Annotated in this window: 40 protein-coding genes and 1 pseudogene (2 of these 41 cut by a window edge); 15 read left to right on the top strand and 26 right to left on the bottom strand. The window is 54.3% G+C overall.

Annotated elements, in window-relative coordinates; all coding sequences use genetic code 11:
* The 9 genes from Q675_RS24395 to Q675_RS24350 form a co-directional block, all read right to left on the bottom strand.
* Positions 1-448 carry the 5' end (the start) of a DEAD/DEAH box helicase family protein gene (locus Q675_RS24395; protein ID WP_023010802.1) on the bottom strand. It extends 2,900 nt beyond the left edge of the window, so the window shows 448 of its 3,348 coding nt (coding positions 1-448); the start codon lies at positions 446-448; the stop codon falls past the left edge of the window.
* A gap of 10 nt (positions 449-458) precedes the next feature.
* The gene (locus Q675_RS24390; protein ID WP_023010801.1) at positions 459-3,851 is read right to left on the bottom strand and encodes a site-specific DNA-methyltransferase; all 3,393 of its coding nucleotides are present in this window, start codon (positions 3,849-3,851) and stop codon (positions 459-461) included.
* 46 nt (positions 3,852-3,897) lie between these two features.
* Positions 3,898-4,488, bottom strand: coding sequence for a DUF4276 family protein (locus tag Q675_RS24385; RefSeq protein ID WP_023010800.1), 591 nt, complete (start codon positions 4,486-4,488; stop codon positions 3,898-3,900).
* Entirely contained in the window at positions 4,485-5,588 is a 1,104-nt protein-coding gene (locus Q675_RS24380; RefSeq protein ID WP_023010799.1) for an AAA family ATPase, read from the bottom strand. Before Q675_RS24380 ends, Q675_RS24385 begins: the two co-directional genes overlap by 4 nt.
* Positions 5,589-5,729: 141 nt before the next feature.
* Positions 5,730-8,609 (bottom strand): SNF2-related protein, encoded by a 2,880-nt coding sequence (locus Q675_RS24375; protein WP_023010798.1) that lies wholly within the window; start codon positions 8,607-8,609, stop codon positions 5,730-5,732.
* A gap of 72 nt (positions 8,610-8,681) precedes the next feature.
* Positions 8,682-10,685: a DUF262 domain-containing protein gene (locus tag Q675_RS24370; protein ID WP_023010797.1), complete on the bottom strand. Its 2,004-nt coding sequence runs from the start codon at positions 10,683-10,685 to the stop codon at positions 8,682-8,684.
* The gene (locus tag Q675_RS24365) at positions 10,675-12,144 is read right to left on the bottom strand and encodes a DUF262 domain-containing protein (protein WP_023010796.1); all 1,470 of its coding nucleotides are present in this window, start codon (positions 12,142-12,144) and stop codon (positions 10,675-10,677) included. The genes Q675_RS24370 and Q675_RS24365 overlap by 11 nt, the downstream gene beginning before the upstream one ends.
* Entirely contained in the window at positions 12,137-14,725 is a 2,589-nt protein-coding gene (locus Q675_RS24360) for an AAA family ATPase (RefSeq protein WP_023010795.1), read from the bottom strand. Before Q675_RS24360 ends, Q675_RS24365 begins: the two co-directional genes overlap by 8 nt.
* Positions 14,726-15,078: 353 nt before the next feature.
* The gene (locus tag Q675_RS24350; RefSeq protein ID WP_200861828.1) at positions 15,079-16,146 is read right to left on the bottom strand and encodes a viperin family antiviral radical SAM protein; all 1,068 of its coding nucleotides are present in this window, start codon (positions 16,144-16,146) and stop codon (positions 15,079-15,081) included.
* Between Q675_RS24350 and Q675_RS37705 the strand changes: the two genes are divergently transcribed.
* Positions 16,110-18,113, top strand: coding sequence for a hypothetical protein (locus Q675_RS37705; RefSeq protein ID WP_152525353.1), 2,004 nt, complete (start codon positions 16,110-16,112; stop codon positions 18,111-18,113). The genes Q675_RS24350 and Q675_RS37705 overlap by 37 nt on opposite strands.
* Positions 18,114-18,335: 222 nt before the next feature.
* On the opposite strand, the gene Q675_RS24345 is transcribed toward Q675_RS37705, so the two are convergent.
* The 5 genes from Q675_RS24345 to Q675_RS24325 all read right to left on the bottom strand — a co-directional run bounded on the left by Q675_RS24345 (position 18,336) and on the right by Q675_RS24325 (position 23,513).
* Entirely contained in the window at positions 18,336-19,223 is an 888-nt protein-coding gene (locus Q675_RS24345) for a hypothetical protein (RefSeq protein ID WP_023010791.1), read from the bottom strand.
* A gap of 60 nt (positions 19,224-19,283) precedes the next feature.
* Positions 19,284-20,285, bottom strand: a complete 1,002-nt coding sequence (locus tag Q675_RS24340) for a YqaJ viral recombinase family protein (RefSeq protein WP_023010790.1) — start codon at positions 20,283-20,285, stop codon at positions 19,284-19,286.
* Between the two features lie 86 nt (positions 20,286-20,371).
* A complete protein-coding gene (locus Q675_RS24335; RefSeq protein ID WP_023010789.1) occupies positions 20,372-21,334 on the bottom strand; it encodes a DUF932 domain-containing protein in 963 nt (320 codons plus the stop codon).
* A gap of 4 nt (positions 21,335-21,338) precedes the next feature.
* Entirely contained in the window at positions 21,339-21,707 is a 369-nt protein-coding gene (locus tag Q675_RS24330) for a hypothetical protein (protein WP_023010788.1), read from the bottom strand.
* Positions 21,708-22,055: 348 nt separating this feature from the next.
* Positions 22,056-23,513, bottom strand: a complete 1,458-nt coding sequence (locus Q675_RS24325) for a TrkH family potassium uptake protein (RefSeq protein ID WP_023010787.1) — start codon at positions 23,511-23,513, stop codon at positions 22,056-22,058.
* Positions 23,514-24,036: 523 nt separating this feature from the next.
* Here Q675_RS24325 and Q675_RS24315 point away from each other — a divergent pair.
* Together Q675_RS24315 and Q675_RS24310 are read left to right on the top strand one after the other, a co-directional pair.
* A complete protein-coding gene (locus Q675_RS24315; protein ID WP_023010785.1) occupies positions 24,037-24,690 on the top strand; it encodes a potassium channel family protein in 654 nt (217 codons plus the stop codon).
* Positions 24,687-26,054, top strand: a complete 1,368-nt coding sequence (locus tag Q675_RS24310; protein WP_023010784.1) for a TrkH family potassium uptake protein — start codon at positions 24,687-24,689, stop codon at positions 26,052-26,054. Before Q675_RS24315 ends, Q675_RS24310 begins: the two co-directional genes overlap by 4 nt.
* 7 nt (positions 26,055-26,061) lie before the next feature.
* Here the strand turns inward: Q675_RS24310 and Q675_RS24305 are convergent, their stop codons facing one another.
* Positions 26,062-27,519 carry an aspartate kinase gene (locus tag Q675_RS24305; RefSeq protein WP_023010783.1) on the bottom strand — a complete coding sequence of 486 codons (1,458 nt, stop codon included), beginning with the start codon at positions 27,517-27,519 and terminating at the stop codon, positions 26,062-26,064.
* A 190-nt stretch (positions 27,520-27,709) separates the two neighbouring features.
* The gene (locus Q675_RS24300) at positions 27,710-28,774 is read right to left on the bottom strand and encodes an FAD:protein FMN transferase (protein ID WP_081698841.1); all 1,065 of its coding nucleotides are present in this window, start codon (positions 28,772-28,774) and stop codon (positions 27,710-27,712) included.
* Positions 28,775-28,953: 179 nt separating this feature from the next.
* On the opposite strand from Q675_RS24300, the gene kdpF reads away from it, so the two are divergent.
* The 8 genes and pseudogenes from kdpF (at position 28,954) to Q675_RS0119075 (ending at position 38,938) form a co-directional block, all read left to right on the top strand.
* Complete coding sequence (gene kdpF, locus Q675_RS38605) at positions 28,954-29,034, top strand: K(+)-transporting ATPase subunit F (protein WP_081698840.1); 81 nt, start codon at positions 28,954-28,956, stop codon at positions 29,032-29,034.
* Positions 29,035-29,113: 79 nt separating this feature from the next.
* Positions 29,114-30,826, top strand: coding sequence for a potassium-transporting ATPase subunit KdpA (kdpA, locus tag Q675_RS24295; RefSeq protein ID WP_031211126.1), 1,713 nt, complete (start codon positions 29,114-29,116; stop codon positions 30,824-30,826).
* Between the two features lie 13 nt (positions 30,827-30,839).
* A complete protein-coding gene (kdpB, locus tag Q675_RS24290; protein ID WP_023010780.1) occupies positions 30,840-32,858 on the top strand; it encodes a potassium-transporting ATPase subunit KdpB in 2,019 nt (672 codons plus the stop codon).
* A 10-nt stretch (positions 32,859-32,868) separates the two neighbouring features.
* Entirely contained in the window at positions 32,869-33,474 is a 606-nt protein-coding gene (gene kdpC, locus Q675_RS24285) for a potassium-transporting ATPase subunit KdpC (RefSeq protein WP_023010779.1), read from the top strand.
* Positions 33,471-36,149, top strand: coding sequence for a sensor histidine kinase (locus tag Q675_RS24280; protein ID WP_023010778.1), 2,679 nt, complete (start codon positions 33,471-33,473; stop codon positions 36,147-36,149). The genes kdpC and Q675_RS24280 overlap by 4 nt, the downstream gene beginning before the upstream one ends.
* Complete coding sequence (locus tag Q675_RS24275) at positions 36,146-36,880, top strand: response regulator (protein WP_023010777.1); 735 nt, start codon at positions 36,146-36,148, stop codon at positions 36,878-36,880. Before Q675_RS24280 ends, Q675_RS24275 begins: the two co-directional genes overlap by 4 nt.
* A 277-nt stretch (positions 36,881-37,157) precedes the next feature.
* Positions 37,158-37,268: pseudogene (locus Q675_RS38600) on the top strand (IS5/IS1182 family transposase); the annotation flags it as partial.
* A 347-nt stretch (positions 37,269-37,615) separates the two neighbouring features.
* Entirely contained in the window at positions 37,616-38,938 is a 1,323-nt protein-coding gene (locus Q675_RS0119075; RefSeq protein WP_023010775.1) for a TolC family protein, read from the top strand.
* 89 nt (positions 38,939-39,027) lie between these two features.
* On the opposite strand, the gene Q675_RS24270 is transcribed toward Q675_RS0119075, so the two are convergent.
* A complete protein-coding gene (locus tag Q675_RS24270; RefSeq protein ID WP_008172298.1) occupies positions 39,028-40,068 on the bottom strand; it encodes a zinc-binding alcohol dehydrogenase family protein in 1,041 nt (346 codons plus the stop codon).
* Between the two features lie 102 nt (positions 40,069-40,170).
* Here Q675_RS24270 and Q675_RS24265 point away from each other — a divergent pair, with 102 nt between their 5' ends.
* Positions 40,171-41,124, top strand: a complete 954-nt coding sequence (locus Q675_RS24265) for a LysR family transcriptional regulator (protein WP_008172295.1) — start codon at positions 40,171-40,173, stop codon at positions 41,122-41,124.
* A 15-nt stretch (positions 41,125-41,139) separates the two neighbouring features.
* Here Q675_RS24265 and Q675_RS24260 read toward each other — a convergent pair whose 3' ends face one another.
* Genes Q675_RS24260 through Q675_RS24250 form a run of 3 tightly spaced genes read right to left on the bottom strand, consistent with a single transcriptional unit; the run spans position 41,140 to position 45,906 of the window.
* Positions 41,140-44,190, bottom strand: a complete 3,051-nt coding sequence (locus Q675_RS24260) for an efflux RND transporter permease subunit (RefSeq protein ID WP_014420757.1) — start codon at positions 44,188-44,190, stop codon at positions 41,140-41,142.
* A 1-nt stretch (position 44,191) separates the two neighbouring features.
* Positions 44,192-45,346 (bottom strand): efflux RND transporter periplasmic adaptor subunit, encoded by a 1,155-nt coding sequence (locus Q675_RS24255; protein WP_008172291.1) that lies wholly within the window; start codon positions 45,344-45,346, stop codon positions 44,192-44,194.
* 23 nt (positions 45,347-45,369) lie between these two features.
* On the bottom strand, positions 45,370-45,906 hold the full coding sequence (locus Q675_RS24250; RefSeq protein WP_014420756.1) for a TetR/AcrR family transcriptional regulator: 537 nt from the start codon (positions 45,904-45,906) through the stop codon (positions 45,370-45,372).
* Positions 45,907-46,060: 154 nt separating this feature from the next.
* On the opposite strand from Q675_RS24250, the gene Q675_RS37820 reads away from it, so the two are divergent.
* On the top strand, positions 46,061-46,417 hold the full coding sequence (locus Q675_RS37820) for a cytochrome c biogenesis CcdA family protein (protein WP_223268841.1): 357 nt from the start codon (positions 46,061-46,063) through the stop codon (positions 46,415-46,417).
* 477 nt (positions 46,418-46,894) lie between these two features.
* Here the strand turns inward: Q675_RS37820 and Q675_RS24245 are convergent, their stop codons facing one another.
* Positions 46,895-48,334, bottom strand: coding sequence for a tyrosine-type recombinase/integrase (locus tag Q675_RS24245; RefSeq protein ID WP_200861827.1), 1,440 nt, complete (start codon positions 48,332-48,334; stop codon positions 46,895-46,897).
* Between the two features lie 215 nt (positions 48,335-48,549).
* On the opposite strand from Q675_RS24245, the gene mutS reads away from it, so the two are divergent.
* On the top strand, positions 48,550-51,147 hold the full coding sequence (gene mutS, locus Q675_RS24240) for a DNA mismatch repair protein MutS (RefSeq protein WP_051995594.1): 2,598 nt from the start codon (positions 48,550-48,552) through the stop codon (positions 51,145-51,147).
* Positions 51,148-51,310: 163 nt separating this feature from the next.
* Positions 51,311-51,634, top strand: a complete 324-nt coding sequence (gene fdxA, locus Q675_RS24235) for a ferredoxin FdxA (protein WP_011785560.1) — start codon at positions 51,311-51,313, stop codon at positions 51,632-51,634.
* A 73-nt stretch (positions 51,635-51,707) separates the two neighbouring features.
* Here fdxA and Q675_RS24230 read toward each other — a convergent pair whose 3' ends face one another.
* The 5 genes from Q675_RS24230 to Q675_RS24210 all read right to left on the bottom strand — a co-directional run.
* The gene (locus Q675_RS24230) at positions 51,708-52,742 is read right to left on the bottom strand and encodes a hypothetical protein (protein ID WP_011785561.1); all 1,035 of its coding nucleotides are present in this window, start codon (positions 52,740-52,742) and stop codon (positions 51,708-51,710) included.
* Between the two features lie 129 nt (positions 52,743-52,871).
* A complete protein-coding gene (locus Q675_RS24225) occupies positions 52,872-53,822 on the bottom strand; it encodes a DegV family protein (RefSeq protein WP_023010772.1) in 951 nt (316 codons plus the stop codon).
* 117 nt (positions 53,823-53,939) lie between these two features.
* Entirely contained in the window at positions 53,940-54,758 is an 819-nt protein-coding gene (locus Q675_RS24220; protein WP_023010771.1) for a metal-dependent hydrolase, read from the bottom strand.
* Between the two features lie 241 nt (positions 54,759-54,999).
* Positions 55,000-56,376: a solute carrier family 23 protein gene (locus tag Q675_RS24215; RefSeq protein ID WP_023010770.1), complete on the bottom strand. Its 1,377-nt coding sequence runs from the start codon at positions 56,374-56,376 to the stop codon at positions 55,000-55,002.
* Between the two features lie 93 nt (positions 56,377-56,469).
* Positions 56,470-57,671, bottom strand: the 3' portion of a protein-coding gene (locus Q675_RS24210) for an acyl-CoA synthetase (RefSeq protein WP_014420961.1). Its footprint extends 427 nt past the window's final position; the window shows 1,202 of its 1,629 coding nt (coding positions 428-1,629); the start codon falls outside the window, past its right edge; it ends in the stop codon at positions 56,470-56,472.

Below are 57,671 nucleotides of genomic sequence, written 5' to 3'. Positions count from 1 at the left end.
TGAGGGCTTCCAGTAGCTCATCCGGTTTAGTGAACAGATAGTCGAGGTAGATCTCGGTAAACAACAGCGTCAGGTACTGGAAGTACTTCCATTCAATTGGCTCCTCACCAGAAGCGAGGCGCGCGTTATTGATAGTATCCGTCAGCTGCTTAATCCGGCGGTCGTACTCCAGCAGTTGCTCATCGCTCAGCGTGGCATTTTCGTTGAGATTCTCCCGGATTCTCTGGATCAGCAGGTGCTCTCCCTCGGCATTTCGGCCACTGGTTTCGCCAATCAACTGGAAACGGTCCCGGAACGCCTCAAGCGTTGGCGCCTCCCGGTTTCCCAACTCAAACTGCCCACTGAGAGAATCGAAGCCGAACAAAGAGAACAACCACTGGTTCAGCACCAGGTGATGGCGGAAGGGCAACGTCTGTTTGCTGCCCTTGGCGGATTTCCGTGCTGCCATGATATTCCCCTTAGTGAACCGCTTCGGTGTCGGCGAACATCAGCCGATGGAACGCTTCTTCAATCAGCTGGATACGCGCCTGCTCCATGGGCTCACCCTTGCGGGACCGGGGGATACTGATATTGTGGTCACCGTTTACATACAGCACGTCGATCTCGTCGTCCTGGCTTTCGGTCATGCGAATAGAGAGCTTCTCGATCAGTACCGCATCCAGCACGGCATTGTCCTTTTGGATGCCATCGGCCTCTCCATCAATAACCGACGGCAGGTTTCTCCATACCACCAACACCTGCTGCCCTGCCCGATTCGTGCCGTAGACGGTTCGGAACCACCACTTGCCGGTTTCACTACGTTTGACCTTCGCCTGCCAGCGACCGTATTCGCCTTGGTTCAGCTCAGCCTCGAAGTGAATTGGTGCAGCGATATGCTCTACCTTCAAACCCAGCAGATAGTTGAAGGTTTCCAGCAAATCGACATTTATAGACCGAGTTTGATCACTATTAGAAGCGCAAACTTTAAGCTCGTAATGATCTGGCTTCCAGAACTTCCTAGCATTAAGAAGGGAGTTAGATTCCCGTGATTCAACTTCAAGCATGTAATTCAAAAAATACGCTTCTCGGGCAGCTTGAGCCTGAGGCGTTGACAGCTCGCCAAAGATCTTTTGTTGATTTGGCAACTTGGTTAGAGACAAGTTGTTGAGAGAATCTTCATAGCTTTCAAGTCGAAGATATTTGAAGAGCTGTGACATGGATTCGAATGTGCCATCTTCCGATAGTTGAGGCATTCCACCTTTCCAGCGTGCAGAATACGACACCTTTTTCAACCTAGGAATAATAACAGTATCGAAATGCTCTCCCATCTCGATCAAAATATATTTACGATTTCCGCCATCGATTCTGTTTTTATCAATGACCGCATGGCCAGTGGTTCCTGATCCGGCAAAGAAATCAAGGACTTTAGCATCCTTTTTGCTTCCACCAGAAATATGAACAGTGTCCTTAACCGCATGAATTGATTTTGGGTAGGAAAAAGCCATCTTTCCGAATAAATCCTTAATCAACGCTGAACCATGCTCAGTTGCCGAATACTTAGCGTCAAACCAAGAAGATACTGATACTACACCGTCATCATTTGGACGCCTCTTGTAATATACATAGTCTTTTCCTGATCGATCCTTTCGAATACCAATTAGATCTGGTGATGAAGCGACTTTCGAATTCTCCCACCTCCACGTCTTTTCATCCCCTTGGTCGTTAATCGGCCAAACAACTGAATCAGAGGGCTCTGGATCTTCAGTAACGACCCATGACTTATCTTGCTCTTCCCAGTACATTTCTGGCACGTAAGCCTTTTCATGTCTGATATAGATTGGATAATAAAGTGCGCGCCTTGCGTTTCGATCAGAGTTCGAGCCTTCTCTTCTTAAATTTCTCCATTCAAAGATTCCAAACTCATCCTTCTCGCTGAACCGTGACAGCTGAGCATCGGTCGGGGGCAGTCTACTTATATTAGACTCATCACTCTTTCCTACAAAAAGGTTGTACTCATGCGAAACAGAGTATCCGGTCTTGGTCGGTCGACCTGAGGGGTTAGACCGGATAGAAAACACTCCCAGGAGCTCCGACCTAAAGACAGACTCTAATAGAAATGCGAGCTCTTTTTGCTGTTCATCATCTATAGCTGACGCCAAAACACCATCACGACGCATCAAATCTCTTGCTAACTGAAGTCGGTCATTCATCAACGACATCCAACTTGATGACTTATATCCATTTTTATACATTATGGCACTGGCATCAGTGTTATATGGCGGATCTATGTAAATGCACTCGACTTCTGACGCATATTTCTCCTTCAAGAAAGACAGCCCTTGGAAGTTTTCTGCATTGATCAGAACTCCATCACACTTCTCGTCAATTCCCTCAACAAAATCAATTAGACTCTGTTTAAAAGAGTTATCAAATTTTGCAGTATCGACCAAAAGGTACCGGTATTTCGGATTATCAAGAATACCTGAATAACCTTCTTTTTCTAAACACTTCCGAAGATCGGTCAAATCGACCTTATAGAGATCTTCCCACTCTTTTAATTGATCACCATTCTTAAAGATCTCTGCTAGAAGACTGTCATTGCCAGCAAGTATATCTAACGTCAAACAGTAATTAGTTTCGGTTACGAACTTCTTTTTCAACCACAGTTTCTTCTGAAAGTTCTCCAACTGCGCAAGGAAAGCGATGATCTTCTCTCCAAGCGAACGAATCACTTCAATCTTGCTGACCAATGGGGCGAGTCTTGCCGTGTCATTTTTTAAAGAGGCGATATCCTCCCAATCTAGGAGTTCATTCTTGATGTAAAAATCCAGCTCCCGGGTTAAAAATCCGGCGAGATCTTTGTGGATGAAATAGTCAAACGTGTTCTTTTTGGTGTAGTTATTCAGTTGCCCAGCCAGCATCGAATAATCAGCCTGGCTGCCATCGGCTTTACGGTAAGGCTTTGCAAGCGCACTCTTCCAGGGCTCGGGCAAATCGCAGTCTGACCCCCAAAACCTTTCTTCAGCAATTGCTCTGAGGGCATCCTGTGTCGGCGGTTTCTTCTGGGCCGCAGCTGTCGCCTTCTTCTTCTCGGCTTCCGTCCAGTCGCTTTCCGTTGCCGGCCGAAACACGAACCGACATTGCAGTTCGGTGTGCTGGTCACCGTACTCGGTTGCTTCACCTGTGATCAGCTCAAATGGGTTCTCTACGTCCAGCACGAAGACTCGGCGACTATCACCTGCTTCTTTATTGTTGTCCTTGGCACCGGCTTCCGCGTCCACCAGCTTGAAATGGACACGCATGGGGTCTTCGCCAGGGCCAGCATCCGGGTTCAGTCGGAAGCTGTAATCCCGCAAGGTCTCGCTGCTTTTAATGTAATACTGGTCTTTGTTGGCCCAGTGCAGCACTACCTCTTCGCCCTGGTAGGGAATCGCGTAGGTGCCGTCTTTATATACCCGGCGCGACAGGAAGTCGCCCTCGTTGTAGTAACGGTTAAAGAAGGTCACCAATGCGTCGTAGACTTCGCCCTCTTCTCGCGCGAGATCAAATCCACCCTGCAACTGCTGCTTGAGTTCCTGCACCTTGGGAATTGCGTCTGGGTCCATACCCAGGCCTTTCGCGCTCTTGATGTGCTCTTCCAGTTCGGCTTCAAGCTGTGCCTGATCCTGGCTGGCGTATTGGCTGAACGCTTCCTGAGTGATTCTCGGCAAGTCCTGCTCGATAAACCGATTAATGTCATCCTTACGGGCATGCATAATGCGATAGAGCCCAAAATCCAGTTCCGGCTGATTGAGCTGGAACATTTCGCGCAAAAGGTCGGCAAATTTCTGTCGACGTTGCTGGGCTTTTAACTGCTGTGTCGCGTTACTCATGGTATTCCCTGTTTAAAGATCAAACTTGGCAGGTTGGGGGGTAGATTCAGGCCAATTCGACGAGGCTTGAAACCCAAGCGTTAAATCTGGGGCACTGGTTGCGCACCGCATCCAGTGATTGTTCAAGTATTACCGGGCCGTGGAGCTTTTTGTCGTAGGCGGCAGCCAGGCCTTTAATTCGGCGGGAAGGGCAGGTTTCATAGCCGTCATTTACATTTTCGGCACCGCCTGCTGTTGTGACGATTTGCCTCAGCTGTTCGGCTAGGCCATTTACGCCAAGCGTATTCTCCGCATGGTCTGGCGCGGCCAATACCAATGCCTCGAACTCGTATAGCTGCACGTATGGCAGCAGCAGATGTTGTTGCCCAGGTTCCAGGAGTTCTTTAATGGAATGCTCAACGGCTTCCACGCCACCCTCTGGGCGTTTATGAAAGCCGTAGTAGTCGTAAAATGTGGTCACGTAATCAAAGGCCGGGATCAATCGTTTCAGCTCGTTACCGATGCGATCCAATGATACCTTGCCGCGCATGTCTATCGGGCTGGCAAAGATGCCATGCTGGCTCAAAAAAGGAGCGAGAACCCTGGTAACAAATTCCCGCTCCGTCGCACCCTCAACACTGACTCCAAGCCTGATCATAGGGGCGTGCCTCCAAGCAGGTTTTTCTCCCACAGGTCGCCCAGGCGATAGTCTTCAAGCCAGGACTCAAACGCTTCAGGTTCAAGCCGCCGGAACTGAGAGTTGTTGTCCCTGTGCTCTACCACAATCACGTTTTCTGGCTGAAACTCGTTGGCAAGCGTTACGGACTGGGTTGAAGCAACAATCTGCGTGTTCTCACTGGCTGACCGCAGCATGGAGCCCAGCAGCTGGATAGCGTACGGGTGCAAACCCAATTCCGGCTCATCCAACAGGATCACCGACGGCAGTTTTGGTTGAAGCAGCAGTGTTGCGAGGCAAATAAAGCGAAGGGTTCCATCAGACAAGGAATGGGCATCAAAATAAGCATCGTTGCCCTTATGCTTCCAACGGAGCCGGATTTTGCTGTCGTTGTGGCGATCGGGCTCCAGGATGAAGTCGTGGAAAAACGGCGCCGCGCGCTGAACGGTCGTCACAATGCGCCGGTATGCCTCTGGTTGGTGCTCCTGCACGTCAAACAGAAAAGCTGCGAGGTTTTCCCCTTGCTCTCTCAAGCGTTCGTTATCCATGACTTCACAAGGCTGCTTCACCAGAGCCGTTTTGCTTGTGTCATGGAAGTGATAAACCTTCCAGTCTTCGATATACCCTGCAACATGGCCAGCTATAGTAGCGGTGCTAGGCTTCGGCAATCCTGACTCCGAGGAGCCCGGCTCGGCCAGGGTCCTCCGTTTGACCCCGCCATCATAGCCAATCTTATTTCCGTCAAAACGACAGATTTCAGACTGGAAGACCAAACGCCCGTCGTTAGTTGGAATCAGCTCACAGCCGTATGAGTTTGGGTCAAACCTCAAATTGGCTGAAAGTAACGGCGTTTGCTTCCGACCAAAATGCAAAACGGCATCTGCTCCCCCCTGCTCTGCCACATAGAGCTGGAGATCCTTCTGGAGCAGCTTGTTCATGAATCGGAAGAAGTTGATGAAGTTGGACTTCCCGGCACCGTTAGGCCCAATCAGGACGTTGAGCCGGCCAAGGGGCAGGTCCATTTCCTTAATTGAACGAAAACCGCTCAGCTTGAGATGGTTCAGATAACCTAGCTTGGGCATGATTAACCTTTCCCGTCAGATACCTACGTCCAGTACGGACAACTCGACCTGGCCAGCTAGTCTGGCTTGCCGGTAGATCAAAAATGGGCGGGATTCTCCCACAAATGCCGGGGTAATCTCTAATTTGTTTTGATATTGATTTTATTCCAGGCGCCAGCGAATGCGAAACAGATGATGAGAGCTGCTGCTTTGATGCATTTGCTTTTCCAGGGCCTCAATCAAAGCATCTCGGCGCGCTTCAATCTCATCCTCTACGTCAAATATTTCCTGTCGCTGCCTGCGCTGCAACCGACTCAAACGCTGTAGCTCCTCTTCGGCGTGCTTCTGCTGCTCAACACTCTCGGCCAGTCTAGCCTGCCGTTTGGCTTCTTTGATTCGTGCCCGGGTATCCTCTAGCTTTTGTTCTGCGCTCAATAATTGATCATCCGCCCAGGCTTCAAGCTTTGAGCGTTCCCGCTGAAAGTATTGGTTGTTTTCGTCCAACAACCGGCTGAGCCGAGCGTCCAGCTGCCGAGTAACCGTTTCAGTCAAAAGACTATCGGGCTGAAGAGCAAGCCCATCCGAGCTGCTGGACAAAGCCTCACCTTGCAACCGGAAGATGAGCTCGCACTGCTCTTCGTCCAGCAATGTTCCACCATCGGTGATTGCGGTAAAGACCAGATGCTCTTCCTGCTGAAAGCTTTGCAGCTCCAGGAGATTGAGCTCTAGCCATCCAGATTTTTCCGGTAGGTGCTGGAGCGCGGAAAGCTTCGCTTCGTGCCCGGAAAGGTTGAACACCATTTCGGTAACCGGCGTTTCCAGTCTGCGCCCGGTGTCCAAAACATACTCACCTAGCGGGTGGCTCAAGCGGTAGAGGTGGGCATGCTCTGATGGCTTCTCGCCTTTGCGAATCAATTCATAAGCTCCAGAGGGCACCTTAGCCAAGGGGCTTTCTTTCAGATTAAACGCAAGGCGGTTTTCATCAAAAGTGGCGAACCGAGCCAGCTGATGACGGGTCAGCTGCCAAAACAAACGACTTACTCGATCCAGCTGTTGCTCCGCACGCTCGCGCTGAATTTTGAGCAGGTCGTGAATCTGGGCATCAAAATGTTCCAGGAGCTTTTCCTGGGTCTCCTGCATCCTTTGATTGATGTTTTCTTCCAGTTCCTTCTGGAGCTCATTAAAGGCCCGCTCTATCTCTGACTGAGAACGGCACGTGTCATAGATAGCTGCAATGCGCTTCTCAAAATCGACACCGGACTCAATTCTGCCCAACACTTCATCCGACGCACCAAACAGGCCATCGAACAAATGGAATTTATCGCTTAACAGTTCCAGTACCCGCCGATCTGCTTCGTTCTTCTGGTTGAGAAAGTTGATGACAACTACATCAAACTTTTGACCATAACGGTGGCACCGGCCAATACGTTGCTCTACACGCTGAGGGTTCCACGGTAAATCGTAATTAACCACCAGGCTGCAGAACTGTAGATTTACGCCCTCTGCCGCCGCTTCGGTCGCGATGAGTATTTCTGCGTCATCCCGGAAGTGATCAATAATTGCCGTTCGACGGTCAACCGCCGGACTTCCGGTGATTTGATCAGAACCTTCATTCCGGGCTAACCAACGCTTATAAATTGCCTGTGTCGTCGCTGAGTTATTGGTCCCGCTAAACGTTGCGACCTTGCCAAGGTAGCCATGGCGCTCCAGGAATTGCAGCAAGTATTCCTGGGTACGCCGGCTTTCTGTGAAAATTACAGCTTTACGTTCAGCGCCCATTTCAGTCATGTGACTGAAGCCTTGCTCAAGGGCATTCAGCAAGGCCTCGGATTTAGCGTCTTCCGTAATCTTGTGAGCCAGATCCAAATACTGTTCCAGCTCCGCAATTTCGCCACGGAGACGATCCAGTTGTATGGGCTCACCCTGCTCTTCAACATCAGCCTCGTATACACCTTCCTCATCAGCTGCTTCATCAAAGAAGTCGTCTTCGACATCTTCACTGCCGATTAGTTTTTCCAACCAGTTGTCTTCATCTTCCTGCGCTTGCTCCAACCGCTTCAGCCGGTCGATCATGGTCTCTAGGGTGTTGATAATAGCGCTGGTGGAAGAGGCAAGGAGCTTCCGGACTACCAAAGTAACCAGGTGGCGCTGTTGCAGCGGAACGCCGTAACTGTTTTCCCGCTGAAGGTAGGCTGACACAAGATGGTACAGCCGCAGCTCATCTTCCGACGGGGCAAAAGGTATGGTGATCGCGCGCCGCTGGGTATACCGAATGTATTCCAGAACCTGTTTGCGCAATGTCCGCTTGGTGAATTCTTGAAGTCGGTCTTTCAGCCCCTCCAGATCTTCTCCACCACGGAGGTACTGCCGCCGGAAGCTGAGCGCATCACCGAATAACTGGCTGTCGATGACCGTTGATAGGCCGTACAGCTCCATGAGCGAGTTTTGCAGGGGCGTGGCTGTCAGCAGCAATTTGTTGCAGGCACCAAACGCCTCTTTGATAGCCTGGCCGGTGCGGTGGCTCTCCCGATGTGCGTTACGGAGTTTGTGGGCCTCGTCGAATACAACCAAATCCCACGGCGTAAGCCGTAATTTATCCGACATTTTGGCGGCAAAGTTATAGGAAATAACGTTGACGCCAGGTTGATCGAACGGATCTGCGATCCCTTGCTTCCGCAATTCCTTGTAGGTGCGCGCATCTAGCACCTGCGATGGCAGATGAAACTTTTCTGCCAGTTCGTTCGCCCATTGCTTACGCAGCGCCGCCGGGCATACCACGATCAACCGCCGTCTACGTTCTGCCCAGTACTGAGCCAGCACCAGGGCTGCCTCGATGGTTTTACCCAAACCCACCTCATCCGCCAGAATCACGCCTTTCACCAGAGGGTTCTGTAGAGCGAATAACGCAGCGTCAATCTGGTGAGGGTTGAGATCTACCGAAGCATCGAACAACGACTGAGTGAGACGACCAACATCACCACCACGGCGCTGCCTGGTGAGCTCATAGGCGAAATACTTGGCGTGGTAGTCCGTTATGGTCATGAGTTACTTCCTTTTTTGGAGGCGCAAGCAGTTCCAACTGTAGCCTGCTACAGGCAAGAATTAAACTCACTACTAGGGGCAACCTGCGTTACCCCCTGACTTCAAACTTGCAGCGTATTTGTCAAAAGCTGAAATCATCGCGTTCTCGTGTTTTTGAGCGAAGGTATCGCCCCAGGTCTCGTGCCTGTAGATCACGCTCATCTTCAGCGAATCCACTGTCGATTTGTTGTTGTTAATGAACCTTTGCCGTTTTTCGTTGAAAGGCAGGTTACTGTATTCGGAATTCAAGCCTCGAGAGACAAGCGCTAGATTGCCGAAGCGATGCAGCATTTTCTCCACGCGGTTGTCGTCCTGCTTTAATGGGTTTTGGGGAGAAATATGCTCAACAGAGTTCTTGGCTGTGAAACGAAAGTCACGCCATCCGGCATTTTCGTTCCGATACAGGTACCAAAGAACAAATTCCAACTTATAGAACCAATAGTGCCGAAATTCGACACCATGTTCCTTCCTGAGCTCTTCTTGGTGGTTCAAGGCATAGCGTGACCAGGGGTTGTCCAGAAATGTTCTTGTCCGCTCAATCAGGCTTCCCTCTATGGTCGATCCAAGAAGGTGGATATCGAGGTGTCGGAGGTATTCATAATAATTTTCTGCTTCTTGCGGATCTGCATGGATAAAGTTCAGCAAGGGAGTGATCCAGTAGTGGGTCGTGATTTCCTGCGAGTGATAAAGCATGCTCTGGAGCAAGCCGAATCCTTGTTGCTTCTCGCTTTCCCGACCACGGCTCAAACTAAGCGCTCCGTCGCTTTTGCTTAAACTGAGCGGGCTGATCATGTGGATCTCTTCATCACCACGGTCGACCCATTTGATGAAATGCTTGTCAAAAAGGTAGCGCAGCTCCCAGAGCAACTTGATGAAGGAGCGGCAGCGTTCGGCCTGTTCGATGTCCGTCCCATCATAGAAGAAGTGCGTTTCAAACAGTTGCAGGAGCTCCCGATCCAAAATGCGCGGCAGATCCGGCCGCCCCTCACGGACCAGCCAGATACGGAGAGCATGCTGCAGAAACATTGGGAAGCCCACGATGCTCCGCATCCATGTCGTTCCCTCCTGGCGCTCTCCCTCATCCGTATTATCTAACTCCCCGCACTCCTCATGAGAAATCAAAATCTCGTCCAGCCCGAGGGCATCGGCCGAACCCTGATCTTGGACGGTGGCATCGAGCCGTTTGAGTACCGCCACAGCCTTAGCCAGGGGCTCGGCATCACGAACCATCGCACCCGCATCGCAGAGCTGCGCAACGTCCTTAGCGCTTAGCGGGGAGTTGGCCGCCAATCCGCGTTCCACAAACTCTCCCATGTCGGCGCAACTGTCCCATAAAATGGCATAAGCCTGACGCTCCTGGTCTGAGAGGGCGTCCAGCATCCGAGCCTTGAGAATCTCGTGGTGCTGGAGTTGCACGCCACGATTGTTGATCACCTCGAATAGCTTGTTCAGATCGGTCTCGGTGGGAACCACGGTAAAGACCAGCTTAACCTTCTCGAAAACATAGCGACTGAGTCCCGCCAGATGCTCGTCCAGGCTGACACCGTCGGGAAGGCTTCGGCGTTTGAAGAGCGCCTCCATGGTCGCAACGGCCTCCCGCATCTTGCTGGTTTCCCTCGCTGCTTCACTCTCCTCATCGTGCCCGATGAAAACCAAAGACCTCAGGTAACGATTGACCGTCGGGCGGATGGCAAAGCCCAGACGCGGGAGAATCTGTCGACCCTCTTTGACCGTCAGAAAAGGTTCAAGCGCCCCGCGCCAGACATGACAAAGCATCCACAGGGTAGTAAAACGTTGCTGCCCATCGATGAGCTCAAACTTCCGTCCATGATTAGACGGCTGCTCGACTACCAGTGTCCCCCCCAAGAAAAACAAGTCTTCATCCCGCTCGTAAGCGTTGACGAGGTCATCAAGCAGGGTTTTTACCTGGTCACTTCCCCACACGTAGAGGCGCTGATAGATAGGCACATTGAAAGTCCAGGTCTCTTCCTTTTCAACGATCTCTGCCAGGCTGATAATTTGCGAGTCATACGCCATGGCTGACCTCCTCCTGATCCATGTTTACCAGATTCTCTATCCATTCAGCTTTTCCCTTCAGGCTAGTGGATGGCGTCTGGAAATAGCTCAATACCGCCCGCTTATAGCGCCCCTGCACGCCTTTTCCGGTTTCGATCTGCTCGTCAGCATAGATCCTGTCATGTCGATGGTGTCGCTTCAGGTGCCCTATGACTTGATCAGGGAGATAGGCCCCAGCGATAACGTCAAGGAGGTTGAGCGCATCATCGCGAAAAAAATTCTTCGCCGCTTCGTGACGCACCTGCTGTTTCACGAGTCGTATCGCTCCGAGCGCGTGTTCATACCAGAGTGCAAATTCCCACAACCGCTCCTCGCCAAATTGATCCGCATACATCAGTGCCCCAAGGACGAAGATTTCCCTCAGGTATATGGAGTTCGCCCCCATGAGCTCCGTATAGATGTTTTGAAAATTACGCCGCTCTGCTGAATTGGTCTCTTCTGCCAACAACCAGTGGAGCAAGGCACCATACTTCTCCGCATAAAGGAAAAAACCGATTCCTCTATGCACCGGCTGGCGAATAGCAAACGGCAGATCGGCCGCATTCTCGCTCAGGGTGATCGGGTGAGTCTGGATTTGCCGTTGTCCGCCCTCACCAAGCCGAAGATGAGTGCCCAGGCGATTCTGACGGGAACGGTAGAGCGGAATGCCATCTTCCGGGCCGGTCAGCGGCCAAGTATCTTTTTGGAAAGCCTCCATTAGCGCGTCATGGCCACCAGGTGGCAATTGCTTGCCGGTCCAACACCTTGCCCGCCACAGAAACAGGTTGAACAGTCGCGGAGCGGAGTCCTTGACCTCCGCCTCCGTGCCGAGTGCAGTGCGGCTTTGCTGGACTTGCTCCCAGCCGCTGGCACACAGCGTTTGCAGTCGCTCCCTCGCATCACCCTCTACTGCACGCAGGTGATAAGCTTTGAGCAAATCGGTCGCATGCAAGGGCACACCCCGATTGTTCTGTGTGTCAAAGAAGGTAAAGGCCAGATCTACCCGATCGACTTCGATAATGGTGAAGCGAATCCGTTTAAAGATCTCTTTGCCGGGTTTTCGCAGATGCTGAAAGGCTTTTGCCGCCGAGCGAATACGGCGCGCTGATCGCGAAGAATACGTCATGGCAAACTGTTCCGGCAGGGAACCCGTTAGTTGACGATACAGGATGCTCAGAGCCGTCAACCGTTGCTGTCCGTCGATAATAAAGCGCTTGCCCTTCGCAGAACTGCGGTGAACCAGCACCGTGCCCACGTAATAGGGCGGAGCCTTCTCACCCAGCTCCTCGTAAGCCACGAGGTCCTCCGCAAGCTGCGTTACCTTCTCCAGGTCCCACACAAAGCCTCGCTGGTAGGTATCGACTGCCACCGGTAAAGAAGATTCATCAAAGAACTCGACGAAACTTCGCACGCTTACTGTAACGGGACTAGACTCAGCCACTGGCAATGCTTCCTTCGGGGCGCTTTCGAAAAATCTCCCGCCATGCTTTCAGTGACTCGATATCGGCTCGCAACTCATCTGCCTCTGGAATAAAAACTGGCACCTCCGATGACTGACTATGCTCGTAGCAGGAATACTTGGTCATCATGTCATCAATAAGCTGACAATCTTCATGACTAATCAACGGCAATGGGGCTAACCGATTGTCCGTCGTAACACTGCGACGATGACGCCTCACAACTTGATTTAGTAGATCGTCTTCAACAGTCCGCTCCAGCAATTTTCGGAAGTCACTGCATATACCTTGAGCTAACCCCCTGTAAGCTTCAGCCCCTGAGGTTTCACCTACCTTCCTGGCTTCATCAAGCCTTTGTAATAGGATGTTGTTGGCTTTCTTGGTATTGGCATTCCATACCGCTTGATGCGCCGGATGTCCTGCAGTACCAGAAAAGGACTCTATACAAAGCTGCTGCAAGTGATCGCTTTTCCAAGCATCACCAACCTTCTTGGCAGCATCTTCCATCGCTCCGTACAGTGATAGCCGATGAGTAAACACAAGCACTTGCCGCGTTTGCGCCAACTCAGCGAGCCGCACGGCTACATGCCATTCGTAATCATGATCAAGGGAAGAAATTGGATCGTCGAAGACAAAGGGAGCCGCATGAGGCTGCTCTACGACATCCGCGAGAAACGCTGCCAGCCCCACGATTCGGCGCTCGCCCTCGCTTAATACTGACTCTGGAAGATCACGCCCCGTTTGCGCGCCCTTCAACCGAAGCTTGTGGAGCGATTTGCCTTTTGTTGTTCGCGATTTGCAAAGCTCAACCTTTATCCGGGAGGCACCCAAGGCTTTCAACTCGCGATTAAAGCGTTCTACGAACATCTGAGTAATAACCTGCTCGCCAATTTCCCCCGCCTTGCGCGAAATACCTTGGGAGTTAGTGGATCGCTTCCAGTTTTCGTAGATCGCCACTTTACGAAGTCGCTCAAGCTCGGTGCGAATAGCTGCAGCCTGCTGCGCGGTCCATTTTCGAGCTTCGAGGTTCAGCATTTCTTGGGCGGCTTGGGCGCGATCAAAGTGTTTTCCGTCTTCATCGTGCTGCGCGGCTTCACGTTCAAGTGCTTGAGCCCGATTGCTCAATTCCTCAATGATATCGGTCGGCCAATCCACCGGTTCTACATTGCCTTTGGACTCATGGTCCAAAAGAGCAGACCGCGTATTGGCGATTTTACGCCACAACTCCATGAGCCTTCTTTGCCACGGACCGTCGCTCAATCCGGCCGCCTGACAAGCTGTTACAGACTGTTCCTCTGTCAAGCCCAAGGGCAGTTCGGCCAAAGCCTGTCGATAGGACTCTTCTGCCGCCTTAGCTTCGGTCTCTAGCCGGCCTTGCACGAAACTTTCAAAATCCATTAACCGCTGCTGCGCTTGCTCCCCCAGTTCCTGATGACACAAAACACATCGTGCATCGTCTGTTACGGGGTACTGTTGTCCAGGATAGGCGGTTTGAGAATAAATTCGTGCTGCTTGCCATAAGGAGCGCCAAGTGTCCGTGCCGACGCCGTCCAACTCGGCAGACTCCACCTTAGACGCCTCTTTAGCCATACGACGTTTATTAGTTGCGTCAGCTCTCAACGACCGTATCGAATCAAGGCGGTCTTTGCCGAATGCAGTCACGACAGATTTGAGCTTCGACAAAAGTTGATTGATCTGCTGCTTAGTATTCCGTTTATTGCGAGCTAATTGTCCTGGATCTGCTGTTTTTAAACGCTCCACCAACTGATCCAGAGTTGTCTGGTCGTGTGGCTCCCATTGAATGATGGGTTCTATATCTGCCTCGGCTGTGGTCGATTTTAACCCGCGATAAGCAGCGCCTGCCTGCGTTGCCGAATATTCGTTAGGCAACCGTGGCAGCATACTGACTAGGGCTTGCTGCTCAGATTGAAGTTTCTCCTTGATACGGTTGCATACACTGACCAGCTCCTCAAAAAGAGCAACGGAAGGAGGCGTGTAGGTGGCTGCGGTTTCCTCCGTGAGATACGCAACGGCAGTTTCGGCGTCGAAAATATCAACAGACCGAAGCGCATCAATCGGTGCGCTATTCGCTGGCCATTCGATATCGCTTGCCACCCCATTTTCAGAATAGCTAACCTTACAACGACGCTCAGCAGGCGGGGCTTCGAACACATTGGGCTTAAGGTCGTCTGCTTGTGGTTTTCCGCAAACTTTCGTTAGTAGGCGCGTGTAACCGGACTTGCCTGAGCCGTTATGCCCATAGATCACACACAGATTCCCCTTACCGAAGTTCAGAGGCTGCCTGGGTGCAAGATTTTCAATTCCGCTAACGTCGCCGATCTCAGTGAGTCGCAACTCCCCGGCAGCGGTTGCATGAGTGGCAAGGCCACCGAATTGGCGGTGGTTTGTAACCGCCTGTCCCTCAGATGTTTTGAGATAGGCGACCATCTCATCTAGCTTCGCGTCGGATAGACATCCATCAGTGAGCAGTGTCTCAGTTGCTTGTTGTAGCCAGTCTTGCTGACCATGGAGCCACTTGATAATCGTTTCATTTACATCAGGCATAAGCTGCTTCCTCCCTGTATAGCTCTCAAAGTCGTTCCCGATCAGTCAGTAATTGCTTCATGGCAGCTTAAAGCCGCGCACTTTACTTTACGCCCGACTTTCCGACGCCAGAAATGCCTGTGAGGCTACCATATTCCGGGCAGCCGCTGACTCTCAACCCCGGCGGGCTATCCTTTTTACAGTTGACTCCATCTCCTGCAGCGCCCTCTTCTTGCTGGGAGTCGATGGAATCACGACCATTTCCGGAGACTCTGGAGGCAGCAATTTCCCATGTTTTCTACCCTGCTTGAATCTCCAGCCATGGCGAACCAGATGTTTCGCGAACCGATTAATGTCCTTATCTGATGAGAACGTCATTCGGCACCCCCGGCTTCACCGACATACCGAGCAACAAATCGATCAGCATTAAAACTGATCTGTTCAAAAGCCTTCGCCACACCAACATCAAGGATGGGCTGGCTATATTGGTACCCAGCGTCGCAGGGTGAGTTCTGAAAAAAGCGGCCCTGAGGATCAACCATGATGTAGGATTCAACCATGTCCGGGTTGTCCTCAACTACCGTAATTCTGCGATGACGCTGCTGATGGCGCTCAACAAAAGATCCAAACTGCTCATCACTAACTGTCATAGATTGATCAATTACCGGCAGTGCTCTCAGGATCTTCCACTTATCCGGTCGCAGTAGCGTTACCAGGTCCGAGAAATCATCCCGCCAGTTCACCCTATTTATCACCGTATTGAGTTTGATCTTGATTGCCGGATTTCTCTCTCTAATCGCCTCGACAGAACTCTGTAGCTGCCTGATATCCAGAAACGATCCTTGCGAATTCACGCGGCCAATGAGCTGATTATTAAAGGCATCAGCCGAATCAATGCTGATACCAAGGACTTCTAACCCCGGGCCGATTCTGCGAGCCATTCGTTCTGTAAGGAGCGACCCGTTCGTTATCAGCGAGGCCTTGAGTCCAACCCTACTAGCGAGTTTGACAGTCTCTTCGACCACAGAGGGAAACAACAGGGGTTCGCCGCCCGCGATATTCAACCGGGTATTCGACCAGGCCATTTTCCATGCCAACGGGTTCCGCGAATTGATCGGATCAAAGAACTCCCGGAGCTCTAACAACAACTTATGTATCTGGTATTCTTGCCGAATAAGATCCCTCGCCGATTCATGGCGCTGCCAGTGCGCGTAGCAGTAGCGGCAGGAATAGTTGCAGGCTTCCGTCAGGTGCCAATTGATAACCAGTTGTTTCGGATTGTGAGCACTGTAGTGCAGCATTTTGACTCTCCTTCTTTGGGTGAAGAAGAGACGATAAATTTCTGCAGCACGTTGCTGGGGAAAGCGAGTTCCCACCCCCTCAAAAAAATCAAAGGATCTCTCAAGTGGCTTCAATTCCACCCATGGAATCAGTGCTGGCATTCGTTCGACAGGTATTCCAGGCTGGACCTCCCGATAAAAAACGCAAACAGCTCGAGTCGTTTCGCAAAGGCTTCGATTTCCAGCTCCAAACAATCCACGACTACACAGACGACATTCTGGCAGCACTCGGCCTCAATGCTGATCAGAGAAGGGATGCGAGAACAAACTTTGCGCGTTGGGAAACCTTGAACAATTTCCTGGAGCGAAACACCTGGGTTGGTCAAGCTGATATGCGTCAGGTTCTCTGGATGCTGGCTACCCATGTGTATGCTCCGGGGCTTGCACGGCACTTGGCCTTTTGGGATCACGAAGCTCGCACCGATGAAGGGATGCCAGGAGGCGAATTCTGGTACCTACCCTCACCATCCGACGAAAATCCTGAAATGCTGGCAATGCCAGTTCAGAAAACGTTGTACTGGCTTCTCGATCTGATGGACTGCAGCGTCGATGATCTATCAACGGTGCTGGCAGAGTCGAATACCGTATTCAGTAAAGATGGAGAAGCCGTTGCTGATGTCAAATCCATCCAAAAAACGCTGAAAAGCTGGCTCACGGACGCCCCAGTCCCGGAAATGAATACAATCGAGGCCTACTTCAATGACTCATTGACGCTCAAATTTCCGGGAGGACTAGAGCGACATGAACACTTGAGCGCTGACGAGAAGCTTGCCACGTTCATCGACTTCGTTCGTTGGAAGGGACTTTCAGAAATAGAGCTCAGCCGTCAAATTCCCATAGGCGGGCTCCAGGGCGCTGAATTATTGATGGCTGGCAAAGCCAACAGGGAAGGGAAAGAGTATGCATACTCATTGCTCTGTGACCGGTATGCACCCCCTTCAGTTTCCCTGATACGCCATAGACTTCGCATCGCCGCAGCCGCACAAGATACCTATAAGCGTTTACATCGCGCCCTACACGACGGCTCAGCAAACCTCCTTGAGACCTGTCCTCTCTCAAATAAAGCGCTGCAAGTGCTCGCGATTTTCCAAGACGTCTACAATCTGACAATTGAGTGCTGCGACCAAACAGCAACTGAAAATGCAGAAAAGTCGCTGTTTGCTCAACTACTCCAGGAAAGACGTCAGCTCCTCGCCCACACTACCTACCTAGCAGTTTTTCCGCATGAATCTGGGTTCCAACAGCTATCAAACCGGCTCAATCAATACTTTCTGAGAGCATTTCCAGAAGCCCCATTGGAAAACGAGGCCCCCTTCAACTTTCCGGAAAATGAGTTCAAAAAAACAATGACTTCAAAGATCGAAGCCATAGAAACAAGAGCGGAAGTGGAGAAGCAGACCGAGCGTTTGTTGATTGCTCAGAGCTGGGGTCAACTGCACAAAGCGATACCAGAAACAAACAACTGGATTGCTCTTAACAACCTAGCGTCGATGGATCGAGTCAACTTAACGACGAGAATGGCAGCGGCGACCCGGATGATTCAGCTCGCAGATTCGAGCACGAAAACGGTTTATAGCTACACCTGTCTTTTGGGGCAGTTCCTTAACGATCCGGATAAGCGTTGTCGTCCCGATGCTGCGGAGAGGATAGTGGAAGAGCTTTTAAGAAGGCTTCGCGCGGCCTCACCTTCAGACCGCTTCGATGCGTTCATTCTGCAATTCGAAGCGAAACACGCTTTGTCGAAAAATGATTTTTCTACAGCTAAAGGAAAGTTCGACCAAGCGCTCGACTGTTGTCGATTCAATGGGTTTGGCGAACTGCGCGGAGAAACTGCGAGGGACGCCCTTGCGGTTTACGCGGTCATGAAACCAGCCGGATTCAACGCTAAAGCGTGCGAAAAATACAAGCTGCTATTGCTTCGCTATGGTGGCGCGGAGTGGCCAGTTAAAAGCATTCCGGACACGCAAGAGATGATTGACGGTGCCGTCGAGTACTTTTGGCATAGCCTATATCAGCCATACCAAGGCTATGACAGGCTAAGTCCCGATACGGTCGGCACCTCTCAGTGAGATAAAGCCGCCTTCTGTGTAGATTTGCGACCATTCCGCCCAACGGAGCGAAACCAATACCCCTCTGCGGCAACCATCCCGGCAGGAAAAACTTAGGCCAACTCGATGGGTATTTGCTGGTTCACAGATCCAGTTTCATGTACGGGGTAGCACTGTTTTAAACAAAAAATAAATTCACCAGTACACTGACGAGTGGCCCCCGAAAGGGCCACTCGTCAGTCTCTATCCGGCTACTGAGTGCTGAGACTCCAAGTTTTTCCTGAAATTAGAGGCTACTACCGAACTGTCTGTAGAACGCCCGACTGGAGCTGCCGGATAAAACTCCTCCACAACTTCAGTCATCTCGTCCTCATCATACTCAAACAACGCATTCCCAAATCCCTTGGCAGCCGCCGCATCCAGCGCGGCTTGGTCTATGCCCTCTTCTGCCACCTGGTTGGCTATTTCCTTCGCTTTCGCCACCGCTTCCTGCAATGACAGGCCCTCCTTGATCACCAGATCCACATAGAAAATGGGCGTTCGGCGGCTCTGTGTCGTGCTTTTGCCCCGTAGCTTCAATTCCAGTGGCATGTAAGCCAACAGGCCACCCGACGCCGCCTGGTAATAGCTCAGTCGGGCCGCCAACGTCCGAATGCTGTTGTAACCCGTTGTGCGGAAGATGAAGGTGCCAAGATCGTCGTCGTCACCGATTTTCACATTCAGCCGGCCATAGGGCTTACACAGCCCTCCTTTGCCGAACTCGCAGAGCGTTGGCCCTGGGCACGGCAATGACTGCACACCGGATTGCGTCAGGCGCTTACAGGTATCGCCGTTCCCGACACACATGGGCCGCCCACTTTTGCGGTCGAACATGGTGTACTCAGCACGCAGGTTGAGATCCGCCTCGTTGAACAGCATGCGTACCGGAATGGTTCGCAGCTTGTTGTTGGGCGCGTCTTTTCTCAGCTCTTCATCCAGAGGGTGCAGTACCCAGCCATCCTTTTCCTGGATCTGGGAAGTGATGGTGAATTGATTGTCTTTTTGAGGCAGCCGGATGCCGTTCTTCTCAACGACCCGACCAATACTGATGCGCCCCAAAACGGGAGGCGTGATGGCTAACCCTTTAATCATGATGATTCTCCTGAAAAAGGGCCACGGGGCACTCGTTACACCCGCGTGGCCAAGGGGATATTAGGCATGGATCAGAAACCGGCGACTGCCCGGTTTGGTGAGGGGATACTGCTCCAGCAATTCCGGCAGGTCTTTCAGTAGCTGTTTGACGTTGAGCCCCACGGAATCCTTGCTCCGTTTCCAGCTCACGCTGCCACTCGGGAACGTGGCCTTGGAGGCCTCGCCCATGTGGCTTTGAATGCGCTGCTTCAGATGGGATTCAGTGGACTTGAGAGCCTCCATCTCAGAACGAATCGCCAGCAACTCGCTGAACGCATCGGACAGCTCCTTGCTTTCGCTGAAGTCCAGGGTCTCGCCCTGGTCCTCGGGATAGAGATGGCGCAGCGCACGTTCCGCCGACGCCGTGCCATCCACCGGGGGTGGTGTATCCGTTTCTACGTAACTCCAGAACTGACGTTCCAGTGTGATCAACGCTTCAATCAGCTCTTCATTTCGCTCGATTCGGAAGATCTTGAGTGACTGGCCACACAGCAACACGCAGACATCCGCTGCCTGCTTGCCCGTGACCGCCAGCTGGTGCTGTACCTGGCACTGAATGTAATCCGGCACACCGTCCTTCCAGAGACGCGCACCAAACTCGCCAGCGGTTTTGCATTCCAAGACTTGCACCTCGTCATCGGCCACCACGGAATAATCCAGGTTGGCCAGCATCCAGTGCTTGTCCGGATCAGGATGCTGCAGCACCGCATTCACTCGCCGGACCTTACGGCCGGTTTGTCGGCTGTACTGCTCAGCCACAATGGGTTCCAAGATATGGCCCCAGTAGACCGGTGATTCTGGATCATCCGAGTCCGGTTTTGGCATACCGGCATCTCGACCGGTTTTGACCATCCAGAGTTCCAGTTGAGACTGGTATGGGTTCATGCCCACCGCAGCCGCAGCATCACTGCTGCCAATGCCTTGTTTACGGACCTTCAGCCATTCATCGCGGCTGAGACCTTTCGTTGAAACCAGTCGCAATGCTGGCCGTTGTTTCGGAATGACGTTTGCGCTCATGCCCATGGTGTTTTCCTCCAGACATAAAAAAGCCCACCAGAGCGCGAGGCTCCGGTGGGCTTTATGGCGGTTTTAGGTGTATGAAACTGACTTCAGACCACAAGTGACATCGCCTGTTCGAGTGCGCGATTTTTGATGGAAGCGCCATTGCCGAACCATGCGGAATCGAGCCGGTGGTCAACGGTTTTAGCGCGGCGTTGATGATCAATGAACTCGGTGACTGCGTTCAGCAATCCATAAGCAGTGCCGTCCGACGATGCCAGTGTGGCGCCCATGCCCTCCCCTTCGTACAAGGACAGAGCCTTGGCCATGGACCGTTCGTTGGTTTTGCCAACGCCGGTACCGGAATCGTCGGTGAACACCTTCAGGAAGTAATTCCTGGCCTCGGTGGTTTTCACCTTCCGCTCGCTCAGGGTTTTCAGGCGATACATGAAATCGTCCCAGGCGGAAACGGAAATACCGAGCTGCTTCTTCACCAGGTCTGCATCGAAGGCGGTGTTGTGCTTCACCTTCACGGCATTGGCCGTGGAATCCTTCAGAGCCACAGCCAGGGTGTTGTTACACACCACCCGAATGCTGGTGAATTGGGCCGTCGTGGCCATGGTGCCATCACAGGCCGTAGCCAACAGGACGTAGGCGTTAGTTTGGTCATTGCCCTTCAGCACACCGGATTGGCCGGTGCGAGCCAGCGCCCACATTTTCCGGCCGCCTTTCAGAACACCGGCTGTTTCCAGTTCAAAACCGGAAACCTCGGTGAGGTCCCGGTAGAACTCCAGTATTTCCTCCGGCTGAACCACCTTGAAGCGGTTACCGACGACCGAGAGTGGCGCTTTGGTATCCGAGCGATACAACACCTTCGAATCCGGGTAGGACAGGATCTCACCCAAATTACCGCCGGAGTTGGTAACAAACCGCACCGGGCTCTCCTCGATCTGCCAGTCAAGGCCAGCCTGTCTGGCCCAAACTTCCAGTGGTTGATTAGAGGTCAGTTCATTCCCCAGGCCATGCCAAGGGGTTTGGCCAACGTAGGCCATTTGCTCGATGAGATGGGCCACGGGGTTACTCCTTTGGGAATTTGGTAGTGGGGTTACCGGTGCTTTCTTCTTCGGGCTCCGATTCTTTACTGAAGGAGTGACCACATCCCAGGCAGCGGAAGTTATCTAGCACCTGCTCATCCAGCACGTCACCCAGGATGATGCCAGCGGAGACACCCGTGACGCCGCCGAGCAAGCCGCCAATAACTGCACCGCCGATACCCGTTACCGGGCCTGCCATGGCACCTACCATCGCTCCGGTCCGGGCGCCTGCAATAGCGGATGCATAACCGCCATAAACACCGGCTGCCGCACCGACGACACCAGCGGCTTTCTTGCCATAGTTATTCTTGCCAATCCGCTCGGACAGGCACTTGGGGCATTGTTCATTCATGGAGAAATACCTCTGTGAAAATGGAAGGAGGCACCGTTGATGCCTTGGTTCACAGAGGTGATATAGGTTTGAGATTAATTCGAATAACGATGCCTGTCAGGCCGCATCGATGCGGATGAACTGATGATCCAGAACCTCGGACACTCCCAACAAGCGATCTACTGATCGACCGAGCTCATTGCGGTGCCCTGGTGGCCACATTGGTCGCAAAGCGAACATTCAGATTCGAGCCCGCCTGTCGAATTTTGACGGTTTGCTAAGTGTTCTGCACTAGGCAGCGTCAAAACAAGAACATTGCGCATTGCTCAAACGACGTGCGCTGTATCTTCTTGTTCATCAGCCTTTTCATTAGCTACGCCAAAAATGCGGCGAGAACATCACAAAGACACTGAGCAGTTCCAGCCTTCCGAGCAACATGGCTACCATCAAAACCCATTTGGCCGGGTCCGGCAAGGTTTGAAAATTACCGGCTGGACCAATAGTGTCACCCAGGCCTGGCCCAACGTTCGCCAGTGCGGTGGCTGCACCACTGAGGCTTGTCGTCAGGTCGAGCCCCAATAACGCCAGGATGGACGCAACGACTGCCAGCGTCGCCAAAAATATGAAAGAGAAAGCGACGCTGGACGCCACGATATCATCGCTGATGATTCGTCCGTTGTAGTGTCTTGCTATCACCGCATTCGGATGGAGCAGTCTAAGTACCTGCTCCCGCAGCAGCAGCATGGATAACTGAAAGCGGAACATCTTCATGCCGCCACTGGTTGAGCCAGAACACCCACCCACAAATGTTAAAAAGAAAAAAAGCACCACCACAAAGGGGCCCCAGAGCGAATAATCCTGGGATGCATAACCGGTCGTGGTAACCACCGATGTCACGTTAAATAAAGTATGAATGAAGGCATCGACCGGAAAAGTCCCGTCAGTCACCACCCGATAAACGGTAATCAGGCATGCGATCAACAAAAGGAACTTAAGAAAAAAGTGGATCTGCTGGTCTCTCAGGAGTGGCTGCACCTGGCCATTGAGCAGCCTGACAAACAGAAAAAACGGTATGCCGCCGAGCATCATAAAGATGCTCGATGCAAACAAAATGGAGAGCTGATCAAACTGCCCCATGGAGCTGTCTGACGTCGAGTATCCTCCAGTAGAAACCGTGGTCAGGGCATGATTCACCGCGTTGAAAAGGTCCATCCCCAATGCCCAGTAGGTCAAGATGCAGCCAAACGTCAGTGTAAGGTAGCTGAACACCAGTCCACGGGCTAACCGATTTGTGCGCGGTACCGCTTTCTCAGACCATTCGGAAGATTCTGTTGCGAAGAGTCGCATACCACCGATTCTGAGGAATGGAAGGATTGCCACGGCCATGCCGATAATGCCGATACCGCCCATCCACTGCAGCATGGACCGCCAAAGCAGGATGTCAGCGGGGAGGCTATCCAGACCGCTCATTACGGTGGAACCAGTGGTTGTTACCCCTGAAATGCTCTCGAAGAAAGCGTCTGTGACACTCAGTTTGAGATCACTCAGCAGCAACGGGAGACTGGAAAACAAAGGAATAAATACCCAGGCAGACACTGTGAGAATGAACATCTGCCGTTGTTTCAGCGCATAGCGCTTACGACCAGCACTGAAAAAACACACCAGGCCAACGCCAAAACAGATACTTGCGGATTTTACAAACGCGAACCAATCCGGCGTGTCGCCAAACATCAGCAGGTTCACCGGCAAGGTCATCAAGAAACTGAGGAGAATCAGCAGAAAGCCAAGTATCTGTATGACAGGAAGGATATTAAACAGAGCCACCATCAGGATCGCCCAGACCGTTCACGTATGATTTTAGCCAACACACAGCCTATGACGGCTCCCGTCAATTGCGCATAAGTTGAGAAACCCGCATAGAGCAGTTCCGCTCTCGTATGAGTCTCAACATAATCACCCGGAAGTGCCGCGAGAGTGGCAATGCCTGCAAAGAATAATCCCCACCTTACATTGTATACCCATGCAAAAAAGACTACCGGTGCCAGATAAGGAAATATGGACGCCACTGGCTGCGAAGCCTGTCTGTTCGCAATAGCCAAAAAGCCGAGCCAAGCCAGCGTAATCACCATATGGCCCCAAAAGCCCGGTTTCAATTGATAGACTCCCATTGCCGACATGCCCTGCTCTCGACCAAATTTGCTTCAGACGGCATAAGGAGATCACATTCGGGGTGGAATTAGGACGGTGCAAAGCGAATTTTTACGGTATTTTTACGGCACTAAGGACACGGTCATCGAAGGTGTGAGAAGATTTCTTCAGCTAGTCAGTCACCGATACCGGAACCGCACCTATGATTGAAAAACAACAGTTCATTGTCATTGGCCTTGGTGTGTTCGGGGCAACGATCGCTCGCGAATTAACGCGTCTCGGCCACGAAGTGCTGGGTATTGATTCGGACGAACAACGAGTTGACCGACTGGCTGATGAAATTACTCATGCAGTGATCGCGGATGTCACGGACGAAAACTCGCTGATAGAACTGAACGCGGGCAGCTACGATGCCGCAGTGGTAGCCATTGGCAGAAACGTGGAAGCCACCATGCTGGCCACATTGCAGCTTCGGGAGCTTGGGGTAAAAAAGGTTTGGGCGAAAGCGCTTACTAACCAGCATCATCGGATTCTGGAGAGACTTGGCGCTAACCGAATCATTGCACCGGAGTATGAGATGGGGGTGCGGATCTCCCAGGAACTGAACTATCCGATGGTTCATGATTACCTAGGTCTCGACGACGACTATTTCATCGTGGATTTTCACACCACAGAAGACCTCGTTGACAAGACCATTGGAGAGGTAATCAACGGCGAGCCGGTAGAAGCGCTGGTGGTGAAGCGCATGAAGGACGCGCACCCTCACCCGGACCATTCGTGGAAGATCCGAAAAGGCGACAGGATAGTCCTCGGTGGCCAACTCGAAGACCTGAGGGACCTGGTTAACCGTCTATGAAAATCCATTTTCTGGATCTCGTTTCCTACGGTGCCAGAGGCGAGCCTTCCTCAAAAGGAAGCATGAACCCACCCCGACTCCTACTTGAGTCGTTTCTGGTTCTCATAGCTCTTGGCGCGTGCCTGCTCAAGTTGCCTTTTGCGACCGTCGAGCCAGTGACCTGGATGGAGGCGGCGTTTACCGCAACCTCAGCAGTCACAGTCACCGGTCTCGTGGTAGTGGACACCGGGAGTCAATACACCCTGTTCGGGCAGCTGGTCATTCTGACCTTGATTCAACTGGGCGGACTGGGACTGATGACGTTCGCCGTACTCACAGCCCTCGCCTTGGGCTTCAAGCTCCGACTGGAGCATCAATTGGTTGCACAGGAAGCCTTCAATGAGATCTCGCTTCAGACAGCGAGGCGAGCCAGCGGGTCAATAGCTGTATTCGCATTGACGGCAGAAGGTATCGGCGTTGTGTTACTCGGCGTGTTTTTTGTCCCGGAGCTGGGGTGGTCCGAGGGTCTTTACCAGGCCTTGTTCTACACAATATCAGCGTTTAACAATGCCGGCTTTGCTCTGTCGCCAGATAGCCTTTCTGCCTACGTTGACCATCCTGGCATCAGCCTGTCCGTGACGGCCTTGTTTATCACTGGCGGCCTGGGCTATATCGTCGTCATGGAGCTCTTCGACAAACGCTGTTGGTCGCGGCTGTCGGTTTACGTCAAAGTCATTCTGCTGGCTACCCTGCTGCTGAACCTGTTTGCCACCGGCGCCATTCTGCTACTTGAATTTGGCAACCCCGCCACTCTTGGTGCGCTAGATAATTTCTGGGACAAGCTCCTGGCTGCCTGGTTTCAGGGAGTGACGCCCAGAACAGCTGGCTTTAATACCCTGGATATTGGCGCGTTAACCGCCGGCACCAGCGTGTTGATGTTGCTTCTGATGTTTATTGGGGGTGCCCCAAACTCCACGTCCAGCGGTATCAAAATCTCGACGTTCGTCATTATGCTCGCCGCTACCCGTTCGTTTTTGCGGGGGAATCTGAACGTCAGTTTCTTCAAACGCTCCCTGAGTAGCGAGACGGTACTCAAGGCCCTCGCCACGGCAACCATCGGGATGGCTGTCGTTTTTTTGGGTGTTCTATCACTGAGCATTCTGGTTGAGGATGAGTTTCTGGATATCGCGTTTGAGGTGGTTTCCGCGTTCGGCACGGTTGGCCTTTCACGGGGAACAACGGGTGAACTTGGTACTGCGGGCCAGCTGGTAATCATGGCCATCATGCTGATCGGGCGGCTGGGACCTCTGACACTGGGCTATACCCTGACGGTACGTCGTAAATCCCGCGTCCGCTTTGCGAAAACGGAATTCCCGGTCGGGTGACTCAGTATCAGGCAGCGACAGCCTCCCTGTCTTTCGGGCGCGTTTCAATCAGCACGGAGTGCAGAAGTCGGACGGCGTGATCGAACTGATCGCTGTCCAGGATAAACTGAACTTCCACATCTCTCATGGTTTGGTGGGCTGCCAGAACCTGAATCGACTCTTGCTCAAAAGCCACCAGTGACGCAATCAGAACATTGTTGACGTCGAGCGAGCTGCCGATCGCGGCGATCACGGCTACCTTGCGCAAGCTAATCTCGGCCCCGGAAAAGTTACTACCAAGCTCATTCACAATCCGTTTGGCCTGCTTTAAGGTCGCACTCAGGTAAAACGTGAGCGTGTTGGCATTGCTCTCGCGGTTGATCCGATGCACCCGAAAACGCGACGTTACGTCGAGAAATGTCCTTTCAATCTCGGCTATGCTGGGCGCGTTCTGATCGAAAACAGACACTGCCATGACGGATTTCTGGCCGGTCACAATGTCTGTTTGCGGCGTTTCCGCTTGATAGCCTCCGGTAATCAATGTGCCGGGGTGTTTGGGCTCGAAGGAATTCTTGATTCGCAAAGGGATACCCTCGCTGCACAGTCCGCGCGCCGCTTTGGGGTGAATTGCTTCCATGCCCAGGTTCGCCAGTTGATCGGCAACGTCGTAATTCGCTCGACCAAGAGTCACCACTTTGGCGGGGTCAACAATGTTCGGGTCTGCCGAACTCAAGTGGAACTCTTTATGAATGATCGCTTCCCTGGCGCCGGTTACCACCGCAATGCGGCTAAAAGTCATTTCACTGTACCCTCTGTCGAAGGTCTCGATGAGTCCCTCTTTGCACTGGGTATACCCAGTGCAAATCGGTAGTTCGCGTGTCAGGTCGACAGACTCGAGCGATCGTTTCAGCTTCTCATCCATACACAGCCGTTCACTCTCCCGCCATCCGGTCAGGTCGATAAATCGGGCGTTGATTCCCTCTGACTGCAGACGAAGTGACGTGTTGAAGGCGCTATGGGCCTCACCGACGCCGGCCAGCATTTCCCGAACTTTGACCAGATGTTGGCGTAGCTGGAAGTGCCCGTATGAACAGAGGCGTTGAAGATCGATCAGGCACTCCCTCACCCCTTCTACCCGATCAAGAATGAACTGATCCGCCTGATGCCTGAGGCTCAAATCCTCAAAATGGGAACGGTTGATATCCGTCAGGCTTTTTTCCAGGCGGGTCAGATCATCTCCCCAGGCCCATCGATTCTCCGCACCCGCGAAAAGCGCATAAATGCCAGGTTTGCCCGTCTTTTTGTGCTCCAACAGCTGATCGGTCACGCCACCGTAGGCAGACACAACGAAGATTCTGTTGTACAGCTCTTCGTTACGCTTGTCGCCCACGATGATGTTCTTACGTACTGCGTCGAAATTGCTCATTGAGGTTCCGCCGATTTTCTCAACGGTATGACCGGTTCTATCAACATCTTTCCGTGCCATAAGGTTCAGCCTGCCTGAGATGGAATGGAACCCCTGAAAACGTGTTGGAGTTCGGGGGGTATCTGCCTTAAGTTTGCAGCCCATCCCCCCGCCTGAAACAGTAAAAAAAGCGCAAAAAAAGCGTGACTCCCGTAAAAGATCCGTAACACCGATTGGTCTTCGGGCCGGGCTGTCTGTGGCTGGAAGATATTCAATCAATATCTATTCCCGACATCTCGCGCCACTGGCTGGTTGTTGCCTCGTTGAGTTTTCCGTCCACCTCCTCGATGAAGAAGGCCGCAATTCCGTGCCGGTCGGCAACGGCTCGTCCGTTGTCCGCCCCCAAACAAAGCAGGGCTGTAGACCATGCATCGGCCAGGCTGGGGTCCTGGTCGAGGACGGTAACGGACACGGTGTCATGGCTGACGGGCCGACCGGTTCGGGCATCCAGCACATGGCTGTATCGCCGGCCCTGATCGTCGAAGTAATGGCGGTAGGTGCCCGATGTCATCACCGATGCGGGAGCGTCACGACGGATCGTGATCACCTTATGGACCGACCGCTCGCCCGGCGTTGGGCGTTCGATAGCGACGCGCCAGGGTTCGCCGCCTGGCTTGTGGCCTCGAGTTTTCAGTTCGCCACCCAGCTCCACCAGGTAGTGTTCAATCCCGGCGGATTCGAGCACACCAGCCATCTTTTCCACGGTATACCCCTGAGCAATGGATGACAGATCGACCTGCAGATCTGAGCGGGACTTGGAAAGGGTGCCGTTTGATCCCGGCGCCACATGGTCCATTCCGACCTTATCCAACCGATTCCGCAGCTCGACCTTCGAAGGTACCGATAGCTGCTGGCCACTGAATCCCCAGAGATCAAAGATGGGTTTGATCGTCAGGTCGTAGCAGCCAAGACTGGCCTCGCTCACCGTTTTTGCCTTTGCAATCAGGTCAACAACTTCCTCCCCAACCACTAAAGACGTCTCTACGTCAGCCCTGTTAAAACGCTCGATCGCGCTGTCCGGCCGGTAGTTCGACATCAGCGAATCAATGCGTGCCAGTTCATCAACAATATCTTGTTTTACAGCGTCGACAGCTACCCCACCCGGTTTCCAGAAGGTGACATTCCAGGTCGTTCCCTGAGCGGGGCCGCTCAATGTAGTGAGACTGGGCGGCTGGTCGCAGGCGCCCAGCAACAGCCCCGTCAGGATGATGAATAGCGCTCTGCCCTGGCGCCAGCGTCTCCAGAAGAAGCATCGGACTGGAAAAAGATCAGACATGAATAACCTCGAAATTGGGGGCTCACTATGGCCTGGAGTCTACCCATCTAAAACGCGTTATTGGGACGTTCAGGTGAATTTTTAACGGCTTTTTTACGCCCCACCCCCGTTTTGGTCATCGAATTTTTACGCCCTGCCCCAGCACCATGGGAATGCAAACTCACTGAAGGAGATTAAGTGTGTCTATATTCCTGTTGCTTGTTTCTGTTGCAGTCGGTGGCTATCTGGTTGCCGCCCTGCTCTGGCCCGAGAGGTTCTGACCATGGCACTGATCGGTATTGGCGTGATTCTGGGGCTGTTTGGCCTGTGTTTCCTGTTCATTGATCTGGAGGAACGGCTGTGAACGAGGTCATCGTAATCTACGCTGTCACGCTTCTTTTGGCGTGGCCCTTGGGCAAGTACATTGCAGGCGTCTTCGGCGGCGCTAAGGGGACGGCGGGAGCCGTCTTTATGCCGGTGGAAAACGGTCTGTACCGACTGTTCGGCGTTGACCCTTCCCAGCCCATGAGCTGGCAGGGTTATGGCAAGGCGTTGCTGAAACTCCACCTTGCTCTGGTTCTGATCGTCTTCGGACTGCTGATGGCCCAAGGCTTTCTTTTCCTGAATCCGGACGCTATCGACGGCATGAGCTGGGATTTGGCGCTCCATACGGCGGTCTCGTTCCTGACCAATACCAACCAGCAGCACTACTCCGGGCAGGCTCAGCTGAGTTACCTCGCCCATACCTTTGGCATTGTCACACTTCAGGTGGTCACGCCGGCAGCTGGCATGGCGGCCCTGGTTGCCATTGTCCGCACACTGTTTGGTCGTGGTGACAAAAAATCACAGGCGCCTGATGAGGGTCCGGTTTCGGTGGGTAACTTCTACGAGGACATTACCCGCGCAGTCGTTCGGGTTATGCTCCCGGTTGCTGTTGTCGTTGCCTTGATCATAGCCTCTCAGGGTGTTCCCAATAGCTATGAAGGTGCACGCACTGCAATTCCGCTGGATCAGACAGCCGAGATGGCTGATCAGAACATCCCCATCGGGCCAGTCGCACCAATGGTCGCTATCAAGCAGGTGGGCACCAATGGCGGTGGATGGTATGGCCCCAATTCCAGCGTTCCACTGGAAAACCCGACACCGTTGAGTAACGCGGTCCAAATCATGTCTCTGGTCATAATTCCCGCATCTATGGTCTTTGCACTTGGTTTCCTGACCGGCCGTCGCCGACTGGCAATGGTGGTGATGGGTGTGATGGTGGTGATGTCCGTCTCATTGACCTCGGTTGCTATATGGTCCGAAAACCAGCCTAACGCAGCATTCTCTGGTTTGGCCGCTGAAGGCCCGAACCTGGAAGGCAAGGAAGTTCGGTTTGGTGCGACCGCAACCGCACTCTGGGGGAGTTGGTCAACACAGACATCCAATGGCTCCGTTAATGGTATGCATGACAGCTTCAACCCCATCGGCGGCATGATTCCAATGATGGACATGTTCATCAATGTCACCTTCGGCGGAATTGGCGTCGGGCTGATTGGCTTTCTTCTGTTCATCCTGCTAGCTGCGTTTCTTGGTTCGCTGATGATTGGGCGGGCGCCGGAGATTGCCGGTAAAGCCCTGGAAACCCGGGAGATGAAGCTGGTTTGCATCGCGTTGCTCATTCAGCCCCTGTTGATTCTTGGATTCAGCGCCATCACGGTCGCTTTCCCCGCGCTGACCGGCAATTCCAACCCGGGGTTCCACGCCATCAGCCAGGTGGTCTACGAGTACCTGTCTGCCTTTGCCAACAATGGCTCCGGCTTTGAGGGTCTTAACGATGACAGTGTCTGGTGGAACGTGACCTGCGCGGTCAACCTCGCTCTCGGTCGCTTCATCCCCATCCTGGCGCCCCTGGCGATTGCTGCCTCGCTCGCGGCCAAGCGTTCCGCTCCCGAAGGTCGCGGTAGCCTGGGCATTGATACGCCCACCTTCGGGCTGATGACTCTGGCGGTGATTGTGATGTTTACCTTGCTGAGCTTTATGCCGGTGCTGATTCTCGGCCCGATCGCTGAAGCCCTGGCTCTGATGTCCTGATTGGAGAACGACGATGTCGAATAAAACCCCGAAAATGACTGATTCGCTTGATCTCGGTGGCGTTATCGGCCAGTCAATCAAACGCCTGTCGCCGAAGGATCTGGCCCGCAATCCGGTCATGATGGTCGTCGGTATCGGCACCTTGGTTACCTTTCTTCTGGGCCTTACTCACCTGGTCCAAGGGGAACCCGCAGGGCTTGATTTCGCCATCTGTGCCATCTTGCTGTTTACAGTGCTCTTCGCTAACGGTGCTGAGTCCGTTGCCGAAGCACGTGGCAAGGCCCAGGCTGGTGCACTAAGGGCCACAAGAAAGGATCTGAAAGCCCGCAAACTGGACGGCAACCAGCACAAGGAAGTGCCGGCAACCGACCTGCGCCGGGGCGACCTTGTGTTGGTGAAACCCAACGAATTGATCCCTGCCGATGGTGAAATTGTCACCGGCGCCGCGACTATCAACGAGTCCGCCGTCACCGGTGAATCGGCTCCCGTGTTGCGAGAGGCGCGTACCGATAACAGCGGTGTCAGTGCCGGCACAAAAGTACTCTCCGATGAGATTGTCGTTGAGGTGACTGTAGACCCCGGCAACTCACTGCTGGATCGTATGATCGCGCTGGTTGAAGGCGCCAAGCGGCAGAAAACGCCGAGCGAGCTGGCGCTTTCGGTTCTGCTTGCCGCCATGACCCTGGTGTTTCTGATCGTGGTGGTCACGCTGGTGCCCTTTGGTGGATTTGTCGGCGCTACGCCGTCCTATTCGGTGTTAGTAGCGCTGCTCGTGTGCCTGATTCCGACGACTATCGGCGGGCTCCTGCCGGCCATCGGTATTGCAGGCATGGATCGGGCTATGCGTGCCAATGTGATTGCCAAGTCCGGCAAGGCGGTTGAAGTGGCAGGCTCCATTGATACCCTTCTGCTCGATAAAACCGGAACCATCACTCTGGGTGATCGCAAAGCAACCGCCTTTGATGCCGTTCAGGGCGTCGCACCAGGCACATTGCGAGACGCAGCATTACTGACCTCCCTGGCCGATCCTACCCCAGAGGGCAAATCTGTGGTTGCCCTGGCCCGAGACAAAGGCTCAGACGCTGAAGCGTCTGAAGGCACCGAGTTTATTGAGTTCTCGGCCAACACCCGTATGTCCGGCGTGGATTTGCCCGATGGTCGTATACTCCGCAAAGGTGCAACGGATGCGATTCGCAAATTCGTTACCGAAAATGGCGGACACTATCCGCAGGAAACCGACCGCCTAGTGGAACGAGTTGCCAAGAACGGTGCAACGCCGCTGGTGGTGGCCGAAGGCAACCGCGTACTCGGCGTTATCGCCCTGTCGGATGTCATCAAAACCGGTATCAAGGAGCGGTTTGCCAAACTGCGGGAAATGGGCATCAAAACGGTAATGATCACCGGCGACAACCCGGTAACGGCCGCCGCCATTGCAGCGGAAGCTGGCGTTGACGATTTCATCGCCGAGGCCACGCCGGAGCAAAAGCTGGATATCATCCGCAAGGAGCAAGCAGAGGGGCGCATGGTCGCCATGATGGGCGACGGCACCAACGATGCGCCTGCTCTGGCGCAGGCCGACCTGGGGCTTGCCATGAACTCCGGTACCCAGGCCGCCCGTGAAGCCGGCAACATGGTGGATCTGGATTCTGACCCCGGCAAACTGCTGGAAGTGGTGGAAATCGGTAAGCAGTTGCTGATTACCCGAGGCTCCCTGACCACCTTCTCCCTGGCCAACGACGTCGCCAAGTACTTCGCTATCCTGCCAGCGCTGTTTGTCACCAGTCTGCCGGCCCTGGATGCCCTGAACGTACTTGATCTTGAAAACCCGATGAGCGCGGTGTTGGCCGCAACCATCTTTAATGCGCTGATTATCCCGGCGTTGATCCCCTTCGCCCTCAAAGGCGTGCAATTCAAACCGGCAACCGCCACCCAGCTGTTGCGCCGCAACCTTCTGATCTTCGGATTGGGTGGTCTGTTGCTGCCGTTCGCGGCCATCAAGGCCCTGGATCTGATGCTCACCGTGGTTATCTGAGGAGACTGACATGATGACTGATTCAAACACTGGGGCCGTCACCCGGTCCGCTTCCTGGCTCTCTGCGGTGCGCGCGGCCGTCGTCCTGATCCTGCTGTGCGGCGGACTGTATCCCCTGTTGGTTACAACGGCCGGAAAAGTCATGTTTCCCCATCAGGCATTAGGGAGCATGATCATCGTGGACGAAAAGATCGTCGGATCAGAACTGGTGGGGCAGCGGTTCGTCGCCCCCGAGTACTTCCACGGTCGGCCTTCAGCGGCCAGTTATGATCCGTTCTCCGTCGGAGGCTCGAATTATGCGGCCAGCAATCCGGATCTGAGGGCGCGGGTTGCGCAGGATTCCGCGGCCATTGCCGAGCGAGAGGATATCGCCCCGACGTCCATCCCTGCGGACTTGCTGGCAGCCTCGGGATCCGGCATAGACCCTCACATTTCGCCGGAATCGGCTATGATACAGGCCGAGCGTGTGGCGACGGCCCGTAATATTCCGGTTGCCCAAGTCAATGAACTGATTGCGGAGCACACGGAGGGGCCTACCCTGGGGATCTTTGGCCAGCCGCGAGTCAACGTTCTGAAAATTAACCTGGCACTGGATGGCAAGGAGTTGAACGATTGAATCAAGGCGATCCGAATCGCCCCAACCCGGACGCGCTCCTGAAAACTCAGGAGCGTGAGTCCGCCGGGGGGCTAAAAATCTTTCTGGGTGCCGCTCCGGGCGTGGGTAAAACCTACCAGATGCTGCAAGCCGCCCACGAACTCAAGCGCCAGGGTGTGGACGTTGTTGTGGGTGTCGCGGAAACGCATGGTCGAGCCGATACGCTCTCATTGTGTGAGGGCCTTGAACAGCTCTCCGCAAAAGAAGTCGAATACGCCGGCAAGCAATTCCGGGAGTTCGATGTTGATGCCGCCCTGAAACGCAAACCGGATGTACTGTTGGTAGACGAACTGGCCCACCGCAATATCCCGGGCACTCGGCACCCACGGCGTTATCAGGATATCGAAGAACTGCTGGATCAGGGCATTACCGTCTGGACGGCGATTAATATCCAGCACCTGGAAAGCCTCTCGGACGTGGTGGCCAGCATCACCGGTGTGCGAATGCGGGAAACCGTGCCGGATTCGGTCCTGGAACGGGCCCGGGACATCGTGCTTGTCGATCTTACCCCCTCGGAACTCCTGGAGCGTCTGCGACAGGGTAAGGTCTATGTTCCCGAGCAAGCCCGTGCCGCCATGGACGGCTATTTCTCACCCTCCAATCTGTCTGCACTGCGGGAACTTGCCGTTCAGGCCATCGCCGAACGGCTGGATTCCGACGTTCGGGAGACCATGCAGTCCCGTGGCATCGAAGGCCCCTGGCACATTCGATCGCGAATGCTGGTTGCGGTGGACGGCTCTGGTCAGGGTGAAACCCTGGTTCGAGCCGCACGGCGGCTCGCCGAGCGCCGGAAAGCACCCTGGACCGTCGCCACCGTGGACAATGGCCGGGCAGGCGCCGATGAACGCCAACGGCTGGAAAAAGTGTTCGACTTGGCCACCCGCCTGGGCGCAGAGGTCAGAACGCTTCGCGGATACGACGTGGCCGGAGAAATCCTGGCATTTGCCAGAGAGCAGAACGTCACAACCCTGATTCTCGGCCGCTCCCACAATCGCTGGTGGCATCTCCGAAAATCCACCAGTCGCGCACTGCTGAAAGACGCTGAGGCCTTTGAGGTCACCTTCATTCCGGTGCCTCGAAAGCAGCGTCGACGTGTAGTTGAACGTTTTGGTAAACGCTCGTACTGGAAAGACTATACTTGGGCTTTCATCAGCGTAGTTGCTGCAACTGTGATTTCCGCCGGATTTGATAAATTTTTACCCCTCGGCAACCTGTCGCTGATCTATCTGACATCCGTACTATGGGTAGCTTCGCGGACAGGCATTCGCCCTGCGCTATTCACCGCGGCGCTGAGTTTCCTGACCTATAACTTCTTCTTCACCGTCCCGCGTATGTCTTTCCAGATTGCGGAAACGGATGTTTTGCTCACGGTGGTTTTCTTCCTGATCATCGCGGTGATCGGCGGTAATCTCGCAGGCCGCTTAAGAGATCAGGTTCAAATGCTGCGCGGGTCCAATGACCTTGCAGAAGCTCATCTTCAATTCACTCGCCGCCTGGCTTCCGCTCCCGATATCACAACGGTTCGTATTGAAGCCGTTGACGCGATTTACGCGCAGCTCAGAATACCGCTCGTTATTTTTCAGCCGAGCTCGGAAAACGGTGATCTTGAAATCGTCACCCGAGGAGGGCCCGCCCAGCCGCTCGATGACAAAGCCTACTCGGCCATTGACTGGGCGATGCGGAACGGGAAGCCCTGCGGTGCTTTCTCTGACACCTTGAACCGTCTTCCCTGGCGATTTGAACCAATCGAAGTGGAAGGCGAAGTCTACGGTGTACTCGGTTTACGCGTGGACGATATGACTCCGGAGCGTTACCGAGGCCTCGCCATCAATGTTTACGTGCACCAACTGGGATTGGCATGGTTCCGTACCCGCCTGGCCGCCAATCTGTCAGAATCACGGGTGGCAGAGGAAACTGAGCGGCTTCGCTCCGCGCTGCTCTCTTCCATCTCCCATGACTTGAGAACACCATTATCCTCCATGATTGGCTCTGCCAGCACGCTGAAATCGATGTTCGACCGGCTCTCAGATGAGGATCGCGATAGCCTTCTGGATTCAGTGCTCGGTGAGGGCGAGCGCCTGGATCGCTACATCCGAAACCTGCTGGACATGACGAAGCTGGGCCATGGCACGCTCAAGATCGATAGGGACTGGATCGCGTTCACCGACATCCTGTCGTCAGCGCTCAGGCGCACCAGAAACCTGATGTCGAAAGTCCGTGTCGAACGGGAGGTAGAAGAGGACCTTCCGTTGCTTTTCGTGCACCCGGCGCTCATTGAACAGGCATTGGTCAACGTGCTGGAGAACGCTGCCAAGTTTGCGCCCGACAACTCAACGCTGTCTATCCGCGCCCACAGAAAGGAAAACGAATTAATCATAGCGATTTCGGATGAAGGGCCGGGCATCCCAGAAGACCAGAGGAGCCAGGTATTCGATATGTTCTTCACCGGCGGTGAAGGCGACCGGGGGCCTCACGGTAGCGGGCTCGGCCTGGCTATCTGTCACGGCATGGTGGCGGCTCATGGTGGCCGGATTCAGGCGTTGGCTGGCCCAAATGGTATCGGTGCCACCATCGAAGTAGCGCTGCCCCTGATAGAATCCCCTGAACAAGAGTCCAATCGGGAATTGAGTGAATGACTGAACCAGTAAAAGATCGGGAAAAGCCCTGTATTCTGGTCATCGACGACGAACCGCAAATCCGGCATTTCCTGCGCATCAGTCTGAAAACGGAAGGCTACGAACTGCTCGAAGCCGAAAGCGGTGAGACCGGGCTCGGATTGTGCGCAAGGCATTCACCGGATCTTGTGATTCTGGATTTGGGGCTTCCGGATATGGATGGCTCGGAGGTGCTGGCCGGTTTGCGGGAGTGGTCATCAGCCCCGGTGATCATTCTCTCGGTGCGGGATCGGGAACTGGAAAAGGTAAAAGCCCTGGATCTTGGAGCCAACGATTATGTAACCAAACCCTTTGGTGTAGACGAGTTGCTTGCACGCGTGCGAACCCAACTGCGGATCAACCAGAAGGGCAATGACTCTGCGGCTCCCGAAGCCTCAGCCATTTTTGATAGTGGAGCGCTTCATGTCGACCTGGCCATGCGAAAAGTCACGGTGGACGGCAATCCGGTCAGGCTGACGCCCAAGGAATTTGCCGTGCTTAAAGTACTTCTGCTTGCCTCTGGAAAGATCGTGACCCAATCCCAGCTACTCAAGGATATCTGGGGGCCAACACACACCACTGACACCCACTACCTGCGTATTCTGATCGGGAGATTGAGACAGAAGCTGGGCGACGACCCCACTGAGCAGCGTTATATCCAGACTGAGCCAGGCGTCGGATACCGCTTCCTTGAGACTCTGGATAAAGTTTGAACTGACCTGCGCTAGTTGGTGCTTCACCCGATACTTTTAAGGTGTTAGTTCTTCCAGTAATTCGAAGAACTGATGTAGCGGAGTCAACAGGATCCGAAAAGGTTCGCTTTTTGGCCACACGACGCAGTGCGAGTGTTCGCTTTTGTTTAGCTGAGATCCTTGAGTCGCCTTGGTCGCAAAGCGAACATTCAGCTTGGAAGATAGCGCCAGCCTAACGGGCCGATTCGTGGAATTGCACTGGAACACTCTGGTCCAGTTGACGGACTTTTTGAACTCGGAGCATCCCTTTCGCACCATCAAGCGGCAGTTAAGTTATGCCAAAGTCCGCGATCGCAGCCTGTCGAAGAACACCAACCTGTTCTACCTGTTCGCGGCGCTCAGCAACATGCGGCGTGACAGGTTCGCCGTTTTTAAGCCATTTTATGCGTCCTTCACCGCAGTAGTTCTTGTACTCTTCCGCCACGTCGGGGCGGCGGCTGCTTCGAATGCTTCTTTGGTCTTCGTGACACGCGCATGGCCCTGTTCTTCATGGAGCATCCATTGGTCGTCGCCGTAGATAATAGGCAGGTCCATGAAGGTCTTAACCCTCCATTAACCACCTCCTAGATAGTCTGTATCCCGTCGTTTACCGCAGATTTGACCGCGCCCGAATGGACTTTACCTATGTATCGCTTGCCCTGCTCGAAAGTAGTGCTGACTGCTTTATGCTGCCTGGTTATTGCAGGCTGCAGTTCGTTGTCCACGAGAACGGACTATCTCGCTCAGGCCGATTCCGAGCGTCAGAACGTCGTCTCCAAGTTTGAGATGGAGGTTGGTCTCGAAACAGCCTACCTGAATGAGCTGGTCAACAGCCATGACCTGGACGCGCTTATTGTCGAAGCGCGCGCGGCCAATCCTGATTTCCAGCAAACACGGCTTTCACTCCAAATTCTCCGTGCTCAATACCGAGCGACTCAGGCGGATCAACTCCCCGACGTCGAGGCTGGATTCGTCGCGAATAACACTGACGGTCTAGATACTGCCTACACCGTCAGCATCAGCTGGGAGCTGGATTTGTGGTCGAAGATTTCTGATGAGGCGTCGGCTGCCGCCAGTGACGTTGCTGAACAGCTGGCTCTCTACCAAGCTGCGCGGGATACGCTCGCAGCCGAGGTCATGCAGGGCTGGTTGAAACTGGTGAATCTGAATCGCTCCGTTGCCATCGAAAAGCAACGCGCGGAGCTATTGGAAAAAAACGAACAGTGGATTCTTCAGCGTTACCGCTCGGGACTGGGTGACCTTGAAGATCTGGACAGCGCCCAAAGCTCTGCGGCCAGTGCCAGGGCGACATTGATTGCAGTTCAGGAATCCCTGCAGCAACAGCAAAGGGCGTTGAACCTGTTGCTCGGGCGAAGCCAGGCTAGCACGGTCATTTCCGCCGACTATCCGCAGGTTCTTTTACCCCTGTCCGACCTTACAGAGCAAACATTGCAGCGTCGCCCGGACCTTAAAGCGGCCTATATGGCTATCAGGGCAAATGATTTTCGAACGTCCGTTGCCTACAAGGACATGCTGCCATCCATCAACCTGGAAACAGCGCTTAGCGAAACAGGCACATCGCCCAGTGACGCCCTATTGCGCAACCCGGTGTGGTCATTGCTCGGTCAGCTAACGGCACCCCTGAGCCGTTTGCATGAGTTCTACTACGAATTACTGAAAGGTGAAGCCGGCCATTCATTCAGAAACGCATTTGGTGTTGGGAACGAAATCGCCCGCTCGATTGAGTTCCTGTCATCCAACCTGGACAAAACTGTCACAATTGAAGACCTGGCTGATCAGGCTGGCATGAGCCGGGCGGTGTTCCATCGCAAATTCAAACAGGCGACAAACATGTCGCCCATTCAGTTTCTGAAATCCATGCGGCTCAACAAGGCCGCGATGAAAATTGCTGAAGGCCAAAACGTCAGCGTTGCCGCCATGGACGTGGGTTACCTGAGCTCGTCTCAGTTCAGCCGGGAGTTCAAACGCCTGTATGGCCTGTCACCCAAGCAGTGGAGCCAAACTGAAAAAGCAAGCTGACGGCCGGCTCTGGTATGCCATGTCTATCGGGGTAGTTCCGTGATCGGAACGCATGGTTTGTTATACGAGCCGGTGAGTTGGAATTTACGTCAGGCAAAACCCTCCAGCACAATCTTGCCAACGGCGGTTCCTGATTCCAGTTCGGCGTGTGCGGCACGTAGATTCTCGGCGTTGATCGCTCCGAGGTGCTTCCCTGCAGTTGTGCGGATGAAGCCTTGATCTACAAGCCGTGAGACCTCATTCAACAAGTCGTGCTGAACCTGCATATCATCCGCCTGGTGCATTGAGCGGGCGAACATGAATTCAATGTGTAATGACAGACTCTTCGGCTTGATTTTCATTACGTCCAGACTTGCGGGATCGTCGATCATGGCAATCTTTCCAAACGGCCTAAGCACCGCCACATAATCGTCGAAGTATTGATCTGTGGCGTTAAGACTGGCCACATGGGTTACAGAACCAATTTTGCCAGCAGACACCAGTGTTTCGATCTGGGGCTGCAAGGGTTCACGGTGATTCAGAACAAAATCCGCACCCAATGATTCAACCCAGGCCTTCGATTCCGGGCGAGATGCCGTAGCGAGTACTTTCGCGCCTGTTAGCTGTTTGATCAATTGAACTAGAATTGAACCCACGCCTCCTGCGGCGCCAATCACAAGGACCACGTCGTCGCTTGGAGTGATGGACCCAGCCAACTGTCGCTCAAGTTGCAGGTGGTCAAACAGCATTTCCCATGCTGTTATCGTGGTCAGGGGCAACGCTGCAGCATCGGCGTCGGACAGGCTGGCAGGCTTCCGACCAACCAGACGCTCATCGACAACCTGGTATTCGGCGTTGCTGCCCTGACGGGTAACGTCACCGGCATAAAATACGGTGTCACCTTCTTTGAAGAGTGAAGCGCCCTCGCCTGTTGCCACTACCTCTCCAACGGCATCCCATCCAAGTACTTTGATCTGGCCTGGTTCCGGCTCCGCCCGCTGGCGTACCTTGAAGTCAACAGGGTTCATGCCGATGGCTTTGACTCTGACCAGCAGGTCCCGGCCTTTTGCGACGGGACGTTCCATCTCAACATTTTGCAGCGCATCAGGGTTTTCGATAGGAAGAGATTCCCGATATCCAACAGCTTTCATTATCTGTCTCCGCAATGACTTTCGAGTAGCGCACAGTATGGTCGCCGTTTACACTCGGATAAACGGGAAAATTTGTTAAACATATTCAAAGAATTTTTGAAAATGAGTCTTGATGATCTGATCGTGGTTTTGAGGGTCGCTGAATTCCGCAACATTACCGCTGCCGCCACCAGCCTTGATATGCGAGCTGCCACAGCCAGCGCCGCAGTAAAGCGCGTAGAACAGGAGCTGGGTGTAGAGTTATTCGTACGCTCCACGCGAAGGTTGCGGTTATCTGCCGCCGGCGAGAAATACTTGCCTCACTGCAAACAAGCGATTGACTTGTTGAGCCAGGCGCAACAGAACCTTCGATCTGAAGTTGACTCTGTAACAGGCGAAATCCGGCTTTCGGTTTCATCCGATCTTGGTCGTAACCGCGTTGTGCCCTGGATCGACGAATTGATGGCAACGCATCCAGGTTTGAATCTCAGAGTTCAGATTACTGACACCAACGTGGACTTTTACCGGGATTCGGTCGACATGGCGCTTCGCTACGGCGCGCCCAGTGACACCAACCTGTATGGCTTCAAAATTTGCGATGTGCCGCGCCTGCTTTGCGCATCTCCTGATTACCTTTCGCGTCATGGTCGCCCCATTCATCCTGATGACCTTGAGAACCACAACGGACTGTTCTATCAGTTGCAGGACATCCCATTTGACCTCTGGACGTTCAAACGGGGAGACGAGGAATATCGAGTCAAAATGACGGGCGATCGCGCCTCAAACGATGGCGATCTGGTTCGCCGGTGGTGCGTCGCTGGTCGCGGTCTTGCGATAAAATCGTGTCTTGATATGTCGGATGATCTGCTTGCAGGCCGTGTCACCACAATCATGCCGGACTATGCGCCGCCGGTATCCGAGCTGTGGCTGATTTGTCCTACCCGACAGTCAATAACGCCGGCAATGAGGTTGTTGAGGGATGACCTGCGTGCAAAAGTAGGCGAACTGATGAATGCAATGATTGCCGGAGGCTTTTTTCCTCCGGATCGCTTGTCCGGAGGAAAAAAAGACGCCTGAAAAACAGCGGGTGCGTTATTGATGATAAGAAATTCTCATTAACGTGCAGTACACCACTGGCAGCACCACTAACGTCAATACCGTTGCAACACCCAAACCGAACACGATAACCAGCGCCATGCTCGCGAAGAAGGCATCGCTGAACAGAGGAATCATTCCCAACATGGTGGTTACGGCCGCCATAAGCACAGGTCGTACCCGGCTTACCGCGGCCTCAACCACCGCAGTGAATGCATCATCCTGCTGTTCTAACTGAATATTGATCTCCTCAACCAGCACAATGGCATTCTTCAGTACCATACCGATCAGACTCAGAGTCCCGAGCAGCGCCATGAATGTAAAAGGCGCGCCGAGCAATACCAGTCCACCAATGATTCCAATCATCATGAGAGGAACAATCATCCAGATAGACAGAGCCTGTCGGAAGCTACCGAACAACAGCATCGAAATAATGAACATCCCCAGCAGTCCAAGAGGCAGCGAGGAGAAAAGCGAAGTCTGAGCTTCGGATGAGGTCTCGTACTCTCCACCCCACTCAATCGAATAGCCGTGGGGAAGCTCCAGCGCGTCGACCTGCGGGCGGATCCTCTCCAGCACACTCGCCGCCGTCTCCCCCGACAAAGGCATGGGTTCGGCATAAACCGCCAACATCCGCTCCCTGTTTCTGCGTTTTATCAACGGATCCCGCAGTTCCGTATTGATGGCATTGATGACGTTGCCCGCGCTGACATAGCGGCCCTGCTCTTCACTCCAGACATTGATCGAGGTAAGGTTTTCGATGTCAAAACGCTGCTCCTCTCTTGACCGCATAATGATCGGAATGAGGTCGCTCCCCTCACGGTACACTCCAACCTGCTGCCCCTGATTATTCAGCAACAACGCCTGGTGCAGTGATTCGCGAGATACGCCAAGGCGCCGGGCCTGTTCTTCGAGGAACTCCGGTACGATCACGGCTTCCCGATTACCCCAGGACAAGCGCACGCTGTCGGCCAGAGGTTCATTTTCAAAAATTGCCTGCACGCGCACACCGATTTTCCGGAGTTCTTCGGGATCTTCTCCAAAGATACGAGCTTCAAGACTGGCTTTGGCTGAGGGCCCCACCTGCAAAGCCTGCACTTTGTAATGCACGTTCGGGAAGTCTGTACGCAGTTGCTCAATGACTTCCTCCATACGGGCCTCTCTCGACGCCTTATCCCGGGTCTCTACGATCAATTGGCCAAAACTGGCGTATCGCTGCTCCGGTGAATACGTCAACGTAAAACGCTGGGCTCCGCCACCGGTGACACTGGTCACCTGAACGACCTGGTCCATGTCATTCACGCGCGATTCCAGCCGCTTTACGGTCTCTTCGGTTTGCAAGATGTCGGCGCCCTCGGGCAACCAAAGGTCAACAAAGAAGAGTGGCGTTGTGGCATTCGGGAAGAAAGCATTCTTAACCTGTCCCGAGAACGATAGAACCCCAGCCAGAAGCGCGATCGCAAGTGTTAATGTCACGAAGCGATAATGAATCGCGTAGGTCAGCAGGCGGCGGAAGACGACGAAAACAATTCCCTTATAGGGGTCGTTATCGGATGACTGCCCGACACTCTCGAGCTTGTCGGGATAGAACATATCAAAGAAAAACGGGGTCAGAGTGAGTGCCGTCAGCCAGCTCAGGAAAAGCGAGTAGCACAGAACCCAGAACAGGGAGCCAATGAATTCTCCGGTGGTGTCTGGTGAAAGGCCGATAGGAGCAAAGGCCGTAATGGCAATCACGGTAGCGCCGAGCAGCGGGTACCGGTTCTGCGAGACCACTTCTTTGGCTGCCTGCCTTTTGGACTTGCCCTTGGAAAGGCCAATCATCATGCCCTCGGTGACGACGATGGCATTATCGACCAGCATCCCCAGCGCAATGATCAGCGCACCCAATGAAATCTTCTGGAGCTGAATACCGTGTATTGCCATAAGCACGAATGTACCCATGATGGTAATCAGCAGGATCAGCCCCATGAGCAGGCCACTTCGCAGCCCCATGAACAGCAAAAGCACAATAATGACAATGCCCACCGCCTGAGCAAGGTTCATGAGAAAAGCAGATACTGCCTCCTCGACTACTTCAGGCTGGTTATACACTGTGTTCAGTGTCATGCCGATGGGTTGCTGTTTTTCCAGGCGTTTCAAAGCCTCATTGAGACTCTCACCTACATCAACAACGTTGGTGCCCTCTGCAAATGACACGCCGATGGTCAAAGCAGGCAATCCGTCAGAGTGGTAAAGCAAGGCGGGTGAGTCATTGGTCACCCTGCGAACTTCGGCCAGATCGCTGAGCCGGATAATACCCGAATCAGCGCTTCCAACTGCCAGTTGCTCAAGTGCCTGAACGGAATCAAGCTGACCGGTTGGCTGAACGGATAACGACAGCCCTTCACTGCGCAGGTGGCCAGCGTTGCCCACCGTATTCTGCGCATTCAGAAGGCTTGCCAGGTATTCTGGCGAGATGCCAAGAGCACGCATACGGTCACGGTCCAGTGACACGATCATCTGCTCGTCGACACGACCACCGATACTGACTTTTGCGACGCCCTCCAACAATCGCAGTTCTCGCTGAATGAGATCCGCATGGTCACCAAGATCTTTCAGCGAGTAGCCGTCACCACGCAACGTGAGCAGCAGGCCGAAGACATCGCCAAAGTCATCGTTCACGATGGACGTGTTCACGCCTGGTGGCAGACCAGGCTGGGCATCATTAATCTTTCGCCGAAGGATATCCCAATACTGGTCTAACTCCCCTTCTCTGACCGTCTTCTTGAGTTGGACAGTAATCTGCGACAAGCCGTCCGAGTTCACCGAAGTAATGTCATCGATGCCCGGCATCTGCTGGATCGCTTTTTCCAGAGGCAGCGTAACCTCCTCCTCGACTTCAAGAGGCGTTGCTCCGGGATATTGGGTGGTCACCAAGGCGGAACGTAACGTGAACTCCGGGAATTCAAGCTGGCCAAGACCCAGAAACGCGAACATGCCCCCAACCCCAAGCAACAGCGTGACCATCCAGCTGATGGACTTCCGATCAAGAAAATAATCGACCATCTCAGAGCCCGCCCTCTTTTTCCCAGGGACGGACCGAACGATCCCTGTTCATCCGGTGAGCGCCGGCAACCACGATTCTGTCGCCCGGGCTGAGCTCTCCCCGAACAAGCACGCCATCGTTCATTTTCTTACCCGGCTCGACATCCACCGGCTCGACGCTGCCCGTGTTATCGCCATTCTCACCATCGGCAGCAGCCACGTATCGCCAAACCACGCTAGTGCCGGGTTCTGCGTCAGGTGTTACAAGCGCCGCGGTTGGTATCAGCCACGACGGGGCGCTCTCTCCAGCCAATGTGCCGTAATCAAGCAGAACGGTCGCGCTCATCCCCGAAAGCACTGTGATGTCCTCGGGTTCAGGGAGCGTTACGGTAACCTCATAACTGAGCGACCCCTGAGAGGCATTGCTGTCATGCTCTTTGTAGCTCGCGGCGTAGCGTTTATCGGGAAGCTCGGGAAACTGTACCCACGCGATAGTGTTGCCATTGGCGCGAACGTTCCTGGATCTCTGTGGTTGAAGGCGGCGGACCTGTTGTTCAGGCATCTGGAACGAGACGTCGATAGAGCCGGGCCGTTGCAGTTCGGCAATGGCCTGCTGCGCTGATACAACCTGAAAGACATCCACCGGCACCCGTGAAATGACGCCATCAAATGGCGCTTTGAGAACGGTATAGGAAAGTTGGTCCTCCGCGCTGGCCAGTTGCGCTCTGGCAGAGAGGTACTCGGCCTCGGCCTCATCGAAACGGGCCTGACTGATGGCCTGGCGCTCCAACGATATTCGCATTCGCTCGAAGGTGGCCTGTGCCAGATTGAAATTTGACCGGGCGTTTTCCAGGCGGGTTCTTGCGTCCCGATCGTCCAGGCGGGCAACGACCTCCCCTTTTTCCACAGTGTCGCCTGCTTTAACGGCCAGCTCCGTCAGCTCTCCTCCCACTCTGAAAGAGAGTTCTGAATGGTCAGACGCCGAGACTCTGCCCGGATACTGATTGAGCGTGCCTGACTGCGCCTGCTCCAGCGTCATGAGCTTTACCGGGTAGACAGTTTGCTGTGTCAGAGGGGGCGCCTCCGCCGAACATCCCATCACCAGGAGGCTCGAAAGCATTGCAAGCGCTTGTAGGCCTCTCAAGGGCATGGCGGTACTGACCATCTTGAATTTCATAACGCGTCACTCTCCAGAAAAAATTAGGTATTCCGACGATCGGCAACCGCATCCCAAGCCATATTAAACGCTAATTCGATATGCTCATCGGTACCTTCGAACGACCCTTGCAGGCATCGTTGAACGAGGTGGTAAATCGGGCGGAACATAAACGTTTCGAGAAGTGGAAAAGGTACCGGTTTGATCAGCCCGGATTGCTTTCCCTGATCAACTGCATTCAAAAGATTTGCGGCTCGGCTTTCGTTTCGTGCCTGGATCTCGGGAGTCATCCAAGCAGAATGCGTGAACGTCTCGTGGTAGCGGAATAGTTCCGGACGCTCAAGGCCGATCCGGAACAGTGTGTGCCACTGGCGTCGCAGTCCTTCACGCAGATCTTTCCCGCGAGAAAAACTGTCCAGCGCCGCATCAATGACCTGATCGCTGACGTAATAAAATGTCGCCAATAAAAGCTGTTCTTTATCTTCGTAATAGATGTACAGCGTGGCTGGTGACAAACCCGCAGCCTTGGCTATCTTGCCAACCGAGGTTGCTGAAAAACCGTGATCTGCTACTTCCCTCACGGTAGCTTCCAGGAAGGCTATTCGTTTCGAGTCGTCTCTTTGCCGCATTTGTCTGCTCAACGCTTCAAATTGGTCGGCCTAAAATAAATGAACGTTCACTTATTTTCAAACCGAAAATATAGGCGTATACCGAAGTAGGTGCCCTACTGACTAAATTCCTGATCTTGCAACCTGGGGAATTGGCGCCGCGTTTGCCATCGGCTGGACACCCTGTATAGGCCCCATACTCGGGGCCATATTGGCGCTCAGCTCCACGCATGCCAATGCTGAGGCGGGCATGCTGTATCTGGCGGCGTATTCGTTGGGGTTGGCTCTTCCTTTTCTCGGAACCGCCCTGTTTATTGAACACTTTCGGCAACGAGTACGCTGGCTCAGTCGCTGGAGTAGACTGCTGAGAGCGCTTGCTGGCTTGGTGCTCGTTGTAATGGGAGTAATGGTGCTCACCGGTCGGATGACACTCTTTGCGTCGTGGATGTTGTCGACGTTTCCGGTTCTCGGAAGGCTTGGTTGAGCTTCCTACAGCCAAACTACAGGGAACGGTCCATGGCTTCATGCTCAAATACTGCGTATAAACAGGTTTCATGAACAAATGGGGCCGCTATTTCGTTAACTAATGGCTTTGCATTGCCGAACCATTGAAGCGGCTCATTGTTCTTCAGGACTGAATTAAAAACCGATTCGCAGTGGAGGATCTTGAACGTTCGCTTTTGTTTAGCAGCGGACCGATCGAGGCGCCAGGCGACAGGCGGAGGCCGCAGGCCGGCGGATCAGAGGGATTGGTGGGCCTAATAGAAACAGATAGAAATTGATTTCTCTCGGCCCGGCCAACCCATCGACAATGCGACAGATTGAATCCTGGAGAACGCTCTTTAATCAAGTCAGACTTCACTTCGCACTGGGGTGCTCCTGCAAATGGCGCAATTCAGCGTGCCCTTTCCAATATGCGTCTGGTTGCTGCAATTTGCGAGATTAAGACGGATTATGCCAACTAAGCCCCGCCATCAAGGGTTTCCAGATGATCCGCCCACTTTTGCAGCCACTCTCGACATTCGAGCTCATAATCGTGCAGATCATAAGTCCCTTCAATACCCTTTCTCGAATGACCTATCACTGCTTCAGCTACCTCATTGCGACAGCCTAAACGAGACAAGCCCGTACGAACCGTACGGCGCAGATCGTGGGGAGACCAATCGGGAATGCTATCCAGCCAAGCTTGGCCTGGCTTAAAGTAGGTGCCACTCCGAGCCTTGTCAGAATTCCTCAAATACCATTTTGTCTCAGTAAGCGATTTCTGTTGGATCGGCAATCCCGTCCGACTCGAAGGAAACAGATAGGTATTGGTGGTTAAACGAAGCTGACGAAGAAAAGCCACGGCTTGGCTCGGCAACTGCACATACCGCTCGGCTCCGTTCTTAGAGTCTCGCATATGCCAAACTGCTTGATCGAGATCCACATCGGACCACCGCGCCTTGCAAACCTCCCCCGTGCGAGCTCCGGTCCACAGAGTCAAACGAATGACGTTCTTCTGTGTTACCGAGAAACCAGAGCCTGGCAACCACGCTAACACTTCCTTCAACTCCGCATCAGAAAGTACCCGTTTGCCCCGAACAGACGTAAGCCGGACTCTAGCCTGTTTCAGGCTCGACTTTGCCAACAAAGCCGGGTTCGCAAAATCATCGTCAAACTTGCCAAGGCCAATCGCATAATCGTAAGCGGCACTAAGCTCACGCAACACATTCCCAGCCTGAACGTTAGCCCCTCGGTCAAGAATGCCCTTCACCATCTCTACCACATGCTTACGCCGGACCTCCGCCGCAGATCGATCCCCCAGAGTACGTACAGCATCACCGTACAGGGTACGCCTAGTCTCGGCCTGCCCCTTGGGTTTCCGTGCACCAGGAACTCGTTTCTTTGTCCCGGTTCGGCGATTTACAACCAGTCGATCCTCAATCACCTCAGTCAAATACAACTCAACCAGGTCACGAACGGTAAACGCAGCCACCTCTGCAGCTTGCTTATCCTCTTCATTTTTTGCACTTTGACGTGCTTTCTCCCGCTGAATTTCGGCACGAATGCATACGCCATCTCGTCGTAAAGCCTTCATCCGAGCAAGCTCTAGACGAGCCTCAGCCAGACTCATCGACGGGTAATTCCCTATCTTGACTTGAGTTAGCTTGCCCGTTTCGGGGCTCCGGTAGCGATAGATGAACGACCTGCCACCATTCGCCCCACAGGTCACACGCAGACCGGCATTTTCTCCAGTGTCCACTTTGACTTTATCGCCAGGCCGCATCGTCTCAATGGCTCTGGCCGATAGTGGCTTGTTGCCGTGTTTGTTATTCTGCATGCTTTGATCCATTAACTGATTGGAACGATAGCCATCGATGGCATTGATGAAACTCTGGCCATAAGTATAGCTTTTCATCATTTACAGCCTTTTTTGTTAAGGCGCCCACAACCCTACACCAAAAGCTATACTAAAACCTATACTCTTGAACTGGATTGCAGCAGATTTCATCAGACTCCTTTAGACGCTACACAGAACAAATTCACCAGACGACCCCCTCTCCAAAGGCGGTTTAGAGCTATTTTACGGGCAAACTACCAGTGAGCACAGACGATCTGAAAACTTCACACACCCCCATGATGCAGCAGTACCTGAAAATCAAGGGAGAACACCCGAACGAGATGGTGTTCTACCGCATGGGGGACTTCTACGAGCTGTTTTACGATGACGCTAAAAAAGCCGCAGAGTTGCTGGACATTACCCTGACCGCACGTGGCCAGTCCGGAGGTAATCCGATTCCCATGGCAGGGGTACCCTTCCATTCGGCCGAAGGCTACATTGCCCGCATGGTTCGCGCGGGCCAGTCCATCGCTATCTGCGAGCAGATTGGAGATCCTGCCACCAGCAAGGGCCCGGTGGAACGCAAGGTCGTGCGCATTGTCACTCCCGGCACACTGAGTGACGAGGCGTTTCTGGAAGACCGCCGCGATAACCTGCTGGCAGCCATCTACCATCACAAAGAGCAGTTCGGTTTTGCCTCACTGGATATTTCCAGCGGCCGGTTCGCGGTGTCGGAACTGGAGAGCCTTGAAGCCCTGCAGGGTGAGCTTCAGCGCCTGCGACCCGCTGAAATCCTGATCAGCGAGGATTTTCCCTATACCGACATCCTTGAGGGTTTCACCGGCGTACGCCGCCAGGGCCCCTGGCTGTTTGAATCGGACACCGCCCTCCGGGTGATCACCCAGCAGTTGCAGGTACGCGATCTCACCGGCTTTGGCTGCGAAGACCTGACCCTGGCCGTTTGCGCTGCCGGCTGCCTGCTGCAATACGCCAAGGAGACCCAGCGCACAGCACTGCCACATATCCGAAAACTGACCCGCGAACGCCGGGAAGACGCCGTGATACTGGATGCCGCCAGCCGCCGGAACCTGGAAATCAACACCAACCTGATGGGTGGCCAACAACACACCCTGGCCTGGGTGATGGACCGCACCGCCACCGCCATGGGAGCCCGGGAGCTCCGACGCTGGCTGAATCGTCCACTTCGGGATGTTGAGCGCGTGCGCCAGCGCCAGCAGGCGGTATCTGCGCTGCTGGACGGTTTCCACTATGAGCCGGTGCACGATCTGCTGAAACGGGTGGGTGATATCGAACGGATTCTGGCCCGGGTTGCCCTGCGTTCTGCCCGCCCCAGGGACCTTGCGCGCCTGCGCGACGCTTTTCATGCCCTGCCAGAACTGCAGGAGGCACTGAAACCGGTCAACTCACACCATGTCGTGAAGCTGGCCACCGTCATCGGTGAATACCCGGAACTGGCCGACCTTCTGGAACGCGCCATCATCGACAACCCGCCGGTGGTGATTCGTGATGGCGGTGTGATTGCCGAAGGCTTCGACGAAGAATTGGATGAACTCCGCAACATCAGTGAAAACGCCGGCCAGTACCTGCTGGATGTGGAAACCCGGGAGCGTGAACGCACCGGCATTTCCACCCTGAAAGTGGGGTACAACCGGGTGCATGGTTATTACATCGAAATCAGCCGGGCGCAGTCTGACCAGGCGCCGGTGGACTATATCCGCCGCCAGACCCTGAAAAACGCCGAACGCTTCATCACCCCGGAACTGAAAGAGTTTGAGGACAAGGCACTGAGCGCCAAAAGCCGTGCCCTGGCCCGGGAAAAAGGCCTGTACGACGATGTCCTCGAAACCGTGGCCGAACAGCTGGCCCCGCTACAGGACGCCGCCCAGGCCCTAGCCGAACTTGACGTGCTGAGCAACTTCGCCGAACGAGCCACTTCCCTGCGCTTCACCGCGCCGGAATTTACCGACCAGCCAGGATTTGATGTGGAGGAAGGTCGGCACCCGGTGGTGGAGCAGCTGCTCGACGAGCCTTTTGTGCCCAACAACCTGTTGATGGATACCAAACGCCGCATGCTGGTGATCACCGGCCCGAACATGGGCGGTAAGTCCACCTACATGCGCCAGGCCGCCCTGATTGCCCTGCTGGCCTACACCGGCAGTTTCGTGCCCGCCAACCGCGCCGTGCTTGGCCCGGTGGACCGGATCTTCACCCGCATGGGCTCCTCGGATGACATTGCCGGTGGCCGCTCCACCTTCATGGTGGAAATGACCGAAACCGCCAATATCCTGCACAATGCCACCGAACACAGCCTGGTGTTGATGGATGAAGTGGGCCGCGGCACCAGCACCTTCGATGGCCTTTCGCTGGCCTGGGCCACGGCCGAGCACCTGGCGAAGAACATCCGGTGTTATACCCTGTTCGCCACCCACTACTTCGAGCTGACCCAGCTGGCCGATGACCTGGAACATGCGGTTAACGTGCATCTGACCGCCACCGAGCACGACGATTCCATCGTGTTTCTGCACAATGTGCACGATGGCCCGGCAAGCCAGAGTTACGGGCTGCAGGTGGCAAAACTGGCCGGTGTACCCCAGGATGTGATCCGCAACGCCAAGACCCAGCTGGCGCATCTGGAAGGCCTGGAAGCAGGCAGCACCCCGTCGCCAGCACCCGTGAGCGTTAACGAGCCGAAACCGGCTGCACCAACTGCGACAAAGGCCGCCAGTGTGGAGGCGGTGTACCAGGGCGATATGTTTGCCATGGCCGAGCCGAGCGTGGTGGAACAGGCCCTGGAAAAGCTCGATCTGGACGGCATTACCCCAAGAGACGCGCTGAACCAGCTTTATGAACTCAAGGGGTTACTGGCAAAATAACAGCATTCTGCGCCAAACTTGATCTGGGTAATAACGATATAGCAGGCCAACGCTTGCGGCAGTGTGGGGGGCTCCCTACAATATCGCTCCAAATTATAAACGGGGCCGGGTAACTGACAGGCTCCTGATGAGACTGAATCTTCTACGAACCAGGGATCTGACTATGGCGTTTATCGTTACTGATAACTGCATCAAGTGTAAATACACCGACTGCGTGGAAGTCTGCCCCGTGGACTGCTTCTACGAAGGCCCCAACTTTCTGGTGATCGACCCGGACGAGTGCATTGACTGCGCCCTGTGCGAGCCAGAGTGCCCGGCCGAGGCCATCTTCTCGGAAGACGAGCTACCGGCAGGCCAGGAAGCCTTTGTTGAAATCAACGCAGAACTGGCCGGCAAGTGGCCCAACATCACTGAAAAGAAAGACCCGCTGCCAGATGCCGAAGAGTGGGACGGTAAGCCCGACAAACTCAAGTACCTGGAGCGCTGAGACCAGGCCGCGCGCAAACAAAAAGGCCGGAGGCATCACCTCCGGCCTTTTTTGTGTTTGGCCCTGATGCGTTTCAGCCAGCGGCCGCCAGCAGCTTTTTCGTCGCCGCCGAACGATAGAACGGTTCCAGCCTGCGCCGCAACAACGCCTCCAGGTAGCCCTCCTGCCGGAGCAGATCCACCAGCGGCAAGCCCACCGCTTCAAGTTCCGTGACGATCACTTCCCGCGTGACGCCGATATCCGCGAGCAGGTTCATCACTGGTTGGTTACCATAACGGGCATACAATCCCTCCACTACTGCCTGAACACAGCCCTCAAAATACGGTGTCTGGCGGAAATGCAGCCAGAAGTCATAGCCCAGCACCACAAATTCCTGCAGCTGAACATCACCCAGTCCGTCCTGCAGATCCTCGATGGTTCGGTCTTCGAGAGACACCCAGGCCGCCATGACTGTGTCACGCAGTTCGTCATCACTCAAAGCCTTGTGCAGGAACTGCTCACTTCGGGCAATCAGGCTCGGCAGGCTGTCCGAAAGCCAGGCCTTGATGCGGCGTTCAAAGGTCTCATCCAGTCCCGGCACGGCCTTGTTAGCCATTTTCTTGCCGAATTTCATCATCGAGCCCACCCCGGGTACTGAGCGGGTAATCAGATTATCCTCGTAGAGGTAGTTCACCAGGCCGTGATAGACCACATTCGACACCAGCTCCTGATAAACCGGGTGCGCCATAATCTCACTGATCACCCGTTCCCGCTGGTGGCGCAACTCCAGGGCTTCCTCAACAAACGCACTGGCCTGCTCCCGGGACAGAATATCGCCCAGCCTGGTCTGGCTCTGAACCGGGGCCTTCAACACTTCGGTTGCCAGGTCCGCTGCCAGCTCCGGAATGCCGGCATCCAGCTCCATGCTCACCACCACCCGCCGGATCAGGCCCATAATCTGCTCGGCACTAACCACACGCTCCAGGGTCACGCTATTGGCATACTCCAGCAGTTCGTCCACTTCCTGATGCAGGAACTTTTTCAGTTTGGCGCCTTTCAGGGCATTCAGCTCGTGCCGAACGTGGGCTTCAAGTAATTGGTCCGCCAGGGTTGAGGTGGTCTCGGTCATAAGCCTGTTTTCCTTTGCCAGGTTTTCTTGTCTGGCAAAGAGGCTAACACGTTCCGGCGTATGGCGGGTTTGCCCGAACTACACCATCAGGCGTGATACAGGGCCAGTCTGGCGACCGGCCCGTTCGATTTACTGAAAATCACTGAACTCGTGAGGCTCGGCGGCCAAAGCCAGGCAGATACTGCCCGGCCCCACATAAATGGCACTGGTAATACCCATCTGGGACAACAACAGCTCAACGCCGTTCTGCTCACACGCGTCCCGAAGGCGATTCAGGCCCGGCAGATCCTCGATCTCGGTCCAGCTCAGGCCACAGGAAAGGCTGACATACGGCGTCAGCAAACCCGCTTCCACCCGGGCGACCGCGTAATTCATCACCTTCTCCACAGCCATGTCGAAGTTACGGGTCTTGGCAACCGGTTTGCCTTCCACACCCTGCCCGAAAATCACCGGGATGATGTTCAGCGCCTTACCCAGGAAAGCCGCCACCGCAGACACGCTTTTGTCACCTCGGCGCCGGGCGCGTTCACGGATGTAATGCAGATCCCGGGGAATAACGCAGGTGTAGATTTTGTCAGTGAAGGTTTCCACTTCATGGCGAAGCGCATTCTTCGAAACTTTCTGGCCAATCAGCTTCAGCGTGTGAGCCGCCAGCAGCCCCTGGCCGGCAAAGATCTGTTTGCTGTCGATCACCCGCATGGAAAACTTGCCATCCCGGCCTGCGGCTTTGCGCGCTTCTTCATAATGCGCCATCACCGAGTTCATGGCCTCGGAAGCATTCTGGTAAATCAGGCTCCGGCTGCGGGTGACGGTTTCGCAGATAGCCACATCAAATTCGGTGACGATCTTTTCCATGAACAGATCGTGAATCTGCTCGGCGCTGAACGCTTCCGTCTCGGCTTCGTGCCCTTTATCGAGCATGCCGCTCTGGTAAAACTCCTGGGTGCGGACAGGATCGTGGTTATCGATGTAGGTCTGGCCATCAATAATGGCTGTAACGGGCAGCACAAACAGGTCGTGTTTGCGGGCGAATTCGTAGGGTAGATCACAGGCGCTATCAACGATCAGACCAACTCGCATGCTGAATGTCTCCGGGTTCGGGCGCGTCCTCTGGCGAGTGCGCCCTTTTTTATGATTATTTTGCAGCGCCTCAGTGTTACACAGGCTGATGAAAATTTCAGCAACCCGGCAACCGGCTCAGGCTTCCAGTTCCCTCAGATTGGCTTCCAGCAAACCGCGATTGTCCTGCTGCCACGGGTGGAAATCCCGCCGAAAATAGGCCAGAAAGTCCGGCAGGCACTTGCGCAGAACCCCCGGCTTGCCCCACAGGAAATTGAGACCACCCAGCCAGGTTCGCAGGCTCCAGAGCTTGCCGTCGGTTTTCAGTAGACTGCAGGTATTGAGGAAGGTGTAGCGGAAGAAATTCCAGGTTACGAACAGGAACACGATCCGGCGAAGCTTGTCGTTGCCAACACAGGCCCGGTAAACATCGAAGGCCACCGACTTGTGTTCAGTTTCCTCAATGGCATGCCAGCGCCACAGCCTCCTCATGGTTGGAGTCGCCCCTTCCATCCACTCCGGGTGACTGAGAATGGCGTTGGCCAGAACCGCCGTGTAATGCTCCGCACCACAGGTTCCGGCCAGCTGACGACTCGGCGGCAGGCGCCCGACCCACTCCATATGTTTGCGGAATCGTTGGTCCAGGGCATCAATATCGTAGCCCCGGGCTTTCAGGGCTTCGTTGTATTCCTTGTGCTCGCGGCTGTGCAATGCCTCCTGGCCGATAAAGCCCTTGATCTCTTCTTTCAATTTGGGATCTGTAATCTGATCCCGGTAGAGTCGAACCGCATTGATAAACTGCTGCTCGCCATCCGGAAACTGCAAGGACAAGGCATTGAAAAAGGCCGTTCGAAAGGCATCGTTACCATGCCAGAGCGTTCTCAGTTCGGTACGAACATCGAACCGCAGGTGCCGGGGTTTGACCGTGACACCATCGGGGGTGGAGCTGATCGTCATGGCAGCCTCCTGTGGTCTGTTTGTTGTTATCGGGAGTTTGACTGCGGATAATTTTTAATCAACGGAATCAGTTTACCCCCACGTAACTGCAAACCGGAAGGCATACCTCAAGAAAAAAAGACGCTTTGTCACAATATGACAACTTGTCAGAAACCCGAACAGAAACAAAAAAGGGAGGCGCTCAGGCCTCCCAAGGACACACAGTGGGTAGATGCCGCCGCCGAACACGGCGGCATCAGGTTCAGTGCTCTTTGACCGGCTCCACACCCGGTGCTTCCGGATCTGGGGTAAAGCCGAGAATGTGGGTGCGCTCGATCAGGAAGTACAACACCGCACCAGTGGCCAGGCCCCAGCCCGCGCCGTAAACCGCGAGTACTACGCCCATCGTGCCAGCAATACCACGCTCGGTGTTGTTCTCCAGCTGCTCCAGGCCCACCATCAGACAGATGTAGCCGGTCAGCAGCAGTGTCAGCGACAGGGCAATCGGCAGTACCGGTTGAAAGAAGCTCACCAGCGGCAGCACAAACAGTGCGATAAAGCCGGTAATCCAGAAGGTGCCACCACCGCTGTAGATGGAATCCATGGCATTACGGCCATACTTGTAGCGCTCGGCCATGGTGGCGGTCACCGCCGTCCAGATCGGGCCAGCCAGGCCAGGGTATGGCGCGAAGAACGCGTGGCCGCCGTTACGGATCGCTGTGACCAGATGGACACGGTCCACGCTGTTGTCGATGTCTTCGTCTTTGCGCAGATGGTCAACACGATTCATTAGGGACTGACCCACCACGATGTCACCGAAGGCAATGACATAGGCAATGACTGCAGTCGGGATGGCGTACAGGAACACATTCAGATCCGGGAAGCCGACGCTAAACGGCAGGTAATTCCACAGCTGGTCAAACGCCGGCTTGGTGATGCCCCATTCCACGTTGGGCACCGCGTATTCGCCAGTGGCAAAGCCCACCAGAATGGCCACCACCATACCCGGCACCATGCCGTAGTTGGCAATCTTGCGGGCGATCACGTTCTTGTCGACGAAACCTTTGAACGAGACCGAGAACATCAGATACAGACACACCAGGCCGCCTACGATCAGGGAGATCGGCGTATTGGCCAGGCGGCCGCCAGCCTCGATTTCACCCATCAGCGCTGCAATACCGGCACCGATAATGATACCGCCCTTCATGGAGCGCGGAATCCAGTTGACCAGTTTACTGCCGAGCCGGGTAACACCCAGAATCAGGAAGATCAGGAACACCAGGAACTGCAATGCAAACAGCGCCTGGATGGCCTCAGGACCGGGTTCATAATCGGAAAGGAACAGCAGCACCACCGGAATACCCGGGGTAATCCAGCCGGGCACCAGAGGCACACCCAGCAAGGCAGGCAGCATAAAGCCGATACCGCAGATCACCACGTAAGCCAGGGCCACGTCGTAGGGAACACCGAGATATTTTTCCAGCAGAGGGATCATGGCCAGACTGACCACGAACATGATCAGCGCCTGCACCATCTCCGCGAATTCCCAGCGGTAATGCACAAACGGAAGACGAACTTTGAAGGGACCAGCAGGCCAGTACGGCTGCTCTTCACCATTTTTTCTGTGGAACATTTGCATAAAGAAACCTCCAGACACCGTGTTTCAGGCGCCAGCCAGTGTTGTTTTTGTGGAGAGGTGTGGCTGCGCCGGCAGGCGCAGCCGTCATGGGATTCAGTTCAGGTCTTTGGCCTGGTCCCTCAGTACGAACTTCTGGATCTTGCCGGTTGAGGTTTTCGGCAGCTCCGTGAAGACCACGGTCTTGGGCACCTTGAACCGGGCCAGGTGCTCGCGGCAGAAGTTGATGATGTCGTCTTCAGACACATCCCCGGCTTCCGGCTTCAGGGTGATGAAGGCACAGGGAGTTTCGCCCCACTTCTCATCAGGCCGGGCAACCACCGCCGCTTCCAGTACAGCCGGATGGCGATAGAGGGTATCTTCCACCTCGATGGTGGAGATATTCTCGCCACCGGAGATGATGATGTCCTTCAGGCGATCCTTGATTTCCATGTAGCCGTCTTCGTGCCACACCGCCAGGTCGCCAGTGTGGAACCAGCCACCACGGAACGCCTCTTCCGTGGCGGTCGGGTTTTTCAGGTAACCCTTCATCACCGTGTTACCGCGCAGGAAGATCTCACCGATGGTTTTACCGTCTTTGGGGACCGGCTGCATGGTGTTGGGGTCCGCCACCATGGTGCCGCCCAGCGTGTGATAACGAACACCCTGGCGGGCCTTGATTTTGGCGCGATCATGCAGGGGCAGCTCGTCCCATTCGGATTTCCAGGCACACACGGTGACCGGGCCATAGACTTCGGTCAGGCCATACACGTGAGTGACCTTGATGCCCATCTCTTCAATGGAACCAATCACCTGGGCGGGGGGCGCCGCGCCGGCGGTCATGGATTTCACTTCGTGGTCGATGCCCGCCTTGGCTTCCGGTGAAGCATTCAACAGGGCGTTCAGAACAATCGGAGCACCACACATGTGGGTAACCTGATGATCACGAATTAACTGCAGGATTTTCTCCGGGTCTACCCGGCGCAGGCACACGTGGGTGCCGGCCATGGCGGTGATGGTCCAGGGGAAACACCAGCCATTGCAGTGGAACATCGGCAGGGTCCACAGGTAGACCGGGTGCATGTCCATGGACCACACCGTCTGGTTGCCCAGCGCGTTGATATAGGCACCGCGGTGGTGATACACAACACCCTTGGGGTTACCGGTGGTGCCGGAGGTGTAGTTCAGGGAAATAGCATCCCACTCATTATCCGGGAAGCTCCACTGGAACTGTGGGTCACCTTCCTGCAGGAAGGCCTCGTAATCCAGATCGCTGACCTGAACGCCCTCACCATACTCCGGGTCGTCCACGTCAATCA

Origin of the sequence: Marinobacter sp. EN3 (assembly GCF_000475315.1) — a bacterium.
Lineage (GTDB): Bacteria > Pseudomonadota > Gammaproteobacteria > Pseudomonadales > Oleiphilaceae > Marinobacter > Marinobacter nauticus.
The sequence above is the reverse complement of the archived record's forward strand: the minus strand, read 5'-3'. Positions and strand labels throughout refer to the sequence as shown.

Bases quoted from the DNA above. Each gene is read 5' to 3' on its own strand.
- Q675_RS24265 (WP_008172295.1), top strand. From the start codon at position 40,171: ATGAGTCTTGATGATCTGATCGTGGTTTTGAGGGTCGCTGAATTCCGC.
- Q675_RS24220 (WP_023010771.1), bottom strand. From the start codon at position 54,758: ATGACGATCAGCTCCACCCCCGATGGTGTCACGGTCAAACCCCGGCAC.
- Q675_RS24370 (WP_023010797.1), bottom strand. From the start codon at position 10,685: ATGGCGTATGACTCGCAAATTATCAGCCTGGCAGAGATCGTTGAAAAG.
- Q675_RS24385 (WP_023010800.1), bottom strand. From the start codon at position 4,488: ATGATCAGGCTTGGAGTCAGTGTTGAGGGTGCGACGGAGCGGGAATTT.
- mutS (WP_051995594.1), top strand. From the start codon at position 48,550: ATGATGCAGCAGTACCTGAAAATCAAGGGAGAACACCCGAACGAGATG.
- Q675_RS24350 (WP_200861828.1), bottom strand. From the start codon at position 16,146: ATGCCAGCACTGATTCCATGGGTGGAATTGAAGCCACTTGAGAGATCC.
- Q675_RS24245 (WP_200861827.1), bottom strand. From the start codon at position 48,334: ATGATGAAAAGCTATACTTATGGCCAGAGTTTCATCAATGCCATCGAT.
- kdpB (WP_023010780.1), top strand. From the start codon at position 30,840: ATGTCGAATAAAACCCCGAAAATGACTGATTCGCTTGATCTCGGTGGC.
- Q675_RS24345 (WP_023010791.1), bottom strand. From the start codon at position 19,223: ATGATTAAAGGGTTAGCCATCACGCCTCCCGTTTTGGGGCGCATCAGT.
- Q675_RS24255 (WP_008172291.1), bottom strand. From the start codon at position 45,346: ATGAAATTCAAGATGGTCAGTACCGCCATGCCCTTGAGAGGCCTACAA.
- Q675_RS24375 (WP_023010798.1), bottom strand. From the start codon at position 8,609: ATGACCATAACGGACTACCACGCCAAGTATTTCGCCTATGAGCTCACC.
- Q675_RS24305 (WP_023010783.1), bottom strand. From the start codon at position 27,519: ATGGCACGGAAAGATGTTGATAGAACCGGTCATACCGTTGAGAAAATC.
- Q675_RS24275 (WP_023010777.1), top strand. From the start codon at position 36,146: ATGACTGAACCAGTAAAAGATCGGGAAAAGCCCTGTATTCTGGTCATC.
- Q675_RS24390 (WP_023010801.1), bottom strand. From the start codon at position 3,851: ATGAGTAACGCGACACAGCAGTTAAAAGCCCAGCAACGTCGACAGAAA.
- Q675_RS24225 (WP_023010772.1), bottom strand. From the start codon at position 53,822: ATGCGAGTTGGTCTGATCGTTGATAGCGCCTGTGATCTACCCTACGAA.
- Q675_RS24215 (WP_023010770.1), bottom strand. From the start codon at position 56,376: ATGCAAATGTTCCACAGAAAAAATGGTGAAGAGCAGCCGTACTGGCCT.
- Q675_RS24310 (WP_023010784.1), top strand. From the start codon at position 24,687: ATGAAAATCCATTTTCTGGATCTCGTTTCCTACGGTGCCAGAGGCGAG.
- fdxA (WP_011785560.1), top strand. From the start codon at position 51,311: ATGGCGTTTATCGTTACTGATAACTGCATCAAGTGTAAATACACCGAC.
- Q675_RS24380 (WP_023010799.1), bottom strand. From the start codon at position 5,588: ATGCCCAAGCTAGGTTATCTGAACCATCTCAAGCTGAGCGGTTTTCGT.
- Q675_RS24300 (WP_081698841.1), bottom strand. From the start codon at position 28,774: ATGTCTGATCTTTTTCCAGTCCGATGCTTCTTCTGGAGACGCTGGCGC.
- Q675_RS24260 (WP_014420757.1), bottom strand. From the start codon at position 44,190: ATGGTCGATTATTTTCTTGATCGGAAGTCCATCAGCTGGATGGTCACG.
- Q675_RS24315 (WP_023010785.1), top strand. From the start codon at position 24,037: ATGATTGAAAAACAACAGTTCATTGTCATTGGCCTTGGTGTGTTCGGG.
- Q675_RS24230 (WP_011785561.1), bottom strand. From the start codon at position 52,742: ATGACCGAGACCACCTCAACCCTGGCGGACCAATTACTTGAAGCCCAC.
- Q675_RS24325 (WP_023010787.1), bottom strand. From the start codon at position 23,513: ATGGTGGCTCTGTTTAATATCCTTCCTGTCATACAGATACTTGGCTTT.
- Q675_RS24270 (WP_008172298.1), bottom strand. From the start codon at position 40,068: ATGAAAGCTGTTGGATATCGGGAATCTCTTCCTATCGAAAACCCTGAT.
- Q675_RS24330 (WP_023010788.1), bottom strand. From the start codon at position 21,707: ATGAATGAACAATGCCCCAAGTGCCTGTCCGAGCGGATTGGCAAGAAT.
- Q675_RS24340 (WP_023010790.1), bottom strand. From the start codon at position 20,285: ATGGGCATGAGCGCAAACGTCATTCCGAAACAACGGCCAGCATTGCGA.
- kdpC (WP_023010779.1), top strand. From the start codon at position 32,869: ATGATGACTGATTCAAACACTGGGGCCGTCACCCGGTCCGCTTCCTGG.
- Q675_RS24360 (WP_023010795.1), bottom strand. From the start codon at position 14,725: ATGCCTGATGTAAATGAAACGATTATCAAGTGGCTCCATGGTCAGCAA.